Raw genomic sequence first — 54,234 nt, 5'->3', positions numbered from 1 at the left:
GGACCGCGCAGGGCTTCGAGGGTCGCTTCGACCTGGGCCTGGACCGCGCGGATATGGGGTACGGGCACACCCCGGAGCAGGCGCGCGCCGTCGTCGTGGAGGACGCCGACCTGCTGTACGCGTACCTGCGGGCCGTGGTCGACGCCGAGCAGGAGTATCTGCGCACCCTCTCCCCGGAGGATCTGGCCGAGGTCATCGACCGCAGCTGGGATCCGCCGGTGACCCGCGCAGCCAGGCTGGTCAGCGTCTCCGAGGACGCCCTGCAGCACATCGGCCAGGCCGCGTACGTGCTGGGCATGGACTTCTAGGACTTCTCAGGACATCCCGGCCCCCGCCCTCCCCGGGACCCACCCCCTGCGCGAGACGGCGCTGCGGTTCCCAGAATCTGCGAGATTGGGAACCGCAGCGCCGTCTCGGTGGCGAAGGGCGTCCGGACCGCCGAGTCGGGGCGGTTCGGACCGGGTGAAAACCCGCTCTAGTACGACGGCGTCCAGTCCTTCGGCGGCAGCTCGCCGGTGCGGATCAGCTGCTGGTACCAGTAGAAGGAGTCCTTGCGGTATCGGGCCAGATCCTTCAGGTCATCGTCCGTGCGGTTGACGTAGATGAACCCGTACCGCTTGGCGATGCCCTGGTGGGTGGAGACCAGGTCGATCGCGGACCACGGGGAGTACCCGAGGATCTGCACGCCGTCGGTGATGGCCTCCTGGGTCTGCTCCAGGTGCTGGCGCAGGTAGTCGATCCGGTAGTCGTCGTGCACGTGCCCGTCCTCGGTGAGCTCGTCGAAGGCGCCCAGGCCGTTCTCGGTGACGATCAGCGGCAGGTGGTAGCGGTCCCAGATCGCCCGGTAGGTCATGCGCATGCCGACCGGGTCGATCTCCCAGCCGAACTGCGTCATCCCCAGGTTCGGGTTGGACACGGCCTTGAAGTAGCCCTCCTCGCCCTCGGAGATCTGCTGGTCGGCCTCCTCGGAGCGCTCGGAGGCGCCGCCGCCGAAGGGCGCGTCCGCCATCGTGGTGGTGTTGTAGTAGTTGAAGGCGATGAAGTCCGGCTTGGCGGCCTTCATGATCGCCATATCGCCCACCTCGATCTGCGGGGCGATGCCCTTCTCCTCCAGGTACGCCCACGCCGTGGAGTTGTATTCCCCGCGCGCGGCGAGGTCCAGGTAGAGCCAGTTGCGCACCGCGTTGTAGTTGTCCGCGGCGATGACGTCCTCGGGCTTGGAGGAGGCGGGGTAGACGTAGGAGATGTTCGGGGCCGGCCCGATCTTGGCCTGCGGGTGCATCTGGTGCAGCAGGATCATGGCCTTGGCCTGCGCCAGGAACATGGTGTGGTTGACCTGGTACAGCTCCTTCTCCGGATCGTCGGTGAGCGCGTTGATGATGCCGAGCTTCCGCCCGTGCAGGATCATCATGTTCTGCTCGTTGATGGTCAGCCAGTACTTCACCTTGTGCCCGTACTCGCGGAACAGCACCTCGGCGTAGCGCACGAAGGCGTCCGCGGTGGAGCGGGCGGCCCACCCGCCCTTGGCATCCAGGGCGGCGGGGGTGTCGAAGTGGAACATCGTGACGATGGGCTCGATGCCTTGCTCCAGCAGCGCGTCGATGAGCCGGTGGTAGAAGGCGATGCCGGCCGGGTTCTCCTCGCCGTCGCCGTCCGGGATGATGCGGGTCCACGCGATGGAGAAGCGGTAGGCGCGGAACCCCATCTCGGCCAGCAGGGCCACGTCCTCCTCGACGCGGTGGTAGTGGTCCGCGGTCACGGTGTAGTCCGCGGTGCCCTCGGGCAGCTCGTCGGCCGGCTTGGTGTCGATGACGGAGGGGCCCTTCCCGTCCTCGTCCCACGCGCCCTCCACCTGGTAGGCGGAGGTGGAGGCGGACCAGAGGAAGTCCTGCGGGAACGGCTTGAGGTGCTGGTGGTACATGGTGTTCCTTTCTCGGTGGTCTGTCTCCCTCCCCAGCGTTTCACGTGAAACGCCGGGGAAGGGTGGGGGAGGATCACCTCCCCGAAGATGACGTCCATGGCGGGGCCACGACCGTTCGACTCACGGCTCCCCGCCCCTCCTCCACCCATGCCCACCTGCCCCTCCCCACCGGCGTGGTAGGCATGGGACATGCCCACCGACCAGCCCAACGCTGCCCCCGACGCCCCCACATCGCCCACCCCCGGCCAAGTCTCACCCACCCCCGCCACCCCGGCCCCCGACGTCGTGCGGGTGCGCGGGGCCCGCGAGCACAACCTGCGCGACGTGGACCTGGAGGTCCCGCGCGACGCCATCGTCGTGTTCACCGGGGTCTCCGGGTCCGGGAAGTCCTCGCTGGCCTTCGGGACGCTGTTCGCCGAATCCCAGCGGCGCTACCTGGAATCCGTGGCCCCCTACGCCCGTCGGCTGATCGACCAGGCGGGAGTCCCGGAGGTGGACGCCGTCGAGGGCATGCCCCCGGCCGTGGCCCTGCAGCAGCAGCGCGGCACCGGCGGCTCCGCCCGCTCCACCGTGGGCTCCGTGACCAGCCTGTCCAACGTCCTGCGGATGCTGTACTCCCGCGCCGGGATCTACCCCGCGGACCAGCCCATGCTCTACGCCGAGGACTTCTCGCCCAACACCCCGGAGGGTGCCTGCCCGGAATGCCACGGCATCGGCCGGGTCTACGACGTCACCGAGGACCTCATGGTCCCGGACCCCACCCTGAGCATCCGGGACGGCGCCATCGCGTCCTGGCCCGGCGCCTGGCACGGGCAGAACCAGCGGGACATCCTCGTGAACCTCGACTACGACATCGACGTGCCCTGGCAGGACATGCCCGCCGACGCGCGGGAGTGGATCCTCTACACCGAGGAGCGCCCCACCATCCCCGTGTACCGGCACGCGCAGAGCCCGGACGCGGTGCGGCGGCTGAAGGCCGACGGCGCGGAGCCCAGCTACCGGGGGACCTTCGTCGGTGCGCGCCGCTACGTGCTGGACACCTTCGCCGGGTCCAAGTCCGCCGCCGCCAAGAAGCGCGCCGCCCGCTACCTCACCGGCGCCGTGTGCCCCGCCTGCCGCGGTCGGCGCATCAAGGCCGAGGCGCTGACCGTCACCTTCGAGGGCCTGGACATCACCGAGATCTCCGCGCTGCCCCTGCACGAGCTGCGGGACCTGCTGACCCCCGTGCTCGACGACGCCTGGACCCCCACCGCCCCCGAGGACGCCCGGGCCGCCGCCCTGCCGGATGAGGCCGCCCGCCGCGCCGCCGTCGAGGCCCGGGTGGCCGCGGGCGGCTCGGCCCACGCCGGCGGCGGGGACGTGCGCACCACCCCCAATCTCTCCGCGGAGAAGATCGCCGCGGCCCGCAGCCTGGTCCGGGATCTGCTGGCCCGCCTGCGCCCCATCCTGGACCTCGGCCTGGGCTACCTCTCCCCGGACCGCGCGACCCCCACCCTCTCCCCGGGGGAGCTGCAGCGGCTGCGCCTGGCCACGCAGCTGTCCAGCGAGCTGTTCGGCGTCGTCTACGTCCTGGACGAGCCCTCCGCCGGCCTGCATCCGCGGGACCGGGAGGCGCTGCTGGGGATCCTGCGGGATCTGCGCGCGGCCGGGAACAGCGTGTTCGTCATCGAGCACTCCCTGGACGTCATCCGCGCCGCGGACTGGCTGGTGGACATCGGCCCCGGCGCGGGCTCCGACGGCGGGCGTGTGCTCTACAGCGGGGAGCCGGCGGGCCTGGCGCGGGTGGAGGAGTCCGTGACCCGCCGCTACCTCGCTGACGACGCCGCCCGCCCCGAGCCCGCGGGCCGCACCCCCACCGGGTGGCTCGAGCTGACCGGGGTGCACCGGCACAACCTGGACGGCACCGACGCGCGGATCCCCCTGGGCTGCCTCACCGCCGTCACCGGGGTCTCCGGGGCGGGCAAGTCCACGCTGGTCGGGCAGGCCCTGCCGGAGCTGCTGGCCCGCGCCGGGGCGAACGCCGCCGGGGGTGCCGCCCACCCGGAGGAGACCGCCGAGCAGGCCCCGGATGAGGCGTCCCTGCTGCTGCAGACCGACGCGGAGACCACCCGCGGCGCGGTGGCCGGCGACGTCGCTCGGGTGCGCCGCGTCGTCGGCATCGACCAGAAGCCCATCGGGCGCACGCCGCGCTCCAACGTGGCCACGTACACGGGCCTGTTCGACCGGGTCCGCCGCCTGTTCGCCGGCACCGACGAGTCCCGCAGCCGCGGGTACAAGCCCGGCCGGTTCTCCTTCAACGTGCCGGGCGGACGCTGCCCCACCTGCGAGGGGGAGGGGTGGATCATGGTCGAGCTGCTGTTCCTGCCCAGCGTCTACTCGCCGTGCCCGGACTGCCACGGCGCCCGCTACAACCCGGAGACCCTGCAGATCACGTGGAACGGGCGGAACATCGCCGAGGTCCTGGACCTGACGGTCGCCGAGGCCCGGGAGTTCTTCGACGAGGTGCCGGAGGTGCGCCGCACCCTGGAGGTCCTCGACGACGTCGGTCTGGGCTACGTGCGCCTGGGCCAGCCGGCCACGGAGCTGTCCGGCGGGGAGGCGCAGCGGGTCAAGCTGGCCGCCGAGCTGCAGCGCAGCCACCGCGGGGACGCCCTGTACGTGCTGGATGAGCCGACCGCGGGCCTGCACCCGGCGGACACGGACCGGCTGCTGGCCCACCTGCAGCGGCTCGTGGAGGCCGGGTCCACCGTGGTGGTCGTGGAGCTGGATATGCGGGTGGTGGCCCAGGCCGACCACGTGATCGAGCTGGGTCCCGGCGCGGGGCAGGACGGCGGCCGGGTGGTCGCCGCCGGCACCCCGCGCGAGGTGGCCGACGGCGCCGGCGCGAGCGCGAGCTACCTGGCGGCCCAGCTGGAGGCATAGGCCCCGGGGAGGGTTCCGGGGGGGTTTCCCAAGCGGATGCGCCGGTTCGGTGATCTGACCGGACCACAAGGGAACGAATGCGCCGGGTCGCCGAGCGGGGTGGGGCGTGGCGGGAACGAAAGCGCCGTCTCGGTTCCCACCCCTCGCCGACCCGGGGCATCGGTTCCCACCTTCGGCGTATTTGGGAACGAATGCGCCGTCTCGCCGCACGGGGAGGCTCGGGTGGGAACGGATGCGCCGGGTCGGTGTGCCTTGCCGCTCGGCTCGGCCCGGCCCGCCCCCCGGTTACTCGGCTACGCGGACGCCGTCGGGAGGCGGACCTCGAACTCGGTGCGGCCCGGGCGGGAGGCCACCGCGATCCGCCCGCCGTGGCTGTCCACGATCGCCTTCACGATCGCCAGGCCCAGGCCCGTGGTGCCGACCTCCCCGGAGCGGGCCTGATCCGCCCGGGCGAAGCGGGAGAAGATCCGCGGGAGGAAGTCCGGGTCGATGCCGGGGCCGTCGTCGGTCACCGTCAGCACGGCCTCCCGGCGGTTGGCGCTGACCCCCAGGGCCGTGGTCACGGTGGTGCCCTCGTCGGTGTGCTTGCGGGCGTTGGACAGCAGGTTCATCAGCACCTGGCGCAGCTGCCGGGGGTCCCCACGCACCACCACCGGCTCCTCGGGAAGCTCCAGGGCCCAGCGGTGCGAGGGAGCGGCCACCTGCAGGTCGGAGACGCTCTCCACCACCAGCTCCGTCAGGTCCACGTCCTCGCTGACCGGCTGGTGACCCTGGTCCAGGCGCGCCAGCAGCAGCAGGTCCTCCACCAGGGCTGCCATGCGCTGGGACTGGGAGTCGATCCGGCCCAGGGAGCGCTGCCCGTCCTCGGTGAGGTCCTCGGTCCACTTCAGCAGGTCGGAGTACCCGCGGATCGCCGCCAGCGGGGTGCGCAGCTCGTGGGAGGCGTCCGCGACGAACTCCCGCACCCGGTCCTCGGAGCGCTGCCGCGCGCTCAGCGCCGAATCCACGTTCTCCAGCATCAGGTTCAGCGCGTGCCCGACGGCGCCGACCTCCGTGCTCGGGCGGGCGTCCGCCGGAGCCACCCGCGTCTCCGGGGGCAGCTGGCCCGCGCCCAGATCCAGCTGGGAGACGTCGGTGGCGACGGCGGAGACCCGCTCCAGCGGCTTCATGGTCCGCCGGATCGCCCAGGAGCCGAGCAGCCCGGCCAGCACCAGGGCGGCCGCGCTGACGCCGACGGTGATCAGCAGCAGGGTGGTCAGGGTGCGGTCCATGTCCGCGGTGGGCAGCCCGGTGATGACGGTCTGCCCGCTGGCGTCCTTCTCCGCGAGCGCCAGGTAGTCCCCCTGGGATAGGCTCACCCGCTGCGCCTGCTTCCCGACCGGCAGGTCCAGCAGGGTCTGCTCGTCGGCGGCGGTCAGGGCGACGGCGGAGCCGCGGGTGTCCAGCATCCCGCCGAAGACGAACTCGCCGCCGATGACCCGGGCGTTGAGTGTTCCGGCGGCCTGGCCCGGGGCGTTCAGGGGGTTGGGGGCGGTGGAGGAGGGACTCGGGGTGCTCGTGGCCGCATCCTGGCCGCCGTCGGCTCCCCCGGCGGAGCCATCGGCGCCGGTGCCGTCCTGGCCGCGGTGCGGTCCGGCGAAGCTGGTGGCCCGGTCGGAGGCCTCGGCGAGTCGGGTGCGCAGCTGTCCGGTGAGGTTCGCGTCCATCGCGGCGTAGCTGGCGGCGCCGATCACCAGGCACGCGATGCCCAGGAACGCCAGGAGGATCGCGATCAGCCGGGTGCGCAGCCGCCACCGGCCGGGGTGCAGCAGCCCGGCGCGCGCGGGGGCCGCCGGGCTGCGCGGGGCGGGGGTGGCGTCGTCGTGCGCGAGGGCCATCAGACGGCGGGTTTGATGACGTACCCGGCCCCGCGCACCGTGTGGATCATGGGTTCGCGGCCGACGTCGATCTTCTTGCGCAGGTAGGAGATGTACAGCTCCACGATGTTGGCCTGCCCGCCGAAGTCGTAATTCCACACGCTGTCCAGGATCTGCGCCTTGGACACCACGCGCTTGGCGTTCTCCATGAGGTAGCGCAGCAGCTCGAACTGCGTGGCGGTCAGGGTGATCTCCTCCCCGCCGCGGGTGACCTCGCGGGTGTCCTGGTTCAGCACCAGGTCCCCGACCACCAGCTCGGCGTCGTCCACCGCGGCGACCCCGGAGCGCTGCACGAGCCGGTGCAGCCGGATGATCACCTCCTCCATGGAGAAGGGCTTGGTCACGTAGTCGTCGGCCCCGGCGGCCAGGCCCTGGATGCGGTCATCCACGGAGTCCTTGGCGGTCAGGAACAGGCACGGGACCTCCGGCTGGAAGGCGCGGATGCGGGAGAGCAGCTCGACGCCGTCGTACCCGGGCATCATGATGTCCAGCACCAGCACGTCGGGGCGGAACTCGCGGGCGGCGGCCAGGGCGGAGGGGCCGTCCCCGGCGGAGCGCACCTCCCACCCGGTCATGCGCAGGCCGGAGCCGATCAGCTCGGCGAGCATCGCCTCGTCGTCGACGACGAGCGCCCGGATGCGGCTGCCGTCCGGGTGCTCCAGGGCGGGCAGGTTCCGGGCGAGCTCGGTGGCGGAGGCGGCGGTGTTCTGGCTCATGCTCCACACACTAGCCCGCGGCCTGCCCGCCACGGGGGCCTGGACAGCGTCTCGGGGACAGGTCACAGCAACCCGAACACACCGGCACAGCCGGGGCACAGGCGGCCTCCGGATCGTCGGTAGGGACCAACCACGGACCCGACCGAGAGGATCCCCAGCCATGACCACCCGCGACTCCGCACAGCATCCGCAGGATGACGCCCGCCGATCCGCCGAGGAGGCGGCCCGCCGCGCCGAGGACGCCCACCGTTCCGACGACGTCAACCGTTCCGAGAGCGTCCACCGTGTCGACGACGGCTACGGCGTCGACGACGTCCGCCGCGCCGAGACCGGCTCCCGCCGCCGAGAGGCGACCCGCCCCGCCGCCTCCTACCCCGCCACGCACCGACAGGAGACCGAGCCGATCGCCGGGGGTCCCGCCCCGGCCTGGGGCGCTCCCGCCGAGGAGTGGGAGCGAGCCCGGGACCGCAGGGCGGGGCGCACCTGGAGCACCCGGAAGACCGCGGCGACGGCGGCCATCGCGATCGCCGTGACCGGGGGCGCGGCCGCGGCCGCCTACGGGCTGTCCTCCGCGGCGGACTCCTCCAGCTCCCAGGGCCAGGGAGGACCCGGCGGCATGGGCGGCGGGATGGGTGGCGGCCAGGCGGGCGGCACCGGCCAGGCGGGCGCGGGCCAGTCGGGAGACGGCTCCGGCGCCGCGGGTCAGTCCGGGCAGCAGGGCGGCACGGGCCAGTCGGGGACGGGCCAGTCGGGGACCGGCCAGTCGGGCACGGGCGCCGGCGGCACCGCGCAGGGCGGCGCACCGGGCATGGGTGCTGCGGGGCTGGGCATCGCCGGCGGGCAGCCGCTGTATTCGCAGAGCGTCACCGAGCAGAACGGCGAGTACGTCACCACCATCACCCAGACCGGCACGGTGGAGAAGATCTCCGACTCCTCCGTGACCGTGAAGTCCTCCGACGGGCACACCCAGGTCTACACCGTGTCCGATTCCTCCCTGGTGAGCGGCATCTCCACTGGGGATGAGGTCATGGCCTCCGGGACCAAGAAGGACGACGCCGCCACCCTCGTCTCGCTGCAGGCCGCCCAGTCCGGGACGGGCACCTCCGGGACGGGCGGGGCCTCCGGCGGGCAGGGGGCCGCGGGCCAGGGCTCGGGGTCGTCGTCGGACTCCTCCGGGACGGACTCCTGACCCAGCCCCGACGGTGAGGAATATCACTATCGGGGGTCTCGGCGTGTGACCAGGGCAGACGCCCCGCACCCGCGATGGCGCGGGGGCGGGGCGTCTGCTTCGGGTTGCCTCACCTCGTGGGGGAGAGCACGATGGTGTCTCATCCGCGGGGCATCGGCTCCATCAGGACCGTCAGCCCTCCCGTTCTCCCCGCCTCCGGCGTCATGGGACGGGCTCGCACCCGCGGACGCTCCCGGTCCGCGCTCCGGGGCTTCGCTGCCCCGAGACACACTTCTGCCGGATCCGGAGGGCATGGATGCGGTTTGCGCCCGCGGTTGTGGTTCCCGGGGGTGCAGACCGCATCGTCTCATCCTCGCGGTACCGCGCTCTCGCCCGGCCTGCTCGAATCGATCGGGGGAGAGGGCGAGGCCGCGGCGGGCGCGTCCCGCGTCGGCACCCCGAGCTCGGGCTTCGACCGTAGGGTCCTGCCTCGAAGCCGCCCGCGAGGGATGAGTTTGACGGAGCCCACATGATGTCTGACACTTCTCATCAGGCACCGGATCGCGCTCCGTGGTGTGGGCCTGCGTGCCTTGTCGAGGGGGTCGCGATGCCGCTTCCCGTCCTGCCCCGACCTCGGATGCTGATGGCATCGCGAGGCTCGGGTGCTGCGGATGGAGCCGGAGGATCTGAGCGCTCCGCCGGATCTGATGAGCGGCACCCGGTGCCCGGAAGAGACCGGGTCCTCTCGATGACATCAACCCACGGGCATTGGGCGTTTCGATGATCAGGTCCTCACCGATGGAGTGGCATTTCGGATATCTTCCGGCGGGGACGGCTGGGCTCATCCTCAGTTCGGCGGCGACGAGGATAACGCTGGCGGCAACCTCTGAGGAATCATACGCCTGGGCTTATTCGTATGCCCTGACCTTCGCCGCCTGTCTTCTGCTGGGCGCAGTACACCGGATCAGGTTGCGCCCCTGGCATGCCGAGTACACGCAGGGTGTGAAGACATTCAAGATCACGAGGAGCGGGGTCAGGTCCACCGGTTCCCTGCGCATCGACAGACCGATGGAAGAGGCGCAGGAGGTCTTCCTCCTCGGTGTCGCGACCGTCGAATCCGTGAAGTTCGATGGGCGCGATGGTCGCATGCTGCACTTCCGCCAGGGGTTGTCCATCAGATCATGGGGCGAGAAGTTCACCGCAGAATTCACCGAAGAGGGCCGGGGCGTGTCCGTGAAGCTGACGGCCAGGCCATCCGTCAAGACCACGGTCCTCGACTTCGACCAGGGAAGATCATGATCTATGAGATCCTCTCGGCGGTGGATGCCCAGAACCGACTGCAGGGGGCGATTTCTCGTTGAAGAGGGGCGATGCTGGACTCGCTCTTCAAGAACCCCCATGCGGATGACGATCCCGTCTGAGCCCTCTGAGACAGCGCAACGCCGTAAGGACCGCCGTCTCGCCTGACCAGGCCACCCGCTGCTGCCCCAGCCCCCATCCCGCCCCGCCCCTCCGCAGTCACAGCAACGGCACAGCAGCGCCACACAGGCGGCACACACCGGGCCTCGACGCTGGTCCCATGACCACCACAGCCCCCACCCCCCAGTCCCTGACCTCCCGCACCGCGGCCGCCGCCCGCGTCGTCGACATCGGCCGGGACCCCGTGGACACCCGCGGACCGCAGCCCGTGCTGGACGTGACCATCCCCGTGTACAACGAGCAGACCGACATCGAGGCCTGCGTGCGCCGGCTCAACGCCTACCTCGCCGAGCACTTCCCCTACACGTACTCCATCACCGTCGCGGACAACGCCTCCACGGACGAGACCCTCGTGATCGCCGAGCGCCTCTCCCGCGAGCTGCCCGCGGTGCGCACCGTGCACCTGGACCAGAAGGGCCGGGGCCGGGCGCTGCGCGAGGTGTGGACCCACCCGGCCGCCGCCGTGCTGGTGTACATGGACGTGGACCTGTCCACGGACCTCGCCGCCCTGCAGCCGCTGGTCGCCCCGCTGATCACCGGGCACTCGGACCTGGCCATCGGCACCCGCCTGAACCGCAGCTCCCGGGTGGTCCGGGGGGCCAAGCGCGAGTTCATCTCCCGCTGCTACAACCTCATGCTGCGCACCTTCATGGGCGCCCATTTCTCCGACGCCCAGTGCGGCTTCAAGGCCATCCGCGCCGACGTCGCCCAGAAGCTGCTGCCCTACACCGAGGACGCCGCCTGGTTCTTCGACACCGAGATGCTGGTGCTCGCCGACAAGGTCGGCCTGCGCGTGGCCGAGGTCCCCGTCGACTGGACCGATGACCCCCACTCCAGCGTGGACGTGGTCAAGACCGCCACGGACGACATCAAGGGCATGATCCGGCTGTCCAAGGAGATGGCCACCGGCCGGATCCCGGTCAGCGCCCTGCGCGCGGAACTCGGCCGCGGAGCGATCGCCGGGCAGTCCAACGCCCTGTTCTCCCAGGCCGTGCGCTTCTGCGTCGTCGGCGTCGGCTCCACCCTCGCCTACCTGCTGATCTTCGTGCTGTGCCGGATGACGATGAGCGCGCAGTGGGCCAACTTCCTGGCCCTGATCATCACGGCCGTGGCCAACACCGCCGTGAACCGCTTCTTCACCTTCGGGGTCACCGGCCGCGCCGGAGCGGCCAAGCACCAGCTGCAGGGCCTGATCGTGTTCTTCCTCGGCTGGGGCCTGACCGCCGGGGCCCTGGCGGGCCTGGACGCGCTGGGCGGGAACCACCCCGTGCTGGAGGTGATCGCCGTCGTCCTGGCCAACCTCGCCGCGACCGTCCTGAAGTTCCTCCTGTTCCGCTGGTGGGTCTTCCGCCCCCGCGAGGACGCCGCAGCCGAATCCGCAGCCGACGCCGCCGAGGCGCGCCTCGCCGGCACTCCCGAGACGGTGCGACCGGCGGAGCCCGCCGAGGCCGACGCCGCCCGCGCCGCCTGAACCCACCCCTGACCCCCTCCCCAACCCCTTGATCCTTTGAGGAGCACCATGCTGACCCAGAGAACCCCCGGCCGCTTCCGGCGGCTGATCGCCGGGACACCCGGCGAACCGCGATGGCTGAACCCCGCCGTCGCCCTGATGATGCTCGGCACCGCCGTGCTGTACCTGTGGAACCTGACCATCTCCGGCTGGGGCAACAGCTTCTACGCCGCCGCCGTGCGTGCCGGATCGAAATCCTGGACGGCGATGCTGTTCGGCTCCCTGGACGCCAACAACGGCATCACCGTGGACAAGCCGCCGGCCGCCTACTGGATCCCGGCGCTGTTCGCCCGCCTCTTCGGCTTCAGCTCCCTGACGGTGCTGCTGCCGCAGGCGCTCATGGGCATCGCCGCCGTGTGGGTGCTGTACCTGGCGGTCAAGCGCACCAGCGGCAAGATCGCCGGGCTGATCGCCGGAACCCTGATGGCCCTGACCCCGGTGGCCGTGATGATGTTCCGGTTCAACAACCCGGACGCGATGCTCACCCTGTGCCTGACCCTCGGCGCGTACTTCACCATCCGCGCGATCCAATCCGACCCGGCCCGGCGCTTCGCCTCCACCGGGTGGCTGTTCGGCGCGGGACTCATCCTGGGTCTGGCCTTCCTGGTCAAGATGCTCCAGGGCTTCCTCATCCTGCCCGCCCTGGCCCTGGCCGTGCTGGTGGCCGCCCGCGGCGGATGGGTGCGCAGGATCCGCGATCTCGCGGTGGCCGCGGTGGGCGTGTGCCTGCCGGTGCTGGCCTACGCCGCGGTGTTCTACGCCTGGCCGGCCGATTCCCGCCCGTACATGGCCGGCACGGAGAACAACTCCTTCTGGGAGCTGGTCTTCGGGTACAACGGCCTCGGCCGGATCTTCGGCGGCTCCGGCAACGGCGGCGGAGGGGGCGGCGGTGGCGGCTCCATGTTCGGCGGCTCCACCGGCGTGCTGCGGATGTTCAACTCCGGCTTCGGCCCGGAGATCTCCTGGCTGCTGCCCGCCGCCGCGGTGCTGCTCGTGGCCGGCCTCTGGTTCACCCGCCGCGCCCCGCGCACGGACGGCACCCGCGCGGCCCTGCTGGTCTGGGGCGGCTGGCTGGTGATCACAGCCGGGATCTTCTCCTTCATGCAGGGCACCATCCACCCCTACTACGTGGTGGCCCTGGCCCCGGCCGTCGCCGCCCTGGTGGCCATCGGCGGCGTCGAGCTGTGGCGAGGACGCGAGTACGCCCCGGCCCGCTGGACGCTGGCCGGAACCCTCCTGATCACGGTGATCTGGAACTTCGCCCTGCTGCGCAGCGCCGGGGCGGACTGGCTGCCGTGGCTGCCCTGGGTCATCCTGATCGGCGGGTCCCTCACCGCGGTCGCGATCGCGGCCGGTGTGCACCGGCTGCGCCCGGGCGGCTTCCGCCGGATGGGTACGGTGCTGGCCCTGGCCGCGCTGATCTTCGGCGGCCTCGGCACGGCCTCCTGGGGTGTCGCCACCGCGGGCCAGGCTCACACCGGCTCCACCCCGTCCTCCGGGCCGGCCGTGGCCGGTGCATCCGGGATGGGCGGACCCGGCGGCGGCACGGGTGGTGCCCCCGGCGGCGGGGCCGCGGGGCAGACCGACGGCGCCCAGACGGATGGCACCCAGACGGACGGAACCCAGGGTGGCACCGGTCAGACCGGCACCGCGCCCGGGGGTGCCGCCCAGAACGGCACCTCCCAGGACGGAACCGGTCAGAGCGGCGCGGGCCAGACCGGGACCGACTCCGCGCAGACCGACGCGTCCGCGTCCGGAACCTCCGACGGCACCCAGACCGACGGGGCCCAGGGCGGCATGGGCGGCGGCATGGGCGAGTCCAACGCCGAGCTGACCGAGCTGCTGGAGAACGCCGGCACCGAGTACTCCGCGGCCACCATGGGCGCGACCGGGGCGGCGAACTACATGCTCGCGTCGGACACCGAGGTCCTGGACATCGGCGGCTGGAACGGCTCGGACCCGTACCCCACGCTGGACGAGTTCAAGCAGATGGTCTCCGAAGGGAAGATCCACTACTTCATCGCCGGCGGCATGGGCGGCGGCGGGATGGGTGACTCCAGCTCCTCCGCCATCCAGCAGTGGGTCCAGGAGCACTTCACCGCGACGACGGTGGGAGGCACCACGGTCTACGACCTGACCTCCTCGTCCTCCTCCTGACCCTGCGCACCCCGTAAGAGGGACCCGACGCCGCCGCCCATGATGTTGGGTGGCGGCGTCGGCTCCGTCCGCCGTGCGCGCAACCGGCCCCGCACCCTGGCCAACGGGAGCGGGGCGGCGGAGCATGGGAGGCGGAACCACCCGCCGTACGAGCCCCGGGCTCGGCGGCACCCCAACCCCAGGAGGAGAACCATGGCCGAGGAACTGACCCGCGCGGACATCGTCGAGATCATGCGCGGCGAGCGCTTCGTGATGATGACGTCCGTCGCCGCCGACGGCACCCTGCAGTCCTACCCGATGACCCCGCAGGAGGTCACCGAGGAGGCCGTGGTGCGCTTCTTCATCGGGCTGCAGGGGGATCAGGCGGAGAACCTGCGGAAGAACGGCCAAGTCAACCTCGCCTTCGCCGAGGCCGGATCCTGGCTGTCCGTGTCCGGGACCGTGGAGTTCGAGGAGGACCGGGCCACGATCGATCGGCTGTGGAACGACGCCGCCGGCGCCTGGTTCGAGCACGGCAAGGAGGATCCGAACCTCGGGGTGCTGCGCTTCGAGGGGGAGTCCGCCCAGTTCTGGGGTCAGCCCGGTGGGCGCGCGAAGGCCCTCGGCGCGATCCTCAAGGCCAAGGTCACCGGGCAGCGCCCGCAGGGCTCCTCGGAGACCGTCGAGCTCTGAGGACCGACGGGCCTCGGTGATCCCGGGGCCCAGCAGAGCGTCGAGCCTGCGCCGCGGTGAATCTGCGGCGCAGGCTCGCGCTGTCTCGGGCTATTCCGTGCCGAGGATCGTGAGATCCAGCAGGGCCGGTGCCCGACCCGTCTGCTCGAGCACCGCCGCCTCCACCGCGTCGCGCAGACGACGGTGGATCTCCAGGAGGGAACGCTCCCGCCGGACCGTGATCTCCGCGTAGACGCGCACCCCGGCGTCGGTCTCGGAGACCCGCAGCCCGTCCACCCGCTCGCGGGCCTGCCCGCGGCGCAGGCTGGTGACGAACTGGGCCAGGGTCGGCTCCCGGCGCACGACGTCGGGGTCGGCGTCGAGGACCTCGGCGATCCGGTGGATGAGGCTGGTGGGCGCCTGCCCCTGGGGGGCGGCGGCCGTGCTAGACGCGATCATTGATGTCCTCGATCTCCAAGTCCACCGTCTGGGCTGTCAGTCCCAGCTCATCGCGCAGATCCTCCACGATGGCGGTGCGCAGGTTCCGGTCATAGCTGGTGTAGACGCTCTCCGGGGAGATGTTCATGCTCACCCGCAGGTGCAGGGGCCGCTCCCCGTCCGGCAGGGTCTGCTCGGTGCTGACCCGGCAGCGCCGGGCGGTGAGACCCGGGAAGGAGTCCACGGTGCGACGCACCCGCGCGGCCACCGCGGCCTGGCTGACGAACAGCTCCGAGGAGTCGGTGCGGAACGCCAGGACGGGGTGGGACCGGCGCACGTGCATCCGGGCGAAGCCCATCACCCGCGAGCGGATCGAGGGGGCCGGTGCCAGCTCCTGCTCCTCGGCCCGGGCCGCATCGGTCAGGGCCGCGAGGGACTGCAGGCTGTGCCGGGCCTGGGTGCAGTACTCGCAGCTGCGCTGGTGCTCATCGGGCGGGCCGTCCAGGGTGGCCCAGATCGAGTCGATGGGGCGCCCGCAGCCCAGCAGCTCCTCACCCTCGTCGGGCGCGGCGGGGTCCGAGGGGCCGACGACATGTGGTTCCGGGGCGGCGGGGCCCGTGCCGGACCGCTGCCGTTCGGGGTCGACGTCCTGGTGCTGGCTGCTCATCGCCACGCCTCCATTCCTTGCGCCAGATTCTTCCGGGTGCGGGCCAACCGGCCCCGGACCACGGTTTCGCTGACTCCGAGCGTCTCTGCCAGTTGATTGTAGGAGTACCCGTGCAGCTCCCGGAGGATCCATACCAGCCGCTGATCCTCGGGGAGGGTCTGCAGCAGCCGGTTCAGCTGATCCATCCCGGCCCGGCTCTCCGCCCGGCGGTGCGGGTCCTCCCCGGCCGCCGCCGAGGGGATGCGCTCCAGGGTCTCGTCCTCCACCGCCTGGGTGCCGCGGCGGGAGTCGCTGCGGATCGCATCCTTGCAGCGGTTGGCCCCGATGCGCAGCAGCCAGGTGGGGAAGGTGACCGGCTCCCGGAGGGTCTCCAGCTTCTGCCACGCGTAGATCAGGGTCTCCTGGGTGACGTCCTCCGCTTCGGATCGGTCCCCGAGCATGCGGTAGGCCATGCGGAACAGGGAGGTCTCGTAGCGGATGACCAGGGGCTCGAAGGCCTCCAGGTCTCCGTCCTGGGCGCGCTCCACGACCGTTGCGAGGTCCATGTCCTCGAGGTCGGGCCCTGCGGGCTCGTGCCGGACCATGCCGTGGTTCCCCTCCGTTCGTCGGTGGTCGCTGCTGCTCGGTGGCCGTGTCCGGGGATTCCGCGGGGTCGCGGGCCGGGCGGCTGCCCTCCCCAGGGTACGTGACGCATCTGACGTCGCCCCTCGGGGTTCTCCCCCGGCGTACTCCGCACAATCCCGGTCCGACTGGGGACGATGCGGTCCTCCGGGCTCCCGCGGGGAGGCCCGCGGGCACCCCTCCGGGAAGCCGCCGGAAAAAAATCTCGAGAACCTGCGTGAGGATTCCGCACGGGCGGCGTCTGTACTGGTGACCGTCGCCGATGGCGGTCATGAGGAAGGAGTCATCGATATGGCCAACACCAACGACATCAAGTCCACCACCTCCTCTGCTCAGCAGAACGGGCAGCGCTCCGAGGACAAGGGGGCCAACAACAGCCCGCTGCAGACCTCGCAGGGCACCACGACCATCAACGACACCGTGGTCGCCAAGCTGGCCGGCATCGCCGCCCGCGAGGTCGGTGGGGTGTACAAGATGGGCAACGCCGCCCGTCGCGCCTTCGACGCCGTCTCCGAGCGGATCCCCGGCGCCCAGACCTCCGTCTCCGGCGGCGTGTCCGTGGAGAAGGGCGAGCGCCAGGCCGCGGTGGACCTGTCCATCATCATCGAGTTCGGCGCCTCCGTCGTGGACGTCGCCCGCTCCATCCGCCGCAACGTCATCTCCACCGTGGAGCAGGCCACCGGCCTGGAGGTCGTCGAGGTCAACATCAACGTGACCGACGTGCACCTGCCCGAGGAGAACGACGACACCGAGGACGAGGGCAAGCAGCTCCAGTAGTCCTCCCCGCCGCCCCACCCGGGGCGGCTTCCCCCACCGGCCGCGCCGACGCGCCGCGAACCACCCGCAGGGCCCCGATCCGACGGGTCCTCGCGGGGCGCGGCGGCGCGGCCCCTGGACACTCATCTGTAAGGATTCATCATGAACACCACTCGTTTCGGTCTGCTCGTGGGCCTGGTCCTCGGCATCGTCGCCGCCTTCGGGACCTTCTCCATGTTCCTGATCGTGGTGCTCTTCGGCGCGATCGGCCTGGTGGTCGGTCTGGTGCTCGAAGGCCGCCTGGACCTGCGTTCCCTGATGGGCAAGTCCTCCGACCGGAGGTGACCCATGGCTGAGACCACCACCGCGGGCCGCCGCGCCGCCGACGCGCAGGCCCCAGCGCCCGACGAGCGGGGACGCACCGTCCTCGCCGAGCGCGTGATCGAGAAGATCGCCGCGCAGATCGCCTCCGAGCAGCCCCACATCGGGGGCACCTCGGGTGGGGTCCTGGGCATCGGCAAGCAGGAGAGCCTCTCCGCCCGCCCCTCCGTCAAGGTGGAGCTGACCGGGCGGATCGCGACCCTGGCCCTGGAGGTCGGCGTGCGCTACCCCGCACCCATCCGCCAGGTCACCGAGGACCTGCGCGAGACCCTGCGCCGGCGCGTCAGCGAGGCCACCGGCGTGCAGATCCGCCAGGTCGACATCCGCGTGGGCTACCTGCAGCCGCGCACCGAACAGGGAAGGAGGGAGCTGCTGTGAAGGGAATGCGCCAACGTCCCACCCGGCTGACCCCCGTCATCGTCACCTGCGTGGTGCTGCTCGCCCTCGGCGCGCTGCTGATCTGGCTGTCCGTGGACCAGCTGAGCTCCGGACGCTGGATGCCGCAGGTTGACGACGCCGTGGACGGCGCCTCCGGGCTGGCCTGGGATTCCCCGGTCGGCTGGACCGTCGCCGTGATCCTGGTGCTGCTGGGTCTGGTGCTGCTGATCGGGGCGATCGTGCCCGGTCGCCACCACGCCGCCCGGCTGAGCCTGCCCGTGGCGGAATCGGTCGCCGTGGACGGGAGCACCGAGGCCGTGATCACCAACAAGTCCCTGGCGGGGCTGGCCTCCGCCGAGGCCTCGCTGGTGGACGGCGTCACCAAGGTCAGCTCCTCCGCGGATCCGCGCTCCGTGATCGTGCAGATCACCACCCCGCTGCGCGAGCACCGGGACATCGTGGAGGAGGTCCGCGGCAGCGTCCAGCGTCGTCTGTCCGAGGCCGGGGTGACCCCCGTGCCGAAGGTCCGCGTGCGGGCCGTGACGAAGGAGATGTCATGAGGAAGAGAGCAGGCGCGCTGAACCGCGCGTGGCTGGCCGTGATCGGCCTCGTCCTGCTGCTGGCCGGGGCCTTCTGGATCCTGACCGCCGCCGGTCTCGTCTCCTCCTGGGGACTGAACGGCTTCGACGCCGGATCCCAGCCCCTGCAGGGGGCCTCGGACGTGCTGGGGCAGCAGTGGCTGCCCGGCGCGGCCCTGGCCGCGGGGATCGTGCTGGTGCTGCTGGCCGTGTGGTGGCTGGCCGCCCAGACCCCCCGCAAGCAGGAGGCCTCCCCGCTGCAGCTGCACCGGGACGCCCGCCAGGGCACCACCGTGATGCCGGCGTCGGCCGTCACGGATGCCCTGGAGCAGCGGGTCGAGGACCTGGAGCATGTGACCCGGGCCAAGGCCGTGCTGCGCGGCACGGCCCGCGCCCCCGAGCTGGCCTTGGACGTCACCGCCAATGAGCGGGTGGACGTGCAGGAGCTGTTGGGCGCCATCCAGCAGGAGATCCTGCCGGAGGCCGCCCAGGCGCTGGAGCAGCGCTTCACGAATCTCGGCGTGCAGGTGTCGGTCTCCCAGGAGACGGCCAAGCGCCATCAGGTCGTGGTCGCCTAGCTGGCGCACCCGGATCCGGGTGCCGTCAGCTGGGGATCCGCCCGGCAGGGCGGAGTCGACCATGGGGCCGACCATAGGGGTGGTCGACCGCGGCGGTGCCGCGGGCCTTCGGGGGAGGGTCCGCACCGCCACGGAGGGGCCGTTCCCGCGTCGTCATCGACGGCGTGGGAACGGCCCCTCCTTTTTCTCTGCGCGCAAGCCCGCGGTCTCAGCCGCCCGCGGGCAGGCGCACCGTGCTGGTCAGGGCCGTCAGGCACGGGGTGCGCGGGGTGGAGCCGAAGCCGAACTGCGGGGCCGGGTCCACCGGCGCCAGGGGTCCGGCGTCGCGCCCGCGCCACCGGACCCGGGAGTCGGCGATCCGGTGCAGGTCCGCGGCCGCGTACCACTCGGTGCGCCCGTTCCCGGCGGTGCCCAGGGTGCGCACCCCGGGCAGGAGCCGGCGGGCGACGGCGTCGGTGATCCCGGCGAAGCTGCGGGAGCGGCCCACCGGCCCCGGCACGGCGCGCAGCAGCAGCCCCAGGGGGTCCCGGGCCCCGACGGCGAAGCTCCACTCCAGGGGCCCGGCCGAGACCTCCCACCGGGAGGCCCGCCCCGTCCCGGTGCGCGCCAGGCGCACGGGCAGGACGCGGGCGTCGTCGAAGGTGTAGGTGGCGCTCACGAAGTCCCGGACCCACGGGTCCGGGGCCAGCAGCTGGCGGGTGCCGTCCGGGTGGGCGAGCATGACGTCGGCGAAGGGTCCGTGGGGCGTGGTGTGCCAGGCTCCCAGGACCAGGCGCAGCCCCGAGGCGGTGCCGACCCCGGCTATGTGGCCGGTGAAGCGCTGATCGCGGTGCATGGAGCCCATCCTGTCACCATCGATGTGGAAGCCGGCACCGAGTGAGCACGGGGCCGACCCGGTGCCGGTTCAGCGGCGGGTCGGCTCCCGGGTCGGCGTCGGCTCAGCGCCGCGGCCCGGGCAGGCCGGTGCGCCGCCCGGTGGCCGCCGTCCACACGGCCCCGCCCAGGGTCACCGCGCCCGCGCAGATCAGGGCCGCCGGCAGGCTGGCGATGCTCAGCAGCGCGGAGACCAGGGCGGGTCCGCCCAGCTGCCCGGCATTGGTGAACACCGCCCACACCCCGAGGAACCGGGCCCGGCCGACCGCGGGGCTCAGGTCCGCCCCGATCGTCATGTTCACCCCGGCGCCCAGGCCGTTGCCCACCGCCATCACGACGACGGCCGCGACCAGCCCCGCCACCGTGGGCACGGCGCCCATCAGCACGAAGCCCGCGCCGAACACGGCCAGGCACGCGGTGAGCACCGCGACCCGGCCCAGCCGGTCCTTCAGGTACCCGCCGGGGAACATCAGCACCAGCTCGATCGCCGCGCCCACCGCCACCAGCAGGGAGATCCCGGATTCGTGCAGCCCGATGGACGCGCCCCACAGCTGCACCATCAGCGGCTGCAGCACCCGGGCCACGGCCAGCACCAGGATCCCGATCCCGGCCAGCCAGACCGCGTGCCAGTCTACGGCCAGGGTGCGCAGGGACGGGCGCGGGCTCGGTGGGACGGGCTCGGCCCGTTCGGCCAGGTCCGCGGCCGCCTCGGCGGGTCCCTCGGGTTCGGCGGCCCCCGTGGCCGCCCCGATCTCCGGGACCGGCTCCTCCGTACCCGCGCGGGAGGAGCGGGCCGCGGCGTCGTCGAAGCCGCGGTTCAGGGCCGGGATGTTCAGGATGACCACGGCCAGCACCGCGCACAGGCAGGAGAACACGTACACGGACCACAGCGGCAGCCACACCAGCAGCGCCGCGCTGATCAGCGGGCCCAGCAGGTTGCCCACCCGCATGGTCCCGCCCAGGGCGGTCATGGCCTTGCCCAGGTGGGCCGGGGGCATGTGCTCGGCGACCACCGCCTGCCGGGCCAGGCGCCAGATGTCCTCCACGGGGGCGCGCAACAGCAGCAGGACGATGTACAGGGTCAGGGCCAGCGGCTGGGCCAGGGGAGCGGCCAGCGCGAACACCGTCAGGGCGGTGACGACGACGGCCGCGACCGTGCCCAGGGTCATCGCCCGGCGGTCCCCGACCCGGTCGATGAGGATGCCCACCGGGACCGTGAAGATCAGGGAGACCGCGCCCATCAGGGTCACGGTGCCGCTGGCCAGGGCGTTGCCGGCCCCCAGCTGCAGCGCGGCCAGCACGTACACCGGGATCGTCGCCCCGATGCCGATGGAGAACAGCAGGGACGGGACGAGGACCGGCCAGAGGATCGGCTTCAGCACGGGCGGCTCAGTCGTCGTCGCCGGAGGCGCCGTCCGATGCGCCGAAGACGTGCTCGCGCTGCTCCGCGAAGAACTCCTTCTCGGTCGGCTCCGGGCGGTCCTGGCCGTTCATCAGCCGGTGCCACAGCGGGTAGTAGGCCGGCAGCTGGGAGGCGCGGGTGATGCGATCGCGGGCCTCCTGCGGCAGGTGCAGTTCGGCGGCGTCCAGGTCCTGCTCCAGGTGCTCCTGGCGCCGGGCCGCGATCACCGTGCCGGCCACCCCGGGGCGACCCAGGATCCAGGAGATCACCACCTGCGGGATGCTCCACCCCAGCTCCTGGGCGATCTCGTCGAACAGCTCGATGAGGTCGTAGGCTCGGTCCCAGTCCGTCACGTGTGGCTCGGGCCAGCCGGTGCCCTGCCGGGTGTCCGACGGCGTCGGGCGCCCGCGGCGCACCTTCCCGTTGAGCAGTCCCTCCCCGAGCGGGGACCAGCCGAAGGTGGCGACCCCCAGGTCCCGGGCGGCCGGGATGATCTCGTACTCGATCTCCCGGGCCTCGGGGGTGTAGTAGACCTGCTGGGCGATCGGGGCGGGCAGACCGGCCATGCGGGCCTCGTACACGGTCTTCGCCAGCTGCCAGCCGCTGTAGTTGGACACCCCCCAGTAGCGGATCTTCCCGGCCCGGATCAGCTGTGCCATGGTCTCGATGGTCTCCCGGATGGGGGTCTGCCCGTCCCACTGGTGCAGGTACAGCAGGTCCAGGTGGTCCGTATCCAGGCGGCGCAGGGAGTCCTCGACGGCGCGGGTCAGGTGCAGCCGGGAGGCCCCGGAGTCGTTGGGTCCGTCCCCGACGGCGGTGCGGGCCTTGGAGGTCAGCACGATCTCCTCCCGGTGCCGGCCGAGGATCCGGCCCAGCACCTTCTCGGAGTCCCCGCCGTTGTAGATGTTCGCGGTGTCCACGAAGTTCACGCCGCGCTCCAGGGCGGTCTCCAGCTGGCGGGTCGCGGCGGCGTCGTCCAGCCCGGCAATCTCCTCCATGCCGCCGCCGGAGCCGAAGGGGATGGTGCCCAGGGCCAGGCGGGAGACGTACAGCCCGGAATCGCCGAGTCGGATGTGGTCCACGGTGGTGCTCCGTTCGCGAGGGGATGCGTAGTCCTCCCATTGTGCTCCCCGTTTCCGGGCTCCTCCGGCGCTCTCCTGCTCCGGGGGCGTCGGGGTCGGGGGAGGGACTACCGTGGAGACGGATCATCTCCGGATCCGCCGTCCATCCGTCCGACCTGAGGAGGCAGCCGTGCGCCCCCTGCATCTGAGGTTCCGCTACCTCGGCCTCGCGTTCCTCGGCGGCGCGCTGGGCACGGGGCTGCGGTACGGGCTGACGCTGCTGCTGCCCGGGGCCGGTCAGGGCCGCGGGGCGGTGCTGGTCGCCAACGTGCTCGGCGCCTTCCTGCTGGGCCTGCTGCTGGAGGGTCTGGCGATGCGCGGCCCGGACCAGGGCATCCGGCGCACCGGGCGCATCCTCGTGGGCACGGGCCTGCTCGGCGGGTTCACCACCTACTCCACGCTGTCCGAGACCACCGTCCAGCTGCTGGGGGAGCGGGGCCTCGGGGTGGGGCTGGCCTACCCGGCGGCCACCCTGGTGCTGGGGCTGGCGGCGGCCTTCCTCGGCGTCGCGCTGGGGCACCGGCTGGTGGCCCCGGCCTCCCCGGAGCGGGAGGTGCAGGACGCATGAGCCTCGTCCTGTTCCTGGGCGTGTGCCTGGCCGGAGGGCTGGGTGCCGCCGTGCGGATGCTGCTGGACGGGCTGCTGAAGTCCGCCGTCGCGGCAGGTTCGGCGCCGCTGCGCGGGTGGGCGGCGTTCCCGTGGGCCACCGGCGTCATCAACGTCACCGGCTCCTTCCTGCTGGGCCTGGTCACCGGTCTGGCCCTGGGTGGGCTGGTGTCCCCGGTGTGGCAGGCGGTGCTGGGCACGGGCTTCCTCGGCGGGTACACCACCTTCTCGACGGCGATGGTCGAGACGGTGCGGCTGGTGCAGGAGCGCCGGTGGGGGCTGGCCGCGGCGAACCTGCTCGGGGTCATCGGCCTCGGGACGCTCGCGGCCTGGGGCGGGATGCTGCTGGGGCTGCACCTGTAGCTCCCGACCCCTGTCGGCCGTCGGCCCGGCACCCTATTCTGAGGCTATGCGAATCTTGTCGCGACGGGGACGCGAGGTCGCTGTCGATCCGGCGGGGCCGCGACGCCGGTCCCCGGGCGCATCGGCCCGCCGCGGTCGACTGCGTCGGGTCCTCGGCGCGGTGCTCTGCGCGCTCGCGGGCATCCCCGCCGCCCTCGCCATCGTCCCGGCGGCGGGGCAGGTGCCCTTCGCCCTCTCCGTCCTTCTGCCCACCCTGGCGCCCTTCCTCGTCCCGACCGCACTGCTCGGCGCGCTGCTCACGCTCTCCGGGATGCTGGCCGGACGCCGCCCTCGCGCGCGGGCCGCGGCACGGATCCGCGATCTGAGCGCCCTGGCCCTGGCGGTGCTGGGTGCGGTGGTCCCCGGTGCCGCCTACGGCGCCGTGGTCGTGACCGCGCAGCGAGCCGGCGCTGCCGTGGACGTGATCCGCACCCTCGCGCCGCGGTCCATGGTCGCGGCACCGGATCGCACCATCCCCACCCGGGAGGATGCCCACGGTCGTCTGCAGATCTGGGCGCCGCCCGGCGGGGCCCAGGACGCCCCCATCCTGTTCGACGTGCACGGCGGCGGTTGGAACACCGACGCCCAGATGCAGGCCACGCTGCGGGCCCTCGCCCAGCGCGGCTGGCTCGTGGTGCGCCCGGAGTACCCGCTGGCCTCCCCGGGGCACCCGACCTGGCAGGAGGCGCCGCGCTCCCTGGCCCGCTCCTACGCCTGGGTGGCCCGCCACGCGGGCACGCTGGGCGGGGATCCCCGGCGGATCTCGGTGTTCGGCGACTCGGCCGGCGGGGGCCTGGCGGTGAATCTGGCGGATCGGATCGCGGCGGGGACCCTCGATGGGATCGACGACGCCGCCGCCCTGCCGGTGCCGCGCGCCGTCGTCGCCCTGTATCCCACGGTGGACGTGGCCGCGGTGCAGCGGGTCCGGGCCCTGGGGGCCGGGAAGGCCGCGGAGGAGTTCGTCGGCGGCACCCCGCGGAGCATCCCGAGCGCTACCAGACCCTGGATGCGCGCACCTGGGCGACGCGCGGTGACCCGCCGACGCTGATCATCCGCGGCGGAGCGGACACGTTCGTGCCCCCGGATTCGGTGCGGGGCTTCGTCGCCGCGGCCCGCGCCCGGGGAGCCGCGGTCACGGATCTGCGGGTCCCGCTGGCCAATCACGCCTTCGACGCTCAGGCGCGCGAGTCCGCGGGCTACCAGCTGGTCACAGGAGCCGCCGAATGCTTCCTCTCCGAGCACGGCTGAGGTGCCTTCCCCCGCGGATCGCCGAGCCGTCACCCGCGGGGGCTCTGAGGGGCTCAGACGCCACGCCGGTGACGGCTCGGCGCGGGGTCAGTCGGCGTCGGTGACGTGGATTACTCTGAGGGAAGTATTCTGAGGCGAATATCTCTCATCGGATCGAGGAGCTGCCATGTCCCCCGCGGAACCTTCCCGCCGAACCCCCGAGGAGGCCCCAGTCGAGTCCGAGGCTCGACGGCATCCCGGACCGGGCTCCGCCGATCCCGGCGCGGGTTCCACCGCGAGCGTCGTGAAGTCCATCCTCGCCGCTTCCAGCGGCAACCTCGTGGAGTGGTTCGACTTCTACATCTACGCGTTCTTCAGCGTGTACTTCGCGCCACTGTTCTTCACCGGCACGGGGGAGACCGGGGCCTTCGCGAAGTCGGCGGCCGTGTTCTTCGTCGGCTTCCTGATGCGCCCGATCGGCGGGTACGTGTTCGGGCGGGTCGCGGACCGATACGGCCGCAAGACCTCGATGCTCGCCTCGATCCTGCTGATGTGCGCCGGGTCCCTGTGTCTGGCGATGCTGCCGACGGCGCAGACCATCGGGGCGGCCGCGCCGTGGCTGCTGCTGCTCGTGCGGTGCGTGCAGGGTCTGTCCGTGGGCGGGGAGTACGGCTCCACCGCCACGTACATGTCCGAGGTCGCCACCGCCGGCAAGCGCGGGTTCTTCTCCTCCTTCCAGTACGTCACGCTGATCGGCGGACAGCTGCTGGCCAGCCTGCTCGCGGTGATCATGACCCACACCCTCGGTGATGACGCGATCACCGCCGGGTGGTGGCGCCTGCCCTTCGTGATCGGGGCGCTGGCCGCCGTCGTGTCCCTGTGGCTGCGCTCCGGGCTGGCGGAGACGACGACGTCCGAGGAGCGGCAGCGGCGCACCACCGGCCGGTTCCTGACCATCCTGCGGGACTACCCGCGGGCGTTCTGGGTGGTCCTGGGGATCACGAGCATCGGCTCGCTGACCTTCTACGTGTTCACCACGTACATGCAGAAGTATCTGATCAACACCGGCGGGTTCGCCAAGGGGGAGGTGGCCGATGCGATGACCGTGTGCCTGCTGCTGTATCTGCTGATGCAACCGGCGGCCGGGTGGCTCTCGGATCGGATCGGGCGCAAGACCTCCATGCTGATCTACGTGCTCGGGATGATCGTGCTGGTGGTGCCGCTGCTGACGCTCATCGGACGGTCCTCCTCCCTGGTCACCGCCTCACTGCTGGTGCTCGTGGCGATGCTGTTCCTCAGCCTGTACACCTCGATCTCCGGGATCGTGAAGGCGGAGATGTTCCCCGCGCACGTGCGCGGGCTCGGGGTGGGCTTCACGTATGCGATCGGCAACTCTCTGTTCGGCGGGTCCGCAGAGTATGTGGCGCTGTTCCTGAAGGAGCAGGGTTTCGCGGGCGTCTTCCCCTGGTACGTGGTGGTCGTGGGGGTGCTGGGCCTTGTCGCGGTGCTGTTCATGCACGACAACCGGAGCCATTCGACCCTGGACCACCCGGAGTCCAGCGCCTACGGGCGGTAGGGAGCGTGCGGAATCGCCGAGCCGTCACCCGCGTGGGCTCTGAGGAGATCAGACGCCACGCCGGTGACGGTTCGGCGCGGGGTCAGGCGGCGGTGAGGCGGACCAGCGGCGTCGAACCGGCGGTGGCATGCGCGGTGCCGAGGTTGATCGCGGTGCCTTCGGGGCAGACGGTGATGACCACGGGGGAGAGGGTGGAGCTGGTCTGAGCCTCGAGGATCTCCAGATCGGCCCGGCACAGCGGCTGCCCGGCGGCGACCCGCTGCCCGTCCGCCACCAGCGGGGTCACCGCCGGACCCTGCGCGCGGCTGCTGTCCGTGCCCACCAGGACGAGGATCTCCAGGGGGGCGCCGGCCAGCGTGTCCTCGGAGCGGATCCAGTAGGCGTGCGGGGTGCGCGGGCTGGTGCGCACGACGCCGTCCAGCGGTGCGACGAACAGCCCATCCTCCGGGGCGATGGCCACGCCCGGTCCCAGCACGCGGCGGGCGTGCAGCAGGTCCGGGACCTTGGACAGGGAGACGAGGTCCCCGGTGACGGGAGAGAGGAGGGTGGCGGTGTGATTGTGGTTCGGGGTGCGGGTGCGCTTGAACATGATCGTTACCTTTCGTTTATGCTCAGAATGAGCGTAGAACGAAAGAGACCGATGTGCAACGATCAAGAACGAAACTAAGTGGCGGATGGGGTCCGTTGCGCCGTCCTCACCCGGCGACGCCGGTATCCTGGGGAGCGATGAGAGCTCAGAGCACGGACTTCGCCGAACAGCGCCGCCGCAAGATCGCCGACCTGGTTCGGCGCGCCGGCAGCGTCCGGCTGGCCGACCTCGTGCAGCCCTTCGGCGTCAGCGAGCCCACGCTGCGCAAGGACCTCACCGCCCTGGAGCAGGAGGGACTCCTGCGACGCACCCATGGTGGAGCGATCGCGATCGAAACCAGACCGCAGTCCACCAATGACGCCAGGAAGGCCCGCCACATCGAGGCCAAGCGGGCGATCGCCGCGTGCTGCGCGGAGATGGTGCAGGAGGGACAGTCGGTGTTCCTCGATTCCGGCACCACGATCGAGGTGCTCGCCGAGCATCTGGAGCGGGATGCGGTGAACGTGCTGACCAACTCGATCGGCGCGGCGATGGCCGTCGCGGAGCGCCCCGGCCTCCGCCACACGCTGCTCGGCGGGGAGTACAAGCGGGTCGGCGGCTCTCTGAGCGGGGCCATCACCGTGGAGACCCTCTCCCGCTTCCATGTGGACACCGCGTTCATCGGGGTCAGCGGCATCACCCCGCAGGGGATCTTCACTGTGGATGTGGCCGAGGGGTATGTGAAGCAGGCGGCGATCCAGGCGGCACGGCGCGTCGTCGTGCCCCTGGACACCTCCAAGGTGGGATATCAGGACTTCTACCACCTGGCGGCCCTGGACGTCATCGACGACATCGTCGCCGAGGCGCCCCATGAGGACCTGGCCCGCTGGTGCGCGGAGCACGGGGTGCGGCTGCACACCGCATAGCCCCGCGCTCCGCGGGGAGGGGGATCAGCTGTCGCGCTGCTCCTGTGCCCTGCCGGAGATCTGCTGCTCGGCGGCCTCCTCGGTGGTCTCGCCCTGGCCGGGCTCCTCCTCGGAGGCGGTGTGCTCCAGGTCGTCCTTCGTGGGATCGGGCATGACGGGCTCCTTCGGTGGCTCGAGGCGCCCCGGACGGGGCGCCGCTTCCAGCATGACCCATCCCGACGCCGCGGACCAGGGTGATCGCCCTCCGGGAACGCATCCTCCCGCCCCCGCCGCCCCGCCCGCTCCCGGATCGACACTCCGCAGTGCATGAGTCCGCCGCTCCGCTCGGCGAAATCCCGAATCCGCCGCAAGTCCGGTGGCCGGGGGGTCGAGCCATGAATCCGCTCCGTCTGTTCGGATCGCGCACTCCGCTTCACATGAGCCCGAAGGGTGATTAGCATCACCCATGGGTGCGATGAGGCGCCCGAAGACGGAGGAGATCCCATGACCGTGCACGCGAATCCCGGCACCGACGGCTCGCTGCTGACCTTCAAGGACCGCTACGAGCACTTCATCGGCGGTGAGTGGACGCCGCCCGCCAAGGGCCGGTACTTCGAGAACGTCACCCCGGTGACCGGGAAGGTCTTCTGCGAGATCGCCCGCGGCACCGCCGAGGACATCGACGCCGCCCTGGACGCCGCCCACGCCGCCGCCCCCGCCTGGGGCCGGACCGCCCCCGCCGAGCGGGCCGCGGTGCTGCTGAAGATCGCCGAGCGCATGGAGCAGAACCTGGAGATGCTCGCCGTCGCGGAGACCTGGGACAACGGCAAGGCCGTGCGGGAGACCCTGGCGGCGGACCTGCCGCTGGCCGTGGACCACTTCCGGTACTACGCCGGGACGATCCGCGCCCAGGAGGGGCGGCTGTCCCAGATCGACGAGGACACCACCGCCTACCACTTCCACGAGCCGCTGGGCGTGGTCGGGCAGATCATCCCCTGGAACTTCCCGCTGCTGATGGCGGTGTGGAAGCTGGCCCCCGCGCTGGCCGCCGGCAACGCCGTCGTGCTCAAGCCGGCGGAGCAGACCCCGGCCTCGATCCTGGTGCTCATGGAGCTGATCGGGGACCTGCTGCCGACCGGCGTGCTCAACGTGGTCAACGGCTTCGGGGTGGAGGCCGGCAAGCCCCTGGCCTCCTCCCCGCGCATCGCGAAGATCGCCTTCACGGGGGAGACCACCACCGGCCGGCTGATCTCCCAGTACGCCTCGGAGAACATCATCCCGGTGACCCTCGAGCTCGGCGGGAAGAGCCCCAACATCTTCTTCGAGGACGTGATGGACCGGGACGATGCCTTCTGGGACAAGGCCCAGGAGGGCTTCACCCTGTTCGCCCTGAACCAGGGGGAGGTGTGCACCTGCCCGTCCCGGGCCCTGGTGCAGGAGAGCATCGCGGAGGGATTCCTGGAGGCCGTGGTGGCCCGCACCGAGCGGATCCGGATGGGCAACCCGCTGGACACGGACACGATGATGGGAGCCCAGGCCTCCAGCGATCAGCTGGAGAAGATCCTGTCCTACCTGGACATCGGGCGGCAGGAGGGCGCCGAGGTGCTCACCGGCGGGGAGCGGGCCGTGCTCGACGGGGAGCTGGCCGGCGGCTTCTACGTGAAGCCCACCATCTTCCGGGGTGAGAACTCGATGCGGATCTTCCAGGAGGAGATCTTCGGGCCCGTGGTCTCCGTGGCCACCTTCGCCGATTACGACGACGCGATCTCGATCGCCAACGACACCCTCTACGGGCTGGGGGCCGGCGTCTGGTCCCGCAGCGGCAACGTCGCCTACCGGGCGGGCCGAGCCATCCAGGCGGGGCGGGTGTGGGTGAACAACTACCACGCCTACCCCGCGCACGCGGCCTTCGGCGGGTACAAGTCCTCCGGCATCGGCCGGGAGACGCACCTGATGATGCTGGACCACTACCAGCAGACCAAGAACCTCCTGGTCTCGTACTCGGAGGACGCGATGGGCCTCTTCTGAGGCGAGCACGCCCCTCCCCGAGCACCCCTGGAACCCTTTCACGACGATTCGAAGGAGAATCCCTGATGAGCACCATGACAGCAGCCGTGGTCGGCGCCTTCGGCGAGGAGCTGGACGTCACCGACGTCGAGCGTCCCACCCCCGGGCCCGGACAGGCCCTGGTCAAGCTGATCGCCTCCGGCGTGTGCCACACGGACCTGCACGCCAAGGACGGCGACTGGCCGGTCAAGCCCACCCCTCCCTTCATCCCCGGCCATGAGGGCGTGGGCGAGGTGGTGGCCCTCGGCGAGGGGGTGGCGGACCTGCAGGTCGGCGACCTGGTGGGCAACGCGTGGCTGTGGTCGGCCTGCGGTCGCTGCGAGCACTGCCAGACCGGCTGGGAGACCCTGTGCGAGGAGCAGGTCAACGGCGGGTATTCGGTGGACGGCTCCTTCGGCGAGTACATGCTGGTGGACGCGGACTTCGCGGCCCGCATCCCCGAAGGCGCCGACCCGTACGAGGTGGCGCCGGTGCTGTGCGCCGGGGTGACCGTGTACAAGGGCCTCAAGCGCACCGAGGTGAGGCCCGGCCAGTGGGTCGTCATCTCCGGGATCGGCGGTCTGGGGCACCTGGCGGTGCAGTGCGCGGTGGCGATGGGGATGCGGGTGGCCGCGGTGGACGTCGCCGAGGACAAGCTGGCCCTGGCCCGCCAGCACGGGGCGGAGCTCACCGTCAACGCGATGTCGGGGGATCCGGCCGCGCAGATCCAGGAGGCCACCGGCGGGGCGCACGGGGTGCTGGTCACCGCGGTGCACCCGGACGCCTTCCGGCAGGCCATCGACATGGCCCGCCGCGGCGGGACCATCGTGTTCAACGGCCTGCCCCCGGGGGAGTTCCCGGCGCCGATCTTCGACATCGTGCTCAAGGGCCTGACCATCCGCGGGTCGATCGTCGGCACCCGACGGGACATGGAGGAGGCCCTGGACTTCTATGCCCGCGGCCTGATCCATCCGACCTTCTCCAAGCGCCCGCTGCAGGACATCAACGGGATCTTCGACGAGATGCACCACGGGAAGATCGAGGGTCGCGTGGTGATCGAGTACTGATGCCGGCCCACGACGACGCCCGCCCGGCGTCCTCCGACGCGAGCCGCCGCGAACCGGGGGCCGGGGCCGACGGCGCCGCCGGGCGGGAGACCATCGAGGCTCACCCCGCCGTCGCGGGGGAGACGGCCTCCCGCGTGGCCTTCACGGGGGAGGCGGTGGCCCTGTTGCGGAGTCTGTGGGAGATCCACGGGCCGCTGATGTTCCACCAGTCCGGCGGCTGCTGCGACGGCTCCTCGCCCATGTGCTTCCCGGCCGGGGAGTTCCGCACCGGCGCGGCGGACGTGCTCCTGGGCGAGCTGGATCTGCCGGACGGGCGCGGCGCGGTGCTCGGGCGGATCGGGTTCTGGATGTCCCGCGAGCAGTTCGAGTACTGGAAGCACACGCACCTGACGGTGGACGTGGTGGACGGGCGCGGGTCCGGCTTCTCCGTGGAGGCCCCGGAGGGCAAGCGCTTCCTGATCCGCAGCCTCCTGCTGTGACGGCCCCGCCCGGCCGCCCCTCCCAGGCTTTGGCCGCGAAGGGCGGCCGGGGCGCTGGAGGGAATGGGCAGCGGATCGTGGGCGCGTCACCGGGTGAGCAGGGCGGGCGGGAAGGCCAGGAGCAGGAACGCCAGGCCGAGCACCAGGAGCACCACCGCGAGGATCACCCGGGCATCCCAGTGCATCAGCCAGTCGAACCCCGCCCGCACCCAGCCGCTGGCCCGCGGGAACCGGTTCCACACCCACGAGGAGAGCAGGTACGGTCCCATCAGCGCGCCCAGCAGCAGGCCGACCAGCACCAGCTGCAACGGCCACGCCTCGGTGGTGCGGGTGATCAGCCGGCTCGTGGCGTAGGTGAGCAGGATCCGGTTGGTGCTCAGCCCCGCGCTGAGCGCGCCGAACAGGTAGATGCCCAGTGGCGTCATCGCCTGGGCCGTCGCCCCGGTCCGGGCGGGTGGACGGGGCGCGGCGGAGCGGGCGGCCTCCCAGCCGGCGGCCAGCAGGAAGAGCACCCCCACGGCGAGGTCCAGGTTCCGCTGGGTGAGCAGCCGCCGCACGGCGCCGCCGACCTCGCGGGCCAGCTGGCTCGGATCGAAGACCTGGAACAGCAGCAGGAGCAGCAGCGTGCCCGTGCCCAGACCCAGGGCCAGGCAGCGGATCATCGTCGCCGCGCGCGGGGAGCGGTTCAGCTGGTGCAGGACGACGGCGTACAGGGTGGGGCTGAACCCCATGGACGCACCCAGGACCGCCATGCCCACGCCGGAGCCGATCACCTGAGCCGTCTGCGAAGCCATCGCTGACCAGTATCCGCCACCGCGGGTGAGCCTCGCACATCGGAACCGCCCGTCGAGGCCCCGAGCGCACGCAGCCCGGGTTAGAATCGGCGACGGCGCCGGGTGGACCCGCGCTCCCCCTCTTCGCATCCCCGTCTTCGCCCCTCGAGGATCCATGTCCTCTGCCTCCCCCAGCGACCGCCCCGCCCACACCGGACCCGCAGCAGGCCGCCTCCCGGCAGGTCCCGACGCCACCGCCGCGAGCTCCCCGGCCCGCCGCTTCCACACCAGCGGCCTGGACGCCCTGCGGGCGATCGCGGTGCTCGCCGTCGTCATCTATCACGTGGGCCCGGGTCTGCTGCCCGGCGCCTGCTCCCGGCGCTGCTGGTGGTCATCACCGTGTGCTGCGCGGCGTCCCTGCTGGGCGGCCCGGATCTGCGGGTGCACCTGGACCGGCAGGTCCTCGGTGCGCTGACCTTCTCCACCAACTGGCTGGAACTGGCCGCGGGCGGCTCCTACTTCCACCACACCGCCCCCGTGCTGTTCATGAACTTCTGGTCCCTGGCCGTGGAGGAGCAGTTCTACCTGGTCTGGCCGCTGCTGTTCCTCGGGATCATGGCCCTGACCCGCCGCCCCGCCCCGCGCATCCTCCTGGCCCTGGCCGGGGCCGTCGCCTCCGCGGCGCTGATGGCCGGTCTCTACGTCCCGGGCGAGGACCCCACCCGCGTCTACTACGGCACGGACACCCGCGCCTTCGGGCTGCTGCTGGGCATCGCCCTGGCCTTCGCCTGGCAGCTGGGCCGGGGCCCGGCCGCCGGCCTGCTCGCCCGGCGCGGTCCTGCGTCGGCGCTGCTGGGCGTCGGGACGCTTGTCGTCGGCGCGTGCTTCGCGGTGCTCACCGAAGACGGCGCCGCCACCTACCGCGCAGGCCTGGCCCTGGCCAGCCTCGGCACCCTCGCGATGATCGCCAGCCAGCTCGGCCCGACGCCGGCCCTGGGCCGGGTGCTGGAGGCCCGGCCCCTCGTGTGGGTGGGGCGCCGCTCCTACGGGATCTACCTGTGGCACTGGCCCGTGCTGAAGATCCTCAACGATCTGGCGCCCACCGGAACCCGCACCCCCGCCTGGTGGGCAGTGCAGGCCGCGGCGGTGGTGCTCACCGTGGTGCTGGCCGCCGTCTCCGAGCGGTGGATCGAGCAGCCCGTGCGCCGCCGCGGCTTCCGCGCCGTCCTGCTCGGGGCGGCCACCGTGCTCAGCGCCGGACTGGCCGCCATCGGCTCGGCCGACGCCCGGCGCACGATGTCGTCTCGCCTGCGCGCCGCCCTGGCCGGCGGGCTGGTGGGGGTGCTGCTGTTCGGCACCGCCGCGGTCGCCGTCGTCACCGCCCCGCAGCGCAGCCAGGTGGAGCAGGACGTGGACGGCGCCCAGCAGGCCATGGCCGAATCCCAGCAGAAGGCGCGCGAGCGGGCGAAGGAGCGGGCCGAGCAGCGGGCCAGCGCCGCCCCTTCGGCCAGCGCCTCCGCCGCCCCCTCCGCCAGCCCGACGCCGAAGGGATCGCAGTGCGCCTCCCCCAAGCCCGAGGACATGACGTTCATCGGGGACTCCCTGATCGCCGTCTCCGCGCCCGGGCTCATGCAGCAGTTCCCGGGGGCGGTGATCGACGGGGTGCCCAACCGCAAGTGGGACGAGGCCGAGGGGCTGGTGCGCTCGCACCTGGATGACGGCACCCTCGGGCCCTGCGTGGTCCTGGACTTCGGCACCAACGGCGGCATCCCCGAGCCCGGGGTGCTGGACCGGGTGCTGGACATGATCGGCCCGGACCGCGACGTCGTGCTGGTGACGATCTACGGGCAGTCCACCTTCATCGAGGCCGCCAACCAGCTGCTGTGGGATCAGGCGAAGAAGCGGCCGAACGTGCGGATCGCGGACTGGTACGCGATCGCCTCCACCCGCCCGGACCTGCTGCAGTCGGACCTGACCCACCCCAACATCCCCGGCGGCACGGTCTTCGCCGAGACCATCGAGAGGGCCTTCCAGGGGTTCGGGAAGCGCTGAGCCCGGCCCGGTCGGGCTGCCCCGGTCAGGCGGGCTGCCAGTCCTCGGCCGGGCCCTGGGCCAGCCCCAGCAGCCACCGCGCCAGCATCCGGTGACCCTCGGCGTCGGGGTGCAGCCCGTCCGCGCGCACCCGCTCGGGGTGGCCCTCCAGCACCGGCCAGGGATCCAGGTGGTCCCGGTGGGTCTGCCGCGCCCACGCGGCCAGGCGCTCGCGGTGCTCCCGCACCAGGGTCGGGTCCACCTCGTGGCCCAGCACGGTCCGGACCCGCTGGGCGTCCAGCCACGTGGGGCCCAGGACCACCGGGCGCATACCCTCGGCCTCCAGGTCGGCGCACAGCCGCTGCACCAGCTCCACCAGCTCCCGCGGGGAGGTGCCGTCCAGCAGCAGATCGTTGATCCCCGCGCTGATCAGCACGGTGTCGGCCCTGCGCGCGGTGAGCTCCGGGAGGATGTGCTGGGCGATCCGGCGGATCGTGGTGCCCGGGTAGGCCAGCTGGTACAGCCGGTGCTCGGCTTCCTCGCGGCCCACGTGCCAGGCGCCCAGGGCCGCCGCCCACCCGCCGTCGAGACTGGCTCGGCCGTAGGCGATGGAATCCCCGATCACCGCGATCCGCTGGGCGACGGCCAGCGGGTTCGCGCTGAGGTAGGCCCACGCGGGCCGGGTCTCGGTGGCGCCGGGGGTGCGGGTGAGGGTGCGGCGCCGGGCGTAGGCGGCCACCTCGTAGGCGTCCGCGGCGGCCAGCTGCTGCGCGTCCAGGGGCAGCAGGGCCCCGGCGACGCTGCGGCGGATCCGGCGCACGACCCCGGGGTGCACGTCCTTGCCGCTGGCCGCGATCACCGCCGGATCCAGGATGGGCACGTCGACGACGTCGTGGTCGGCCAGCTCCGTGGGCTGGGCGTGCACGGTGTGCCCGAACAGGTGCTCCTGGACGCGGGGGTTGAGGAGGGTTCCGAAGGAGAAGACGGGGAGGTCGGTGCTGCTCATGCTCCCATTCTGCGCCGCGGACCCGTGGGAAGGGGCTAGAGCCGCCAGGGGTGCGGGGTGTAGGCCCGGCGCCCGGGCAGGCAGCCGGCCAGCGCGCGGATCTCGGCGGCCACCTGCTGCGCGGCCAGCACGGGCAGTCCCGCCCCGTCGACCCCGGGCAGGATCACGTGGCGGCCGTGGCCGGTGGCCCCGGCGCGGCGGGCGTGGGCCGCGGTCAGGGCGGCGCGCAGCCGGGCGGGCTGGCGGGCCTCGCGCCGTCCGGCGGAGATCACCGTCACCGGAATCCGGCCGAGCTTGGGGGACTGGTCCAGCCAGCCGGGCAGGGTCTCGTCGAGGGAGGCCCGCAGCTGCGCGGAGGCCGTCCGGCTGGCGGCGTCCCAGCCGTCGGCGGCCAGGTCCACGCGGACGTCCTCCGGCAGCAGGTGCAGGCAGCGTCCGTGCCGCGCGAGGGCCGCGAGGCGGCGGGCGGCGTCTGCGGTGCCGGACAGCGCTGCGGCCCACCGGGGGCGACGCCGCTCGGAGAGGCCGCGGCGCGGGCTCGCCGGGCTCTCCGGGCTCATCAGGCTTCCCAGGCTCACCGGGCCGAGCCGGCACTGGGTCGGGGCGGGGCCCAGCTCGTCCACGGGATCCACCAGCACCAGTCCGGAGATCCGCTCCCGACGCCGGGCGGCCACCGCGCGCACCACGGGCCCGCCGGTGCCGTGCCCCACGAGGACGAAGGGTCCGGGGCCGAAGTGCTCGAGCAGATCCTCCAGGTCCGCGGTCATACGCTCCAGGGTCCACGGGGCAGCCGGGCGGCGACCCGATCCGGCGGAGCGGCCCAGCCCGGTGCGGTCGTAGACCACGGTGCGGGCGGAGACGCCGACGGCGCGCTGCACGAGCGCCCACATCGAGCCGGTGTCCGCCGCGTCGGCCTCGACGATGACGGTGGGGCGGGGACACACGGCCCCGGCGGCCTCGGCCGCACCGCAGCGGGGGCCGTCGATGACCATGGCGCACAGCTCGCGCCCGTCCCGGGTGGTGACCCATTCCCGGCGGCCCTGGCTGTGTCTGGCGCGTGCCCGCAGCATCGTCGGCGCTGACCTCCTCGCCGGCCCCGGGGGCCCGGTGTCTCCGAGCCTGCCCTCCCGGGACGCTGAGGCCATCCTAACCCCTCGGGGAAGGGCTTGGCGAGGTGGGGCCGGGGCGGATGTCCGGGCGGGCGTCCGCGCTGGTCAGCCCGCGGTGGGTGCCTTCTCGCGGGGCTGCTGCGCGGCCTGGACCCGGCCGTTGAGCTCGGCGACGTGCTCGGGGGCCTCCTCGGGGCGGGCCACGGCCGGCGTCGACCCCCACAGCGGCCGTCCGTTGGACTCCGGGGTGAAGCGCAGGGAGATGAACCCGATGACCCCGGTGATCATCAGGTAGTAGGCCGGCCACATGAGGTTCTGGGTCTTGCCCACCAGGGTCTCCATGACCACCGAGGTGGTGCCGCCGAACAGCGAGATGGAGATGTTGAAGGCGATGGACAGGGCCCCGGCGCGCAGGGCGGTGGGGAACAGGGAGGGCAGGGTCGAGGGCATGGTCGCGCTGAAGCAGATCAGGGACAGACCCATGATGAGCAGGCCGAACAGGGTGCTCAGCGTCCCGTCCGCGCGGATCAGCAGCAGGGCGGGGACGGCCAGCAGGATCAGCGCGGCGGAGCCGGTCAGGGCGACGGCGCGCCGGCCCACCCGGTCCGAGAGCCACCCGAGCACGGGGATCAGCGCCAGGCACACGGCCATGACGATGATCTGCAGGATCTGGGAGGTCAGCTCGGAGACGGCCCCGCGCCCGCCCTGCATGCTCGCCATGATCGGGATGTAGGAGGGCATGTAGGCGGTGAGCATGTAGTTGGCGACGTTCCAGGCGATCACCAGGCCGCAGCACACGAGCATGTTGGGCCAGAGCCGGAAGGTCTCCTTCAGCTGGGCGCCCACGCGGTGCTCCTCCTTCGCCGCGGACTTCTTCTCCATGGCCTCGAAGGCGGGGGTGTCATCCAGCTTGGAGCGCAGGTACAGGCCGACCACGCCCAGGGGCAGGGCGACGTAGAAGGGCACCCGCCAGCCCCAGGCCAGCATGGCCTCGGGGCTGAGCACCCCCGGACATGATGGTGGCCAGGGAGGCGCCGAGCAGGTAGCCGGTGAAGGTGCCGGCCTCCAGCATGGAGCCGAGCAGGCCGCGGCGTCGGTCCGGGGCGTATTCGGCGATGAAGGTCATGGCGTTGCCGTACTCCCCGCCGGTGGAGAAGCCCTGCAGCAGCCGGCACAGCAGCAGGAAGGCCGCCCACAGCCCGATGGAGTGGTAGTCCGGCAGGCAGCCGATGAGGAAGGTGCCGGCGGCCATGAGCAGCATGGTCAGCGCGAGCACCCGGTTGCGCCCGATCCGGTCCGAGAGCGGGCCGAAGAACATCCCGCCCAGGGGGCGCACGAGAAAGGCGACGGCGAACAGCCCGGCCACGAGGATGCTGCCGAGCACGCCGTCGGTCTCCGGGAAGAAGACGGTCTTCATGGTCAGCGAGAGGTAGCCGTACACGCCGAAGTCGTACCACTCGGTGATGTTGCCGATGGCGGCCGCCGCGATGGCGCGCTTGATGACGGGCGGTTCGGTGACGGTGACGTCCTCGACCTCCCAGTGCCGATGCTGCTCCTGCTGCGAGGGTCCGGCGACCATGCTCATGCCCTTTCCGTTCGATGCCGCGGGCGCCGCCGGTGGGCCGCGTCCGGCCAGGGATCGGGGCGGCGCGGCGGTGGTCCCCTCGGGCGGCCCTGCGGTCGGCGGGATCGGCAGATCATCACCGTACTGATCTTCTGGCTTCTCGATCCTACAGTGCAGAGGGAAGCTAAGTACCTGCGAGGGTCGTGGTTCTGGACACGCCGCCGCGGTGGGGCCGGGAGCCGTCGCGGACCTGGCCGCACCCGCCCGTCTTGACCGGGCCGCACCCGGCCCGCATGCTGGATTCCGGCCCCGCCCGCGGGATCCGGCGCCCGCGCCGCCCGCACCCCGGCCGGGCCCGCCATCGCACCCCGAGGAGTCCGCCATGATCCCGCTCGCCGCCGCGTCCCCGCTGGCGCTGTCCCCGGGGGAGCTGACCATCGGGATCCTCGCCCTGATCTGCACCGCCCTGTTCCTGGTCGCCCTGGTGGTGGTGGGCAGGTCCCGCCGCATCGACCCGATCGGCAAGCTCGGCTACCTCGTGGTCATGCTCGCCTTCCCCCTGGTCGGCCCGCTGTGGACCCTGTGGACCGTGCGCGGCAAGTCCCGGCCCGACGCCGCGCAGACCGACGACGTCGACCCCCGCCCGCGTCTCTGACCTGGGCCGCGCGCCGAATCCCCTCGACCGACCGCCCCGACCAGACCGACCGCCCCGACCCCGAAGGAGACCGCCCGTGGAGCACTGGGACCCCAGCGTGATGTTCCGGACCGTGGACATCGCGGCGGTGGCCGCCAACGGGCTGCTCGGCGGCGCGGTCGCGCGGGCCTTCCGCTTCGACATCGTCGGCTTCGTCATGCTCGCGATCGTCTCCGGGATGGGCGGGGGCATGATCCGCGACGTCCTGCTCAACTCCGGGTTCCCGGTGGCCCTGACCGACGCCGGGTACTGGGTGGGAGTCCTGGCCGCGGCGGCGGTGGCCTACACCATCGATCTGGGGTCCCGGTGGGCGGATCGGCTGTTGATCGTCCTGGACTTCGTCGGCATGGGGGCCTGGACGGCCACCGGCACCCTGAAGGCCCTCGGGCTGGGGCTGCACTGGCTGCCCGCCGTCGCCCTGGGGGTCACCACCGCGGTGGGCGGCGGGGCCATCCGGGACATCATGGTCAACCGCATCCCGGCGGTGTTCGGCGGGAACTCCCTCTACGCGACGATCGCGGTGATCGGGGGTGCTGAGATGGTGGTCTTCCAGGAGCTGCTGCACCGGCCCAACGTGGGCATGGGTGTGGCGATCGTGACCTGCGGGGTGCTGGGGATCCTGTCCCGCTGGCGCAACTGGCGCCTGCCGGCCCCGGTGGATCTGACGGTCCCGCGCCCCAAGCTGCGCCTGGGGCGGCGTCGGATCCGCCGGGGCCCGCTGAAGGAGCAGGGCTGGACCCCGGGGGAGCCGCTGACCCGCAACCTGGAGACGGTCACCCCGGAGCAGATCCGCCGGCATCGGCGCCGCCGCCGACGCCGCGTGCGCGACCGCGCCTGAATCCGCCGGACTCGCCGGACCCTCAGCGGTCCACGAACACCCCGCGCGCCCGGTCCTTGGCCACGGTGCCCGCCGGGAAGACCCGCCCGGACATCGCGAGGTACACCCCGGGGTCCAGCAGCTGCGCGGCGGTGACGGCCGAGCCCACGTTGAACGGGGCATCCGTGATCCTCATGCAGGAGGGCTGCATCGCCCCGGTGAGCACCACCGTCTTCCCCGCGACGGCCTCCGGATGGGCGAGCAGGTGCTCGGCGGTCTCGGTCATCGTGTCCGTGCCGTGGGTGATGACGATGCGCGGGGTCTCGGCCGCGGCCACCGCCTCGGTGAGGATGCGTCGGTGCTCGGCGGTTATGTCCAGGGAGTCCACGGCGAGCACGCCGCGCACCGCGGTGCGCAGGTTCGTGGCGGCCTGCTCGAGGATCGGGCCGACGGTGGGCTCGTGGATCTCCAGCTGACCGGCGGTGGAGTAGATCTTGTCGATCGTGCCGCCGGTGGTCAGCACCAGCAGGTCGGGGGCGGCGGCGTCGGCGGGCAGTGCGGACATGGGTCTCCTTCGGGAGCGGGGTGGGACCGGACCAGCGTAGACCAGCCCGGGGCGCCGTGAATTCCCCCACGAACCGAGGATCTGCATTGCATCGCTCAGCAGAAGGAGTACCGTAGTCCGGGTTTGTCGACCGGAAAGCATACTTACTGATGAGCCGAACCCATCCCTCACCCGACCGTGTGGCGCTGAGCCCCGACGACATCCACGTCGTGGATCAGCCCGAGATGAAGAAGGCGCTGCGCGCGACCCTCCTGGGCAACTTCATGGAGTGGTTCGACATCGGCGTGTTCGCCTACGTCATGACCTACATCGCCGCGGTGTTCTTCCCGCTGCCGGACCCGTGGGGCCAGCTGGCCACCTTCGCGACCCTGGCCGTGACCTTCGTCGTGCGGCCCTTCGGCGGCCTGGTCCTCGGGCCCCTGGGCGACCGGATCGGACGCCGGGCCATCCTCGCGTTCACGATCATCATGATGTCCCTGGGCACCTTCCTCATCGGCTGCCTGCCCGGCTACTCCGCCTGGGGCCTGGCCGCGCCGATCCTGCTGATCCTGCTGAAGTTCGTCCAGGGCTTCTCCACCGGCGGCGAGTACGCCGGGGCCGCGACCTTCATCGCCGAGTACGCCTCGGACCGTCGCCGCGGCTTCTGGGGCTCCTTCCTGGATCTGGGCTCCTACCTGGGCTTCGCCGCGGCGGCCGCGCTGGTGACCGTCGTCGAGCTGGCCACCACGGACGAGCAGATGCTGGCCTGGGGCTGGCGCATCCCGTTCTGGGTGGCCCTGCCGCTGGGGCTGATCGGGCTGTACATGCGCAGCCACATCAAGGAGTCCCACGCCTTCGAGGCGCAGAGCGAGCAGGTCGCCCAGGATGAGCGGGAGATGGAGAAGACCGGCATGTGGCGCCAGATCGGCTCCCTGATCCGGGACTTCTGGCCGCAGATCCTCATGGGCACCGCCCTGGTCATGTGCGCGCAGGTCGTCGGCTACGCCGTGACCACCTACATGCCCACCTACCTCACCGAGACCCTGGGCTACGACACCCTGCACGGCAACGCCCTGCTGATCCCCGTGCTGATCATCGTCTCCGTGGGCCTGCCGCTGTTCGGGGCCCTCTCGGACCGCATCGGGCGCCGCCCCGTGATGATCACCGGCTGCGTCGTCGGCATCCTCGCCGCGATCCCCGCGTTCCGCCTGATGATGCTGGGCCACACCTGGTCCACGTTCCTGGGGCTGCTGATCATGGGTGTCATCATGATGTTCCAGGTCTCCGTGCAGGCCTCCGCCCTGCCGTCGCTGTTCCCCACGGACCGGCGCTACACCGCGATGGGCCTGATGTTCAACGTGGCCGTGGGGCTGTTCGGCGGCACCACCGGGCTGGTCATCTCCGCGCTGCAGAACCTGTTCGGCACCGAGATGATGGGCGCGTACTACATCATGTTCGCCTGCCTGGTGGGCGGCATCGGCGTGTACTGCATGAAGGAGTCCTCCGGACGCAACCTCATCGGGTCCATGCCGGCCGTGGAGCACGAGGAGGAGGCTCAGGAGGTCGCCGCCACGATCCACGAGAACGAGAAGTACGACCTGTCGACCATGCCGATCGACATCTCCCAGATCCGCACCGACGGCGACGCCGCGGCGTCGTCCGCGGCTGGCCCGTCCGCTGGGACGGGTGCCGGGTCGGGTGCGGCCGGCGGCTCCGGGCAGGAGGCCGCCGGGGTGCGCTGATCCACCCCACGCCGGGTTCGTCCCGGCAACCGCGGCACGGGACCGGCGGAATACCTCTTCCGCCGGTCCCGTTGTGCGTAGGTGACGATGACGACGCCCCGCCGGCACGGCGGAGGCGTCGTGAGCCTCGAGACAAGGAGTCCCCATGACCGAGCGCAACGACATCCCCCGCACCGACCTGTCCGTGTTCCCCCTGAACCTGGGCGGGAACACCTTCGGCTGGACCTCGGATGAGGAGCAGTCCTTCGCCGTGCTGGATGCCTTCGTGGCCGCCGGCGGCAACTTCATCGACACCGCGGACGTGTACTCCGCGTGGGCCGAGGGACACTCCGGCGGGGAGTCCGAGGAGGTCCTCGGGAAGTGGCTGGCCGCCCGCGAGAACCGCGCGGATGTGGTCATCGCGACCAAGGCCGGCCAGCATCCGGAGCACTCCGGGCAGAGCCGCGAGGCCGTGCTCGGGGCGATCGACGCCTCCCTGGAGCGGCTGCAGACCGACCACGTGGATCTGTACTACGCCCACTTCGACGACGAGTCCGTGACCATCGAGGAGCAGGCCCGCGCCTACGACGAGGTCGTGCGCGCCGGGAAGGCCCGGTACGTGGGCCTGTCCAACTACTCCCCGGACCGGATGCGCCAGTGGTTCGAGTTCGCCAAGGCCGAGGGCCTGGCGGTGCCGGTGGCGATCCAGCCGCAGTACAACCTGCTGCACCGCAAGGACTACGAGCAGGGCTACCGGGAGATCGCCCAGGAGTACGACGTCGCCGTGTTCTCCTACTTCTCCCTGGCCTCCGGCTTCCTGACCGGCAAGTACTCCAGCAAGGAGGACCTGGAGGGCGCGGCCCGCAAGGACTTCGTCTCCGGGTACTTCTCCGAGACCGGGATCGACGCCGGGCTGAAGGTCATCGACGCGCTGAAGCGGGTGGCCCTGAACCACGACGTCGAGGTCACCACCGCGGCGCTGGCGTGGCTGCTGGCCAAGGGCGTGACCGCCCCGATCGCCTCGGCCCGCACCCCGGAGCAGCTCGAGGCCCTGATGGCCGCCCCCGGGGTGAAGCTGATCCAGGCCGAGGTGGACGCCCTGGACGAGGCCTCGGAGTCCTTCGCCTGATCCCTGGCCCGGGTGGCCGGGCCGCGTGAGATGCGGGGTTCAGATCCCACCGCAAAACTGGAGATCCCTCCCATAACGGGACGTGACACGTCCCGTTATGGGAAGGATCTCCAGTTTTAGGGGAGGAAGGGCATGCTTCTGCACCGAGGCAGCCGGGTCGGCTACCGGGTGCGGGTGCCCCGCGGCTAGAACAGCGCGGTGGAGAAGGCGAGCAGGCCGAAGACGATGCCGGGCATATTCGCGACAGCCAGGGGCCAGTCCCGCGGGGAGTAGAGCATCCCGTAGATGACCCACAGGGTGCAGTTGATGGAGGCGACCAGCGGCTGGATCCAGTCGCCCTTGTCCCCCTCCAGGTTGCCGATGATCTGCGGGATGTAGGCCACGTACATGGCCACCGACATGCAGGTGGCCACCCATCCCAGGGTCGCGAGCTTCTTGTCCTCCACGGGTCCACCGCTTCCGTCGTCGTCAGTGGGCGTCGGGCGGCGCCCTCGCAGAAGCTTAGCGCGCCGCTGGACCGCGCTCCGCCGCCCAGCCCTGCCGCCGGAATCGACCGCGCGAGATGCGGGGTTCGTCCTCAGATGCGCCGTTCGTGCTGAGATGCCGCACGCCGGGCCGCATCTCAGCACGAACGGCGCACTTCAGCACGAAACCCGCACCTCAGCACCAGCCCGCCCGCGCCCGACGTCGCCGCCGCCGGTCAGCCTCCGTCCCCGGGCTGGACGCTGCGGCGCGCCCACGCCAGGTGCTCCTGCACGGCGTCGCGCCCGGCGGCGGTCAGCGCCCGGTTGTCCCGCAGCATCTGCTCGGCCCGCAGGCGCACGAACTCCGGGTACTCCGGATTTCCGGTGGCCGCGAAGGACTTCCGGGCCGAGGACATCTGGGCGAGGTCCCGGGTCACCTGCCGCAGGATCATCCACCGGCCCCACAGCAGCACCACCGCACACACCAGCAGGGTCACGGACAGCCACGGCAGCCAGGTGTACGCCACCGCCGCCAGCACCATCAGGACGGTGACGGCCACGGCCACGGAGACGACGGGGGCGGCGTCGTACCGGGATTTGTCCAGGGTCTGCTGGCCCACGGCCACGAAGGTCTCCCGGAAGCTCGGCCGCTCCTCCGTCCGTCCTCCGGCCCGCCTGGAGTCGGCCGGATCCTCCGGGTCCCCGGCCGCCTGCCGGTGCGCCCGGCGGCTCACGGGGCGAGGATCCCGGCCCAGTAGCCGAGGATCCCGACGGCGAACATCCCGAAGATGATCCAGATCGCGTTGACCTTGTGCCGCAGCAGCCACATGCACAGGAAGGTCAGCAGCAGCGGCACCAGACCCGGCAGGAGGGAGTCCAGCACGGACTGGACGGTGTTGGTCACGTGCTTGCCGTCGGACTGGGTGTACTCGGAGAGCACGAACGGGATGTTCACGGTGGTCCACTTCGACACCAGCGCCCCCATCACGAACAGACCCATCACGGAGGCGATCTGGGTCAGGCGCTTGAGGGTGTTGCCGCCGACCTCCGAGACCACCTGCACGCCCTTCTGGTACCCCAGCCGGAAGCCGTACCAGCGGGTCGCGATGCGGATGATGTTCAGCACCACGAAGAACAGCAGGGGCCCGAGGATGGATCCGCTCATCGCCAGGGACGCGCCGAGGGCCGCCAGCACGGGTCGGGCGGTGCCCCAGAACAAGGGATCCCCGACGCCGGCCAGCGGACCCATCAGGCCCACCTTCACGTTGGTGACGTCCGCGGCGGAGATGTCCTCCCCCTCGGACTTCTGCCGCTCCATCGCGGCGGTGACCCCGAAGATCGGGGAGGCGATCCACGGCTGGGTGTTGAAGAACTCCAGGTGCCGGCCCAGGGCCGCGGCCTGGTCCTCCTTCTTCGTGTAGAACCGCCGGATGGCGGGGATCATGCTCACGCACACGCCGATGGCCTGCATGCGCTCGAAGTTGAAGGAGCCGAGCATGAAGGTCGAGCGGAAGTACGTGGAGGCGTAGTCGCGGCGGGTCAGGCGCTTCTGGGCGGTGGCCGTCGCCTCGGCGCCGGAGACGGCGTCGGGCTGGGCGGGGGTGTGCTGCACGGTCATGGGGTGGCTCCTACTCGAGCTCGTTGTCCAGGCGCGGGCCGGTGCTCGCCGCGGCGGGTGCGGGGGCCTGGATGCGGTCGTGGAAGACGGGGTTCAGCTGCACGTAGACGACGGCCAGGCAGGCGCCGATGATGCCCAGACCCACGAGGTTGAAGTCCGGGATGAAGGCGGCCAGCACGAAGCCGAGGAAGAAGAACGGCATGAGCGAGCGGGCCTTCATCATGTTGATGACCATCGCGTACCCGACGACGACGATGAACCCGCCGGCGATCTGCAGGCCGGTGGTGACGACGTCGGGGATCGCGTTCAGCCACTGCTCGACGATGCTGGTCCCGGCCACCGCGGCGACGGCGGCGGTGGGGATCGCCACGCGCAGGCCCTGCAGCAGCAGCGCGGAGAAGTGCATCAGCTCGATGCCGCGGAAGTTGGCCTGTTCGGCGAAGCGGTCGGCTTGATGTTGGAAGAACACGGCGATGGTGCGCACGAAGATGGTGAGCACCTGCCCGGCCGCGGCCAGGGGCACGGCGATCGCGATGCCCTCGCCGATGGACTGGTTTCCGAGGATCACGACGGCGGAGGCGACGGTGCCGGCGAGGGCGGCGTCGGGGGCCATGGCGGCGCCGACGTTCATCCAGCCCAGGGCGATCAGTTCGAGGGAGCCGCCCAGGACGATGCCGGTCTGCAGGTCCCCGAGGACCAGGCCCATCAGGGTGCAGGTGACGATGGGGCGGTGGAACTGGCGCTCGTCGAGCACCGAGGCCATGCCGGCGATCAGCGCGACGAGCACGACCAGGACGAATTGGACGGGGGTCATCGGAGCATGCCTTTCTCCTTCAGGGTGGCCATCATGTCCTGGCGGGAGCTGCTGGGCACCTGCTGCAGGATGAGGGGGATGCCGAGGTCGTGGATGGCGCGGTAGGCGGCGACGTGCTTGTCGTCCACGGACACGGCTTCGGAGACCTGGGTCATGCCCTTGCGGTAGGTGACCCCGCCGACGTTGACCTCCTTGACGCGCACCCCCTCGCGCAGCAGCCGCAGCGCGTCCATCGGGGATTCCACGACGATCATGGTGCGCATCCCGGCGTAGTCCGGGTTCCAGTACACGCGCACGGTGCGCTCCACGGTGAGCACGTTGGTGCGCACCGAGGCGGGTCCGACCTGCAGCAGCAGGGTCTTGCGCAGGGTGTCCTCCGCGGCGGCGTCGCTGGCGGCGATCAGCGTCCTGGGGGCGATGTCGTTGACCCAGTTGTTGGCGACCTGCCCGTGGATCAGCCGGGAGTCGATGCGCAGGAACGCGACGTCCATGTGGCGTTCGGGGTCCCGGGGGATCTCCTCCAGGGGGACGACGGCGCCGGCCGGGGCCGCCTGCGGGGCCTGACCCGCTGCGGCCGGGGCGGCGGTGGCGCCGGGCGGGGTCAGGGCGGAGCGGGCGGCGGCGTCGGTGGAGGCCTGCCCGTCCGGGCTCGTCTGCTCGGCACCCGCGGCGGGAGCCGAGCCGGCGGCCGGGGCCTGCTGGGTCGGAGTCTTCTGCGCCGGGGCCATGGTCTCCTTGAAGCTGCGGACTCCGCGGGATCCGGCCTTCACGGCCTTGGCCACGAGCTTCTCCACGGTGGCGGTGGGCCGCTTGGCGGCGGGTAGGACCTCCAGGAGCATGGGCACGTTGACGCCGGTGACGACGTCGGCGTGCTCGCGTTCGGCGACGAAGCGGGCTCCGGCGTTGTAGGGGCTGCCGCCGAAGAGGTCGACGAGCAGCAGCACGTCCTCCTCCGGGCCGACGGCGGCTGCGTAGGCCTCCAGCAGGTCCTCGGGGCCCTGGCCGGGCAGGAACGTCACGGGGGTGACGCCCTCGATCTCCCCGAGGATCATGCCGGAGGTCTTCAGCAGCGCCGGGGCCGTCTCCCCGTGCGCTGCGACGATGATCGCGACCATACGTCATCCTCCGATGGTGCGGCGGGACGGCGCCTCCGTGCGGAAGCCCGGTCCCGAAGTGATGGGTGGAGCCGGGGCGGGCGGTGCGGCGCGTCTCGGCGCGCTCAGTGTAGCTCCGCCGGAGATCGGAGGCGGGCAGGCGCGCGAGTATGACGGCGCGGCGGCGGGGTCAGACGGTGATCTCGATGCGGTTGCCCTCCGCATCCAGGAAGGCGGTCCCGTAGTAGCCGTCCCCGGTCGTGCGCGGGCCGTCGAGGATCTCGTAGCCGTCGGCGCGCAGCCGGTGGGTCAGCTCGTCCACGGCCTGCTCGGAGCCCAGGGACAGGGCCAGGTGGTTCCAGCCGAAGGCCGTGTGCCCTGCGCCGTCGGTGAGCTCCGGACGGGTCATGATCTCCAGACGGGTGCCGTCCTGGAAGGTGAGGAAGTGGGTGCGCAGCCCGGTGCGGGGGTTGTGGTAGCCGGCGTCGGCGGTGGCGCCGAAGTAGGTCTGCCAGAAGCCGCGGGCGGCCTCCAGGTCCCGGACGCAGATCGCGGTGTGGTCGATGCGGGGCATGGGTCTCCTCCGAGGGGATCGATGGCGGGGCGCGGCCTCGCGGCCGCGCGATGCGATCACGGTAAGTGGTTGGATGATCACATGCAACGATCACATCGGCAGAAGATGATCATCGAGGCGGTGCGCTCCGGCGGGGAGGTCAGTGTGGTGGGGCTGGTGCGGCTCACCGGCGCCTCGCCGATCACCGTGCGACGGGATCTGGCCCAGCTGCAGGACCTCGGCTAGCTGTACTAACCGGACACGTTGATCGAGAAGCGTGCCCCGGAGCTCGACGGTTGCCGGTCGAGCTCATGACCGGCTGGCCAGCAGGTGGTGGGATGCGGTGCGAGCCTCAGTGAAGACTGTGGGGTCCTGGTGGATGGATGCGGTGACCTGGGCACCTTCGTGGAGTAGGTGGAGTAGACCGGCCATGCGGTGGTTGCCTTCGGCCAGGATCGTGAAGAGTGCCAACATCCAGTTCTTCTCGTTCAGGATGATCCTTGTGGCCTGGTGGTCACTGGCCCCGATTTCGGCCCAGGCGTTGGCGAAGGCGCAGCCGCGGAGTGTGTCTCCGGCCCACCGGATGGTGTGGTCGTAGACGATGTCGAGGCCTTCCGCGAGGCTGGCTTGCTGCAGTGCGGTCACGAGTTCGCCCTGCCAGTTATGGGCGCGTTGTTGCAGGTAGCAGGCGACGAGATGGTCCTTGGAGCCGAAGCGCTGGTAGAGGGTTCGCTTGGTCGTGCTGGCACGCTCGGCGATGCTGTCGACGCCCGTGGCGGTGATGCCCTGTTCCCGGAAGAGCCATGTCGCGGCGTCGAGGATCCGGTGGCCCGCCGGGGTGGTGCTCACTGGAGCGAAGGGTTCGAGATCCATGTCCATGGTTGCTCCTGGCTCGGATGCGGATACACTGACAGTATACCGACCGGTATGGTTACCTGTTGCGATGCGATGGATCTTGGCTGCAGCATTCGTGATGACGTGGAGCTCTGGTTTCGTGGGCGCGTCCTTGGCCGACCAGACGGCGGTGGGAGTCTGGGGGCTACTGGCTTGGCGCTACCTGGTGACCGCGGCAGTGCTCCTTGTCGTCTCTATGGTGACGTCCTCGACCCGCCGAGCGGTGGTCGACGTGGGACGCGGTGATCTGTTGCGACAGGTTGCCTTGTCGCTGCTGTCGCATGTCGTATTCCTCGGCGGGGTGTTCCTTGCCGCCCACCACGGGCTAGATGCCGGGCTGTCTGCCCTGGTGTGCGCACTGCAGCCCTTGCTGGTCACCGCCGTGGGGCGACTGGTCTTCTCTGATTCCGTCAGCATTCGCCAGTGGGCTGGTCTTGGTGTGGCGCTTGCCGGTGTGACCCTCAGCGTTGGTGGGATCAGCGCGGCCGGCGTGGCCAGTGTCGGCCTGGTGGTGGCAAGCCTGCTCGGCCTGTCCACGGCTGCGCTCCTGGAGCGCGTGTGGCAACCGGCAATGCCGGTCATGCTCAGCCTGACTATTCAAGTCTGTGTGGCGGCTGGATTCTTCATGCTCTGCGCGCTCGCCGATGGGAGCTTCCGCGTTCCCGTCTCCGGACGGTTGGTGCTGGCGCTCATCTGGCTCGTTCTCCTGTCAGGCCTGGGCGGCTATGCCACCTTCACCTGGTGCCTGCGCCACGTGGGGGCCACCGCAACCAGCACCCTGCTCTACCTGACAGCCCCCGTCACGATGTTGTGGGCCTGGGCCATGTTCGGTCAGCGGCCTTCCCCCATCCAATGGGCGGGGCTGCTTGTCGTGCTGGGCGGAGTGGCCTGCGCCACCACACGCATTGAAAGGTCAGCGGCAGAACCGGCATGAGCCAGCGCACACAACTCGCCCATGTACCCGCGAGGCAACCACTCTAAGAATGAGGCCATGAATGACTCACCAGAACGCTGCGCTGACACCCCGCCATCGCCTCAAGGTCGCCCAACTCGTGGTTGACCACGGGTGGCCGATCAGTGAGGTCGCCGCCCGTTTCCAGGTCTCTTGGCCGACTGTGAAGCGCTGGGCCGATCGCTACCGCCAGGGCGAGTCCATGCAGGACCGATCATCCAGACCCCGCTACTCGCCCAACCGGACCAGCCCGCAGACCACCCGGCGCTGCATCAACCTGCGACTGCGCCTTCGCGAGGGGCCAGTCCAGTTGGCCTGTCGACTCGGCATCGCCCCGTCCACGGTCCACCGCATCCTGGTCGACGCGCACCTGAACCGGCTGTCCCACGTCGACCGCGCCACCGGCGAGCCGGTCCGCCGCTACGAGCACGACCATCCCGGCGCGATGCTGCACGTCGATGTGAAGAAGCTCGGCAACATTCCCGACGGCGGCGGCTGTTGCTACGTCGGACGCCGCCAAGGCGAGAAGAACCGCGCGACAACCCCGGGCAAGCCGAAGAACAAGCACTACGACCCGTTGATGGGCAAGGCCTACGTCCACACCGTCATCGACGACCACTCCCGCGTCGCCTACGCCGAGATCCACGACGACGAAACCGCGATCACCGCCACCGCGGTCCTGGTGCGGGCTGTCGAGTGGTTCAACGCCCGCGGCGCCACCGTCGAGCGCGTCCTGTCGGACAACGGCGGCGCCTACCGCTCACACCTATGGCGCGACACCTGCGCAGAGCTCGGCATCCGGCACAAGCGCACCCGTCCGTATCGGCCGCAGACCAACGGAAAAATCGAGCGCTTCCACCGCACCCTGGCTGACGGCTGGGCCTACGCCCGCTGCTACACCTCCGAAGCCGAACGCCGAGGTGAGCTGGACGGGTGGCTGCACTACTACAACCAGCACCGGCCCCACACGGCCTGTGGCAACCAGCCGCCGTTCTCACGATTGACCAACGTCCCCGATCAGGACAGCTAGCTGGTGCGCACCCACGGCGGGGCCCGGCGCGGCACTGCCCACGGCGTCCCCCGCCCCTACGCCGAGCGGGCGGAGGAGGATCCGGGGCTCAAGGCGGCGATGGCGCGGGCCGCGGCCGAGCTGATCGGGGACGGGGAGGCGGTGATCGTGGATGACGACACCACCTGCGCCGCGCTCGCCGCGCGGCTGGCCGGGCGTCCGATCCAGGCCCTGGCTCTGTCCCTGCGCGCCGCGGGGGAGCTGGCGGCCCGTCCCGGGGCCGACGTCGTGGTGCCGGGCGGTCCGGTGCGCCCGGTGGCGCTGTGCTTCCAGGGTGCGCAGGCGGTGGAGGCGGTGCGGGATTTCCGGGCCGACGTCGCGGTGCTCGGCGCCTGTTCGGCCGCCCCCGGGCACGGGCTCACCGCCACGGAGGCCGAGGACGCGCGCCTGAAGCGGGCGTGCTTGGAGACCGCGGGGCGCAGCATCCTGCTGGTCTCCCCGGAGAAGCTGGAGCGCAGCTCGGTGCACCGCTTCGGGCGGATCGAGGACGTCTCGGCGCTGGTCACGGGGGCGACGGCCCGCCCGAGCCACCTGGAGGCCTTTCGGGCCGCGGGGGTCCAGGTCGTCACGGTGGCCCCGGAGTAGCCGGTCCCGGATGCCGCGTCGGCCGCCTCAGCTGCCGGAGGTTCGGCGCCGACTCTCCTTCTCCAGGGCCTCGATGAGCTCGTCCTTGGTCATCTCGGAGCGGCCCTCGATGCCCAGCCGCTGCGCCTGCTCGTACAGGTGCTCCTTGGAGGCGCGGGCGTTGACCCCGCCGGCGGTCTCGCCCTCGTCGCGTCCGGCGGAGGCGGCCCGATCGTCCGAGTCCCCGTACTGCTCCTTCTGCTCCCAGCGGTCCCCGACCTTCTCGTGGGTGTGCTTCAGCTGGGCCCACGCCGTGCGGGCGGCCCGCTCGGCGTCGTCGTACTCCTCCATCGCGGAGTCGTAGGTCTGCGCGTAGGTGTCCTGGGCCTTGCGGTCCGAGCGCTGCAGGGTCTTCGGCAGCTCCTCGGCGCGGGCGCGGTCGTTCCCGTCGGTCTTCGGCACGGGGTTCTCCTCTCGAAGGCGGTTCGCCTCCCAACCTAGCCCCGGCGCCCGCCCACCGGCAGCATCCGCAGGACCCCGGGGATCCCGGTCAGCTCGCCCGGGTCCGCCCCGTGCAGGACGGCGCCCCACCGCGCTCGCAGCTCCCGGCCGGCCCGCTCCAGGGTGTCGGGATCGTAGGAGTCCATCAGCTGCGGCCCGGTCACCCCGGCCCCGGCCTCCTCCTGCCCGGTGCGCCAGGCGGGGTGCGGGAAGAGCAGCGGCAGCTCGGCCAGATGGCAGCAGGCCAGGGGATGCCCGGGGCGCCCGAACTCGAAGCGGTACAGCCCCACCCGGCCCCCGGCGTCGCGGAACCGGCGTGCCCAGCGGCGGGCGTCCTTGGCGTAGATGCGCCGGGTCAGGGCCCGCACCAGGGGTTCGACGACGCCGCGCGAGCCCCAGCGGGTGCGTCCCAGGCGCTGCAGGGGCGGCAGGATCCCGGTGAACAGGCCGACCTCCCGCGCCGTCGTCCCGATCAGCAGGTCCACGGCCTCGGCCGCGCGGCGCCATCCCTCCTCCAGCCGCTCCTCGGGCGGCAGGGGGTCCGCGCCGTAGCGGGTGGAGAAGGGCATGAACTTCGCGGCTCCCCGGCGCAGGGCCAGCCGGTTGATCCCGGATTCCCGGGCGACGATCTGCTCCGGGGCCTCCGCGAGCATCCGCTCGGTCTGCTCGGCGGAGGGGGCCAGGGCCTCCCAGACCCGCTGGGTCCGCCCGTGCACGATCCCCAGGGGCGCGGACTGCACGATCGCCCGGCGGATCATCCGGGTCGCGGGGCCCTGCGCGTCCGCGGCCAGCAACAGGTCCCAGGCGGCGTGCCCGCCCGCCGACTGCCCGGCCACGGTGATGTTGCCCGGGTCCCCGCCGAAGGCCGCGATGTTCCGGTGCGTCCAGCGCAGGGCCTCGAGCTGATCCAGCAGCCCGGCGTTGGCTTCGCGGGAGCCGGCGTCGCCGAGGTAGCCGAACAGCCCCAGCCGGTAGGTCACGCTGACCACGATCACGCCCTGCTCCCGCACCAGCCAGCGCGGATCGTAGTGCGGGAGGTCCCCGGCGCCGCCGGTGTAGGAGCCGCCGTGGATCCACAGCAGCACCGGCAGGTCCGTGCGCCCATCCTCCGGCCGGGTGATGCTCAGCCGCTGGCAGTGCTCGTCGAAGCCGAGGGCGATCAGCCGCTCATCGGTGTCCTGGTGGCGCTGGGGGCAGGCCGGGGCGGGAATGTCCGCGGGGAAGGGATGCTGCGGACTGGTCTGCGGGTAGGCGAAGGGTGTGGGAGCGGCGAAGCGCTGGGCCTCGGCGTACCGGATGCCCCGGGCCCGCACGACGCCGTCCTCGCGCACCGTGCGGAAGGAGCCCGCGGGCGCGGTGACGATCTGCCAGGGGCGGACATGCTGCGGGGCGTCGGTCATGGACCGAGCCTATCCGGGCCCGTCCCCAGCGGTGCCGCCCGATGGCGGGCACCGGGCGGCACCTGCGGTGCACCCCCGGACGCACCCATGCCGACCCGTCGGCCCTCCCGTCGGATCCGGGTGGCTGCCGCCGTCGTCACGGAGGGCGGGCGGTGCGTGCGGCTCGGGGAGCCGGGGATCGCGGGTGGTGGGGCGGTTGGGGTCGGCATGGCGCCAGATGAGGAGGGGACTCATCAGCGAGTCCGTCTCCTGTGAGCGGTGGAAGGGAGGCCTCCCCGGGTCCTCGATGGGGTCTCGCCCTCATCGCGGTGACCGGGGAGCCTCGCTTCGCTGCGGTGCGGAATCCGCGGGGTCCGGGCCGGTGCCTTCCGTGCTGTGTCTCGCCGTACGGGATGCCCTGGGCGGTGTGCTGTCAGCTCAGCGGGGTCGAAGCGGTCCGGGGCCTCAGCGGGCCCGCGCGTGCTCTTCTGCGGGGTCAGCGATCATGTGCTCTCCCGTCTGCCGGTGGAATCGGTCCGGTTGATCAACCGCTTCCAGTGTCCCACCGTGGGCCCGCGAGGGGAAGACCTGAACGCGACTTTTCGTGATCCGGATCGCAGACCGGCGCGATGCCGGATCGCGAGGTGTCGTACGGAGTCCCGCGCGGGTCGGCGGGCCGGATCAGGCGGACGCGGCGGCGTCGTCGTTCTCGGCGGGCAGCCCCCACGCCTGGGCGAGGATCTCCATGGAGCGGCGGGACTGCTCGGTGGTCGGGGACTGCAGGGACACCATCAGCTCGTCGGCCTGCGCCTGGGCGGTGAAGCGCTCCAGGTACTCCCGCACCTGATCCCCGGTGCCCTGGGCGGTGAAGCGCAGCATGTCGATGATCTGGTGCCCGGCGGGGGAATCCACCAGCAGGTCCAGCTCCTCCTCCGTGAACTCCCTGCCGCGGCCCACCATGGCCTTGACCCGGTTGCGCCGGACCAGTCGGGTCTGCTCGGCGGCCTCCTCCTCGGTGTCCGCGGCGGTGACGTTCACGGCGGCGATGACGTACGGCTCGGCCAGGTGCTCGGAGGGCTGGAAGGTCTCCCGATACACCGTGGTGGCCTGCTCCAGGGCCGCGGGGGCGAAGTGCGAGGCGAAGGAGTACGGCAGACCCAGCCGGGCCGCCAGCTGCGCGCCGAACAGGGAGGAGCCCAGGATGTACAGGGGAACGTTGGTCCCGCGCCCGGGGATCGCCTCCACCCCGGGGATGCGGGAGGAGCCGGACAGGTACCCCTGCAGCTCGACGACGTCGCTGGGGAAGCGCTCGGCGTCCTGGGGGTCCCGGCGCAGCGCCTGCAGGGTGCGCATGTCCGTGCCGGGGGCCCGGCCCAGCCCCAGGTCGATCCGGCCCGGGTACAGCTCCGCGAGGGTGCCGAACTGCTCGGCGACGGTCAGCGGTGAGTGGTTGGGCAGCATGACGCCGCCGGCGCCCAGCCGGATGCGGCGGGTGTGCGCTCCGATGTGCGAGATCAGCACGGCCGGGGCGGCGGAGGAGATGCTGGGCATGTTGTGGTGCTCGGCGTACCAGATCCGCGAGTAGCCCAGGGCCTCGGCGCGCTGGGCCATGTCCACGGAGCGGACATAGCTGTCCGCGGGGGTCTCGCCGTCGTAGACGGTCGCGAAGTCGATGAGGGACAGGGGGAGCATGGTGAGCCTTCTTTCGAGACGGTGAGCGATCGCGGTGGCCGCTCCCGCGTTGTCCGCGAGATCGGGGCGCGGGGACGACGGGCGCGGACGCCGGTTCTGCACGGGTGCAACGGCCGATCCCGGTCGGGCTATTCCGGGGGGGG

Annotated in this window: 58 protein-coding genes (1 of these 58 only partly in view); 31 read left to right on the top strand and 27 right to left on the bottom strand. The window is 71.8% G+C overall.

All coding sequences use genetic code 11. The annotated features are described in order from the left end of the window. A protein-coding gene (locus KKR01S_RS01515) for a mycothiol transferase (protein WP_061225120.1) crosses the window boundary here: on the top strand, positions 1-308 show its 3' portion. It extends 196 nt beyond the left edge of the window; the window shows 308 of its 504 coding nt (coding positions 197-504); the start codon falls outside the window, past its left edge; its stop codon occupies positions 306-308. Between the two features lie 167 nt (positions 309-475). On the opposite strand, the gene KKR01S_RS01510 is transcribed toward KKR01S_RS01515, so the two are convergent. After that, entirely contained in the window at positions 476-1,921 is a 1,446-nt protein-coding gene (locus KKR01S_RS01510) for a glycoside hydrolase family 1 protein (RefSeq protein WP_061225119.1), read from the bottom strand. 189 nt (positions 1,922-2,110) lie between these two features. Here KKR01S_RS01510 and KKR01S_RS01505 point away from each other — a divergent pair, with 189 nt between their 5' ends. Then, a complete protein-coding gene (locus tag KKR01S_RS01505; protein ID WP_081101454.1) occupies positions 2,111-4,843 on the top strand; it encodes an excinuclease ABC subunit UvrA in 2,733 nt (910 codons plus the stop codon). 293 nt (positions 4,844-5,136) lie between these two features. On the opposite strand, the gene KKR01S_RS01500 is transcribed toward KKR01S_RS01505, so the two are convergent. Further along, complete coding sequence (locus tag KKR01S_RS01500; RefSeq protein ID WP_061225118.1) at positions 5,137-6,720, bottom strand: sensor histidine kinase; 1,584 nt, start codon at positions 6,718-6,720, stop codon at positions 5,137-5,139. Beyond that, positions 6,720-7,475 (bottom strand): response regulator transcription factor, encoded by a 756-nt coding sequence (locus tag KKR01S_RS01495; protein WP_058731667.1) that lies wholly within the window; start codon positions 7,473-7,475, stop codon positions 6,720-6,722. Before KKR01S_RS01495 ends, KKR01S_RS01500 begins: the two co-directional genes overlap by 1 nt. A gap of 160 nt (positions 7,476-7,635) precedes the next feature. Here KKR01S_RS01495 and KKR01S_RS01490 point away from each other — a divergent pair, with 160 nt between their 5' ends. From KKR01S_RS01490 to KKR01S_RS01465, 5 genes are all read left to right on the top strand, one after another. Beyond that, the gene (locus tag KKR01S_RS01490; RefSeq protein ID WP_061225117.1) at positions 7,636-8,664 is read left to right on the top strand and encodes a hypothetical protein; all 1,029 of its coding nucleotides are present in this window, start codon (positions 7,636-7,638) and stop codon (positions 8,662-8,664) included. A 777-nt stretch (positions 8,665-9,441) separates the two neighbouring features. Next, the gene (locus tag KKR01S_RS01485) at positions 9,442-9,942 is read left to right on the top strand and encodes a hypothetical protein (protein WP_061225116.1); all 501 of its coding nucleotides are present in this window, start codon (positions 9,442-9,444) and stop codon (positions 9,940-9,942) included. A 280-nt stretch (positions 9,943-10,222) separates the two neighbouring features. Further along, positions 10,223-11,593: a bifunctional glycosyltransferase family 2/GtrA family protein gene (locus KKR01S_RS01480; protein WP_081101453.1), complete on the top strand. Its 1,371-nt coding sequence runs from the start codon at positions 10,223-10,225 to the stop codon at positions 11,591-11,593. 48 nt (positions 11,594-11,641) lie between these two features. Beyond that, entirely contained in the window at positions 11,642-13,789 is a 2,148-nt protein-coding gene (locus KKR01S_RS01475) for a glycosyltransferase family 39 protein (RefSeq protein ID WP_058743661.1), read from the top strand. A 192-nt stretch (positions 13,790-13,981) separates the two neighbouring features. Continuing rightward, the gene (locus tag KKR01S_RS01465; protein WP_058731715.1) at positions 13,982-14,461 is read left to right on the top strand and encodes a pyridoxamine 5'-phosphate oxidase family protein; all 480 of its coding nucleotides are present in this window, start codon (positions 13,982-13,984) and stop codon (positions 14,459-14,461) included. 90 nt (positions 14,462-14,551) lie between these two features. Here KKR01S_RS01465 and KKR01S_RS01460 read toward each other — a convergent pair whose 3' ends face one another. The 3 genes from KKR01S_RS01460 to KKR01S_RS01450 are packed head-to-tail and all read right to left on the bottom strand — an operon-like array spanning position 14,552 to position 16,129. Beyond that, positions 14,552-14,899 carry a hypothetical protein gene (locus KKR01S_RS01460; protein WP_058731714.1) on the bottom strand — a complete coding sequence of 116 codons (348 nt, stop codon included), beginning with the start codon at positions 14,897-14,899 and terminating at the stop codon, positions 14,552-14,554. Further along, entirely contained in the window at positions 14,886-15,545 is a 660-nt protein-coding gene (locus KKR01S_RS01455; RefSeq protein WP_129358054.1) for a hypothetical protein, read from the bottom strand. Before KKR01S_RS01455 ends, KKR01S_RS01460 begins: the two co-directional genes overlap by 14 nt. Next, entirely contained in the window at positions 15,542-16,129 is a 588-nt protein-coding gene (locus KKR01S_RS01450) for an RNA polymerase sigma factor (RefSeq protein WP_061225115.1), read from the bottom strand. The genes KKR01S_RS01455 and KKR01S_RS01450 overlap by 4 nt, the downstream gene beginning before the upstream one ends. Before the next feature lie 328 nt (positions 16,130-16,457). Here KKR01S_RS01450 and KKR01S_RS01445 point away from each other — a divergent pair, with 328 nt between their 5' ends. The 5 genes from KKR01S_RS01445 to KKR01S_RS01425 all read left to right on the top strand — a co-directional run bounded on the left by KKR01S_RS01445 (position 16,458) and on the right by KKR01S_RS01425 (position 18,837). Then, entirely contained in the window at positions 16,458-16,943 is a 486-nt protein-coding gene (locus KKR01S_RS01445) for an Asp23/Gls24 family envelope stress response protein (RefSeq protein WP_061225114.1), read from the top strand. 141 nt (positions 16,944-17,084) lie between these two features. Further along, the gene (locus KKR01S_RS01440; protein ID WP_058731710.1) at positions 17,085-17,267 is read left to right on the top strand and encodes a hypothetical protein; all 183 of its coding nucleotides are present in this window, start codon (positions 17,085-17,087) and stop codon (positions 17,265-17,267) included. A gap of 3 nt (positions 17,268-17,270) precedes the next feature. Further along, positions 17,271-17,681: an Asp23/Gls24 family envelope stress response protein gene (locus KKR01S_RS01435; protein WP_081046368.1), complete on the top strand. Its 411-nt coding sequence runs from the start codon at positions 17,271-17,273 to the stop codon at positions 17,679-17,681. Positions 17,682-17,686: 5 nt separating this feature from the next. Next, positions 17,687-18,241, top strand: coding sequence for a DUF6286 domain-containing protein (locus KKR01S_RS01430; protein WP_058731709.1), 555 nt, complete (start codon positions 17,687-17,689; stop codon positions 18,239-18,241). After that, positions 18,238-18,837: an Asp23/Gls24 family envelope stress response protein gene (locus tag KKR01S_RS01425; RefSeq protein ID WP_061225113.1), complete on the top strand. Its 600-nt coding sequence runs from the start codon at positions 18,238-18,240 to the stop codon at positions 18,835-18,837. The genes KKR01S_RS01430 and KKR01S_RS01425 overlap by 4 nt, the downstream gene beginning before the upstream one ends. 208 nt (positions 18,838-19,045) lie before the next feature. Here KKR01S_RS01425 and KKR01S_RS01420 read toward each other — a convergent pair whose 3' ends face one another. The 3 genes from KKR01S_RS01420 to KKR01S_RS01410 form a co-directional block, all read right to left on the bottom strand. Next, the gene (locus KKR01S_RS01420; protein WP_061225112.1) at positions 19,046-19,672 is read right to left on the bottom strand and encodes a hypothetical protein; all 627 of its coding nucleotides are present in this window, start codon (positions 19,670-19,672) and stop codon (positions 19,046-19,048) included. 103 nt (positions 19,673-19,775) lie between these two features. Further along, a complete protein-coding gene (locus tag KKR01S_RS01415; protein WP_099049699.1) occupies positions 19,776-21,092 on the bottom strand; it encodes an MFS transporter in 1,317 nt (438 codons plus the stop codon). A gap of 7 nt (positions 21,093-21,099) precedes the next feature. Then, positions 21,100-22,194, bottom strand: coding sequence for an aldo/keto reductase (locus KKR01S_RS01410; RefSeq protein ID WP_061225111.1), 1,095 nt, complete (start codon positions 22,192-22,194; stop codon positions 21,100-21,102). 169 nt (positions 22,195-22,363) lie between these two features. On the opposite strand from KKR01S_RS01410, the gene KKR01S_RS01405 reads away from it, so the two are divergent. From KKR01S_RS01405 to KKR01S_RS01390, 5 genes are all read left to right on the top strand, one after another. Next, positions 22,364-22,801 carry a fluoride efflux transporter FluC gene (locus KKR01S_RS01405; RefSeq protein ID WP_064725748.1) on the top strand — a complete coding sequence of 146 codons (438 nt, stop codon included), beginning with the start codon at positions 22,364-22,366 and terminating at the stop codon, positions 22,799-22,801. After that, positions 22,798-23,202, top strand: coding sequence for a fluoride efflux transporter FluC (locus KKR01S_RS01400; RefSeq protein ID WP_058731457.1), 405 nt, complete (start codon positions 22,798-22,800; stop codon positions 23,200-23,202). The genes KKR01S_RS01405 and KKR01S_RS01400 overlap by 4 nt, the downstream gene beginning before the upstream one ends. A gap of 160 nt (positions 23,203-23,362) precedes the next feature. Continuing rightward, on the top strand, positions 23,363-24,289 hold the full coding sequence (locus tag KKR01S_RS01395; RefSeq protein ID WP_061225110.1) for an alpha/beta hydrolase: 927 nt from the start codon (positions 23,363-23,365) through the stop codon (positions 24,287-24,289). A 26-nt stretch (positions 24,290-24,315) separates the two neighbouring features. Next, positions 24,316-24,489, top strand: coding sequence for a hypothetical protein (locus KKR01S_RS10875; RefSeq protein ID WP_165596153.1), 174 nt, complete (start codon positions 24,316-24,318; stop codon positions 24,487-24,489). Positions 24,490-24,655: 166 nt separating this feature from the next. Continuing rightward, positions 24,656-26,044 (top strand): MFS transporter, encoded by a 1,389-nt coding sequence (locus tag KKR01S_RS01390; RefSeq protein ID WP_081101451.1) that lies wholly within the window; start codon positions 24,656-24,658, stop codon positions 26,042-26,044. Positions 26,045-26,126: 82 nt separating this feature from the next. Here KKR01S_RS01390 and KKR01S_RS01385 read toward each other — a convergent pair whose 3' ends face one another. Then, the gene (locus tag KKR01S_RS01385) at positions 26,127-26,633 is read right to left on the bottom strand and encodes a PTS sugar transporter subunit IIA (protein ID WP_061225109.1); all 507 of its coding nucleotides are present in this window, start codon (positions 26,631-26,633) and stop codon (positions 26,127-26,129) included. A gap of 137 nt (positions 26,634-26,770) precedes the next feature. Here KKR01S_RS01385 and KKR01S_RS01380 point away from each other — a divergent pair, with 137 nt between their 5' ends. Then, positions 26,771-27,538: a DeoR/GlpR family DNA-binding transcription regulator gene (locus KKR01S_RS01380; protein WP_061225108.1), complete on the top strand. Its 768-nt coding sequence runs from the start codon at positions 26,771-26,773 to the stop codon at positions 27,536-27,538. Between the two features lie 24 nt (positions 27,539-27,562). Here the strand turns inward: KKR01S_RS01380 and KKR01S_RS11425 are convergent, their stop codons facing one another. Beyond that, positions 27,563-27,691 carry a hypothetical protein gene (locus KKR01S_RS11425; RefSeq protein ID WP_280513751.1) on the bottom strand — a complete coding sequence of 43 codons (129 nt, stop codon included), beginning with the start codon at positions 27,689-27,691 and terminating at the stop codon, positions 27,563-27,565. Between the two features lie 330 nt (positions 27,692-28,021). On the opposite strand from KKR01S_RS11425, the gene exaC reads away from it, so the two are divergent. The 3 genes from exaC to KKR01S_RS01365 all read left to right on the top strand — a co-directional run bounded on the left by exaC (position 28,022) and on the right by KKR01S_RS01365 (position 31,109). Beyond that, entirely contained in the window at positions 28,022-29,545 is a 1,524-nt protein-coding gene (gene exaC / locus KKR01S_RS01375) for an acetaldehyde dehydrogenase ExaC (protein ID WP_061225107.1), read from the top strand. 65 nt (positions 29,546-29,610) lie between these two features. Then, positions 29,611-30,630, top strand: coding sequence for an alcohol dehydrogenase AdhP (adhP, locus tag KKR01S_RS01370; protein WP_061225106.1), 1,020 nt, complete (start codon positions 29,611-29,613; stop codon positions 30,628-30,630). After that, a complete protein-coding gene (locus tag KKR01S_RS01365) occupies positions 30,630-31,109 on the top strand; it encodes a DUF779 domain-containing protein (protein ID WP_081046114.1) in 480 nt (159 codons plus the stop codon). Before adhP ends, KKR01S_RS01365 begins: the two co-directional genes overlap by 1 nt. Positions 31,110-31,195: 86 nt before the next feature. Here the strand turns inward: KKR01S_RS01365 and KKR01S_RS01360 are convergent, their stop codons facing one another. Then, on the bottom strand, positions 31,196-31,903 hold the full coding sequence (locus KKR01S_RS01360) for a hypothetical protein (RefSeq protein WP_061225105.1): 708 nt from the start codon (positions 31,901-31,903) through the stop codon (positions 31,196-31,198). A 154-nt stretch (positions 31,904-32,057) separates the two neighbouring features. On the opposite strand from KKR01S_RS01360, the gene KKR01S_RS10870 reads away from it, so the two are divergent. Together KKR01S_RS10870 and KKR01S_RS01355 are read left to right on the top strand one after the other, a co-directional pair. Beyond that, positions 32,058-32,357, top strand: coding sequence for an acyltransferase (locus KKR01S_RS10870; protein ID WP_165596152.1), 300 nt, complete (start codon positions 32,058-32,060; stop codon positions 32,355-32,357). Beyond that, a complete protein-coding gene (locus KKR01S_RS01355; RefSeq protein ID WP_061225104.1) occupies positions 32,270-33,934 on the top strand; it encodes an acyltransferase family protein in 1,665 nt (554 codons plus the stop codon). Before KKR01S_RS10870 ends, KKR01S_RS01355 begins: the two co-directional genes overlap by 88 nt. Positions 33,935-33,959: 25 nt before the next feature. Here KKR01S_RS01355 and KKR01S_RS01350 read toward each other — a convergent pair whose 3' ends face one another. The 4 genes from KKR01S_RS01350 to KKR01S_RS11420 form a co-directional block, all read right to left on the bottom strand. Then, positions 33,960-34,919 carry an SGNH/GDSL hydrolase family protein gene (locus KKR01S_RS01350; RefSeq protein WP_061225103.1) on the bottom strand — a complete coding sequence of 320 codons (960 nt, stop codon included), beginning with the start codon at positions 34,917-34,919 and terminating at the stop codon, positions 33,960-33,962. Positions 34,920-34,954: 35 nt separating this feature from the next. Then, positions 34,955-35,989 carry an alpha/beta fold hydrolase gene (locus KKR01S_RS01345; protein ID WP_061225102.1) on the bottom strand — a complete coding sequence of 345 codons (1,035 nt, stop codon included), beginning with the start codon at positions 35,987-35,989 and terminating at the stop codon, positions 34,955-34,957. A 144-nt stretch (positions 35,990-36,133) separates the two neighbouring features. Then, complete coding sequence (locus KKR01S_RS11090) at positions 36,134-37,033, bottom strand: MFS transporter (protein ID WP_207483734.1); 900 nt, start codon at positions 37,031-37,033, stop codon at positions 36,134-36,136. Beyond that, a complete protein-coding gene (locus KKR01S_RS11420; RefSeq protein ID WP_217995722.1) occupies positions 36,930-37,613 on the bottom strand; it encodes an MFS transporter in 684 nt (227 codons plus the stop codon). Before KKR01S_RS11420 ends, KKR01S_RS11090 begins: the two co-directional genes overlap by 104 nt. A gap of 361 nt (positions 37,614-37,974) precedes the next feature. Here KKR01S_RS11420 and KKR01S_RS01335 point away from each other — a divergent pair, with 361 nt between their 5' ends. Together KKR01S_RS01335 and KKR01S_RS01330 are read left to right on the top strand one after the other, a co-directional pair. Continuing rightward, positions 37,975-38,247 (top strand): hypothetical protein, encoded by a 273-nt coding sequence (locus tag KKR01S_RS01335; RefSeq protein WP_058743561.1) that lies wholly within the window; start codon positions 37,975-37,977, stop codon positions 38,245-38,247. Between the two features lie 76 nt (positions 38,248-38,323). Next, a complete protein-coding gene (locus KKR01S_RS01330; protein WP_058730979.1) occupies positions 38,324-39,124 on the top strand; it encodes a trimeric intracellular cation channel family protein in 801 nt (266 codons plus the stop codon). A 22-nt stretch (positions 39,125-39,146) separates the two neighbouring features. Here KKR01S_RS01330 and KKR01S_RS01325 read toward each other — a convergent pair whose 3' ends face one another. Continuing rightward, a complete protein-coding gene (locus KKR01S_RS01325; protein WP_058730980.1) occupies positions 39,147-39,668 on the bottom strand; it encodes an asparaginase domain-containing protein in 522 nt (173 codons plus the stop codon). 149 nt (positions 39,669-39,817) lie between these two features. Here KKR01S_RS01325 and KKR01S_RS01320 point away from each other — a divergent pair, with 149 nt between their 5' ends. Together KKR01S_RS01320 and KKR01S_RS01315 are read left to right on the top strand one after the other, a co-directional pair. Next, positions 39,818-41,389, top strand: a complete 1,572-nt coding sequence (locus KKR01S_RS01320) for an MFS transporter (RefSeq protein WP_081047763.1) — start codon at positions 39,818-39,820, stop codon at positions 41,387-41,389. Positions 41,390-41,534: 145 nt separating this feature from the next. Further along, entirely contained in the window at positions 41,535-42,497 is a 963-nt protein-coding gene (locus KKR01S_RS01315; protein ID WP_061225101.1) for an aldo/keto reductase, read from the top strand. A 185-nt stretch (positions 42,498-42,682) separates the two neighbouring features. Here KKR01S_RS01315 and KKR01S_RS01310 read toward each other — a convergent pair whose 3' ends face one another. The 6 genes from KKR01S_RS01310 to KKR01S_RS01285 form a co-directional block, all read right to left on the bottom strand. Continuing rightward, a complete protein-coding gene (locus KKR01S_RS01310) occupies positions 42,683-42,943 on the bottom strand; it encodes a SemiSWEET family transporter (RefSeq protein ID WP_058730982.1) in 261 nt (86 codons plus the stop codon). A gap of 254 nt (positions 42,944-43,197) precedes the next feature. Then, complete coding sequence (locus KKR01S_RS01305) at positions 43,198-43,695, bottom strand: hypothetical protein (protein WP_061225100.1); 498 nt, start codon at positions 43,693-43,695, stop codon at positions 43,198-43,200. After that, positions 43,692-44,579 carry a PTS system mannose/fructose/sorbose family transporter subunit IID gene (locus KKR01S_RS01300; RefSeq protein WP_061225099.1) on the bottom strand — a complete coding sequence of 296 codons (888 nt, stop codon included), beginning with the start codon at positions 44,577-44,579 and terminating at the stop codon, positions 43,692-43,694. Before KKR01S_RS01300 ends, KKR01S_RS01305 begins: the two co-directional genes overlap by 4 nt. 10 nt (positions 44,580-44,589) lie before the next feature. Beyond that, positions 44,590-45,393 (bottom strand): PTS mannose/fructose/sorbose transporter subunit IIC, encoded by an 804-nt coding sequence (locus KKR01S_RS01295; protein ID WP_061225098.1) that lies wholly within the window; start codon positions 45,391-45,393, stop codon positions 44,590-44,592. Next, on the bottom strand, positions 45,390-46,508 hold the full coding sequence (locus KKR01S_RS10465; RefSeq protein WP_061225097.1) for a mannose/fructose/sorbose PTS transporter subunit IIA: 1,119 nt from the start codon (positions 46,506-46,508) through the stop codon (positions 45,390-45,392). Before KKR01S_RS10465 ends, KKR01S_RS01295 begins: the two co-directional genes overlap by 4 nt. A 169-nt stretch (positions 46,509-46,677) precedes the next feature. After that, the gene (locus tag KKR01S_RS01285; RefSeq protein WP_061225096.1) at positions 46,678-47,061 is read right to left on the bottom strand and encodes a VOC family protein; all 384 of its coding nucleotides are present in this window, start codon (positions 47,059-47,061) and stop codon (positions 46,678-46,680) included. Positions 47,062-47,142: 81 nt separating this feature from the next. Between KKR01S_RS01285 and KKR01S_RS10455 the strand changes: the two genes are divergently transcribed. Further along, complete coding sequence (locus KKR01S_RS10455; RefSeq protein WP_131800566.1) at positions 47,143-47,286, top strand: DeoR family transcriptional regulator; 144 nt, start codon at positions 47,143-47,145, stop codon at positions 47,284-47,286. A gap of 63 nt (positions 47,287-47,349) precedes the next feature. Here KKR01S_RS10455 and KKR01S_RS01280 read toward each other — a convergent pair whose 3' ends face one another. Next, positions 47,350-47,919, bottom strand: a complete 570-nt coding sequence (locus tag KKR01S_RS01280; protein ID WP_061225095.1) for a TetR/AcrR family transcriptional regulator — start codon at positions 47,917-47,919, stop codon at positions 47,350-47,352. A gap of 76 nt (positions 47,920-47,995) precedes the next feature. Here KKR01S_RS01280 and KKR01S_RS01275 point away from each other — a divergent pair, with 76 nt between their 5' ends. The 3 genes from KKR01S_RS01275 (at position 47,996) to KKR01S_RS01265 (ending at position 50,540) form a co-directional block, all read left to right on the top strand. Further along, positions 47,996-48,868 (top strand): DMT family transporter, encoded by an 873-nt coding sequence (locus tag KKR01S_RS01275; protein WP_196826278.1) that lies wholly within the window; start codon positions 47,996-47,998, stop codon positions 48,866-48,868. 61 nt (positions 48,869-48,929) lie between these two features. Next, positions 48,930-49,916, top strand: coding sequence for an IS481 family transposase (locus KKR01S_RS01270; RefSeq protein WP_061225094.1), 987 nt, complete (start codon positions 48,930-48,932; stop codon positions 49,914-49,916). Positions 49,917-49,919: 3 nt separating this feature from the next. After that, positions 49,920-50,540, top strand: coding sequence for a DeoR/GlpR family DNA-binding transcription regulator (locus KKR01S_RS01265; RefSeq protein WP_061225093.1), 621 nt, complete (start codon positions 49,920-49,922; stop codon positions 50,538-50,540). Between the two features lie 27 nt (positions 50,541-50,567). On the opposite strand, the gene KKR01S_RS11205 is transcribed toward KKR01S_RS01265, so the two are convergent. From KKR01S_RS11205 to KKR01S_RS01250, 3 genes are all read right to left on the bottom strand, one after another. Continuing rightward, positions 50,568-50,981, bottom strand: a complete 414-nt coding sequence (locus KKR01S_RS11205; protein WP_058730992.1) for a ChaB family protein — start codon at positions 50,979-50,981, stop codon at positions 50,568-50,570. A 35-nt stretch (positions 50,982-51,016) separates the two neighbouring features. Then, the gene (locus KKR01S_RS11200) at positions 51,017-52,420 is read right to left on the bottom strand and encodes a carboxylesterase family protein (protein WP_061225092.1); all 1,404 of its coding nucleotides are present in this window, start codon (positions 52,418-52,420) and stop codon (positions 51,017-51,019) included. 660 nt (positions 52,421-53,080) lie between these two features. Next, complete coding sequence (locus KKR01S_RS01250) at positions 53,081-54,091, bottom strand: LLM class flavin-dependent oxidoreductase (RefSeq protein ID WP_058730994.1); 1,011 nt, start codon at positions 54,089-54,091, stop codon at positions 53,081-53,083. Between the last annotated feature and the right edge of the window lie 143 nt (positions 54,092-54,234).

Origin of the sequence: Rothia kristinae NBRC 15354, from assembly GCF_001570865.1 — a bacterium.
Taxonomy (GTDB): domain Bacteria; phylum Actinomycetota; class Actinomycetes; order Actinomycetales; family Micrococcaceae; genus Rothia; species Rothia kristinae.
This window is presented reverse-complemented; position numbering and strand designations above follow the sequence as displayed.

What these genes read in the sequence shown, in the direction of transcription:
- KKR01S_RS01510 (WP_061225119.1), bottom strand. Translation starts at nt 1,921, where the DNA reads ATGTACCACCAGCACCTCAAGCCGTTCCCGCAGGACTTCCTCTGGTCC.
- KKR01S_RS01505 (WP_081101454.1), top strand. Translation starts at nt 2,111, where the DNA reads ATGCCCACCGACCAGCCCAACGCTGCCCCCGACGCCCCCACATCGCCC.
- KKR01S_RS01500 (WP_061225118.1), bottom strand. Translation starts at nt 6,720, where the DNA reads ATGGCCCTCGCGCACGACGACGCCACCCCCGCCCCGCGCAGCCCGGCG.
- KKR01S_RS01495 (WP_058731667.1), bottom strand. Translation starts at nt 7,475, where the DNA reads ATGAGCCAGAACACCGCCGCCTCCGCCACCGAGCTCGCCCGGAACCTG.
- KKR01S_RS01490 (WP_061225117.1), top strand. Translation starts at nt 7,636, where the DNA reads ATGACCACCCGCGACTCCGCACAGCATCCGCAGGATGACGCCCGCCGA.
- KKR01S_RS01485 (WP_061225116.1), top strand. Translation starts at nt 9,442, where the DNA reads ATGGAGTGGCATTTCGGATATCTTCCGGCGGGGACGGCTGGGCTCATC.
- KKR01S_RS01480 (WP_081101453.1), top strand. Translation starts at nt 10,223, where the DNA reads ATGACCACCACAGCCCCCACCCCCCAGTCCCTGACCTCCCGCACCGCG.
- KKR01S_RS01475 (WP_058743661.1), top strand. Translation starts at nt 11,642, where the DNA reads ATGCTGACCCAGAGAACCCCCGGCCGCTTCCGGCGGCTGATCGCCGGG.
- KKR01S_RS01465 (WP_058731715.1), top strand. Translation starts at nt 13,982, where the DNA reads ATGGCCGAGGAACTGACCCGCGCGGACATCGTCGAGATCATGCGCGGC.
- KKR01S_RS01460 (WP_058731714.1), bottom strand. Translation starts at nt 14,899, where the DNA reads ATGATCGCGTCTAGCACGGCCGCCGCCCCCCAGGGGCAGGCGCCCACC.
- KKR01S_RS01455 (WP_129358054.1), bottom strand. Translation starts at nt 15,545, where the DNA reads ATGAGCAGCCAGCACCAGGACGTCGACCCCGAACGGCAGCGGTCCGGC.
- KKR01S_RS01450 (WP_061225115.1), bottom strand. Translation starts at nt 16,129, where the DNA reads ATGGTCCGGCACGAGCCCGCAGGGCCCGACCTCGAGGACATGGACCTC.
- KKR01S_RS01445 (WP_061225114.1), top strand. Translation starts at nt 16,458, where the DNA reads ATGGCCAACACCAACGACATCAAGTCCACCACCTCCTCTGCTCAGCAG.
- KKR01S_RS01440 (WP_058731710.1), top strand. Translation starts at nt 17,085, where the DNA reads ATGAACACCACTCGTTTCGGTCTGCTCGTGGGCCTGGTCCTCGGCATC.
- KKR01S_RS01435 (WP_081046368.1), top strand. Translation starts at nt 17,271, where the DNA reads ATGGCTGAGACCACCACCGCGGGCCGCCGCGCCGCCGACGCGCAGGCC.
- KKR01S_RS01430 (WP_058731709.1), top strand. Translation starts at nt 17,687, where the DNA reads ATGCGCCAACGTCCCACCCGGCTGACCCCCGTCATCGTCACCTGCGTG.
- KKR01S_RS01425 (WP_061225113.1), top strand. Translation starts at nt 18,238, where the DNA reads ATGAGGAAGAGAGCAGGCGCGCTGAACCGCGCGTGGCTGGCCGTGATC.
- KKR01S_RS01420 (WP_061225112.1), bottom strand. Translation starts at nt 19,672, where the DNA reads ATGCACCGCGATCAGCGCTTCACCGGCCACATAGCCGGGGTCGGCACC.
- KKR01S_RS01400 (WP_058731457.1), top strand. Translation starts at nt 22,798, where the DNA reads ATGAGCCTCGTCCTGTTCCTGGGCGTGTGCCTGGCCGGAGGGCTGGGT.
- KKR01S_RS01390 (WP_081101451.1), top strand. Translation starts at nt 24,656, where the DNA reads ATGTCCCCCGCGGAACCTTCCCGCCGAACCCCCGAGGAGGCCCCAGTC.
- KKR01S_RS01385 (WP_061225109.1), bottom strand. Translation starts at nt 26,633, where the DNA reads ATGTTCAAGCGCACCCGCACCCCGAACCACAATCACACCGCCACCCTC.
- KKR01S_RS01380 (WP_061225108.1), top strand. Translation starts at nt 26,771, where the DNA reads ATGAGAGCTCAGAGCACGGACTTCGCCGAACAGCGCCGCCGCAAGATC.
- KKR01S_RS11425 (WP_280513751.1), bottom strand. Translation starts at nt 27,691, where the DNA reads ATGCCCGATCCCACGAAGGACGACCTGGAGCACACCGCCTCCGAGGAG.
- exaC (WP_061225107.1), top strand. Translation starts at nt 28,022, where the DNA reads ATGACCGTGCACGCGAATCCCGGCACCGACGGCTCGCTGCTGACCTTC.
- adhP (WP_061225106.1), top strand. Translation starts at nt 29,611, where the DNA reads ATGAGCACCATGACAGCAGCCGTGGTCGGCGCCTTCGGCGAGGAGCTG.
- KKR01S_RS01365 (WP_081046114.1), top strand. Translation starts at nt 30,630, where the DNA reads ATGCCGGCCCACGACGACGCCCGCCCGGCGTCCTCCGACGCGAGCCGC.
- KKR01S_RS01360 (WP_061225105.1), bottom strand. Translation starts at nt 31,903, where the DNA reads ATGGCTTCGCAGACGGCTCAGGTGATCGGCTCCGGCGTGGGCATGGCG.
- KKR01S_RS10870 (WP_165596152.1), top strand. Translation starts at nt 32,058, where the DNA reads ATGTCCTCTGCCTCCCCCAGCGACCGCCCCGCCCACACCGGACCCGCA.
- KKR01S_RS01350 (WP_061225103.1), bottom strand. Translation starts at nt 34,919, where the DNA reads ATGAGCAGCACCGACCTCCCCGTCTTCTCCTTCGGAACCCTCCTCAAC.
- KKR01S_RS01345 (WP_061225102.1), bottom strand. Translation starts at nt 35,989, where the DNA reads ATGCTGCGGGCACGCGCCAGACACAGCCAGGGCCGCCGGGAATGGGTC.
- KKR01S_RS11420 (WP_217995722.1), bottom strand. Translation starts at nt 37,613, where the DNA reads ATGAGCATGGTCGCCGGACCCTCGCAGCAGGAGCAGCATCGGCACTGG.
- KKR01S_RS01335 (WP_058743561.1), top strand. Translation starts at nt 37,975, where the DNA reads ATGATCCCGCTCGCCGCCGCGTCCCCGCTGGCGCTGTCCCCGGGGGAG.
- KKR01S_RS01325 (WP_058730980.1), bottom strand. Translation starts at nt 39,668, where the DNA reads ATGTCCGCACTGCCCGCCGACGCCGCCGCCCCCGACCTGCTGGTGCTG.
- KKR01S_RS01320 (WP_081047763.1), top strand. Translation starts at nt 39,818, where the DNA reads ATGAGCCGAACCCATCCCTCACCCGACCGTGTGGCGCTGAGCCCCGAC.
- KKR01S_RS01315 (WP_061225101.1), top strand. Translation starts at nt 41,535, where the DNA reads ATGACCGAGCGCAACGACATCCCCCGCACCGACCTGTCCGTGTTCCCC.
- KKR01S_RS01300 (WP_061225099.1), bottom strand. Translation starts at nt 44,579, where the DNA reads ATGACCGTGCAGCACACCCCCGCCCAGCCCGACGCCGTCTCCGGCGCC.
- KKR01S_RS01295 (WP_061225098.1), bottom strand. Translation starts at nt 45,393, where the DNA reads ATGACCCCCGTCCAATTCGTCCTGGTCGTGCTCGTCGCGCTGATCGCC.
- KKR01S_RS10465 (WP_061225097.1), bottom strand. Translation starts at nt 46,508, where the DNA reads ATGGTCGCGATCATCGTCGCAGCGCACGGGGAGACGGCCCCGGCGCTG.
- KKR01S_RS01285 (WP_061225096.1), bottom strand. Translation starts at nt 47,061, where the DNA reads ATGCCCCGCATCGACCACACCGCGATCTGCGTCCGGGACCTGGAGGCC.
- KKR01S_RS10455 (WP_131800566.1), top strand. Translation starts at nt 47,143, where the DNA reads ATGCAACGATCACATCGGCAGAAGATGATCATCGAGGCGGTGCGCTCC.
- KKR01S_RS01280 (WP_061225095.1), bottom strand. Translation starts at nt 47,919, where the DNA reads ATGGACATGGATCTCGAACCCTTCGCTCCAGTGAGCACCACCCCGGCG.
- KKR01S_RS01270 (WP_061225094.1), top strand. Translation starts at nt 48,930, where the DNA reads ATGACTCACCAGAACGCTGCGCTGACACCCCGCCATCGCCTCAAGGTC.
- KKR01S_RS11200 (WP_061225092.1), bottom strand. Translation starts at nt 52,420, where the DNA reads ATGACCGACGCCCCGCAGCATGTCCGCCCCTGGCAGATCGTCACCGCG.
- KKR01S_RS01250 (WP_058730994.1), bottom strand. Translation starts at nt 54,091, where the DNA reads ATGCTCCCCCTGTCCCTCATCGACTTCGCGACCGTCTACGACGGCGAG.